Consider the following 56,937-nt stretch of genomic DNA (forward strand, 5'->3'; position numbering starts at 1 on the left):
GTTATCTTCGGCCCAATCATCCTTGGGAGGATCGATGAAAGAGATGCCATTGATGGCTATGTGACACTTCAAGTGTTACCTATGTGAGTGCACTTTTTTGTAACCCATGTGGGTGATCCGTACACCGTCCAGCATCCGGCCCTCCGCTTCGCTCCGGGTTCCTTCCTTCCGCACTGATTCCGGGGGCCGCGCCATACGGGCTCCTGCCCTATGGCGCTTTCCGGCCCATCCATGGGCCTCCACCCCCTACATCAGCGCTCCACTCAGCCTCCTGAAGGCCGGGACAATCAAGATCAAGATCAAGATCAAGATCAAGATCAAGATCAAGATCCAAAGCCAAAGCCAAAGCCAAAGCCAAAGCCAAAGCCAAAGCCAAAGCCAAAGCCGGGCGCCGACGCCGTGGTGTGCGCTGGCGCCAGTCTTCGCTATAATCGCGCCCCTGCCCGTGCCCACGGCTGGCTAAACCCCGGTTCCACAGAGCCTGAAAGGATCCCCATGTTTGAAAACCTGACCGATCGTCTGTCACAGACGCTGCGCCATGTCACCGGCAAGGCCAAGCTGAATGAAGACAACATCAAAGACACCCTGCGCGAAGTGCGCATGGCGTTGCTCGAAGCCGACGTCGCCCTGCCGGTGGTCAAGGACTTCGTCAACAAGGTCAAGGAACGTGCGGTCGGTACCGAGGTTTCCCGCAGCCTGACCCCGGGCCAGGCCTTCGTGAAGATCGTCCAGGCCGAACTCGAAGAGCTGATGGGCGCCGCCAACGAAGACCTGAGCTTGAATGCCGCACCGCCTGCCGTGGTGCTGATGGCCGGTCTGCAGGGGGCGGGCAAGACCACCACCGCCGGCAAGCTGGCGCGCTTCCTGAAGGAACGCAAGAAGAAGACCGTCATGGTCGTCTCCGCCGACGTCTACCGCCCGGCGGCGATCAAGCAGTTGGAAACCCTGGCCAACGACATCGGCGTGACCTTCTTCCCGTCTGATATCAGCCAGAAGCCGGTGGCCATCGCCGAAGCGGCGATCCGTGAAGCCAGGCTGAAATTCATCGACGTGGTCATCGTCGACACCGCCGGCCGTCTGCACATCGACGCCGACATGATGACCGAGATCAAGGACCTGCACGCCGCGGTCAAGCCGGTCGAGACGCTGTTCGTGGTCGACGCCATGACCGGCCAGGACGCCGCCAACACCGCCAAGGCCTTCGGCGATGCCCTGCCGCTGACCGGCGTGGTGCTGACCAAGGTCGACGGTGATGCCCGTGGCGGTGCCGCCCTGTCGGTGCGCGCCATCACCGGCAAGCCGATCAAGTTCATCGGCATGGGCGAGAAGACCGAAGCCCTGGAGCCGTTCCACCCGGACCGTATCGCTTCGCGCATCCTCGGCATGGGCGACGTGCTCAGCCTGATCGAGCAGGCCGAGCAGAACATCGACAAGGCCAAGGCCGACAAGCTGGCCAAGAAGCTCAAGAAGGGCAAGGGCTTCGACCTCGAGGACTTCCGCGACCAGTTGCAACAGATGAAGAACATGGGCGGCCTCGGCGGCCTGATGGACAAGCTGCCGAGCATCGGCGGGGTCAACCTGTCGCAGATGGGCAACGCCCAGGGCGCGGCCGAGAAGCAGTTCAAGCAGATGGAAGCGATCATCAACTCGATGACCCCGGCCGAGCGCCGCGACCCTGACCTGATCAGCGGTTCGCGCAAGCGCCGGATCGCCATCGGCTCCGGCACCCAGGTGCAGGACATCGGCCGCCTGATCAAGCAGCACAAGCAGATGCAGAAGATGATGAAGAAGTTTTCTGCCAAGGGCGGCATGGCCAAGATGATGCGCGGCCTGGGCGGCATGATGCCCGGCGGCGGCATGCCCAAGCTGTAAACCCGATTCGCGGTGCGGCCCTGATTATCGGGGCCGCACCCGGAACCCGCCTCGCGGCGGGGACATGGCCCTCTCTATGAAGAGTGGCTTCATTGCAGATCTGTATGACAGACAGGCGCTTGCCAGAAAAAAGGCATTTGCAAAAGCCCGTGTATTCCTTGAGAATATGCGGCCTTTCGGGTACCCGTACCCGTTTGGCCTATAGATTTGCAGCACCGACTACAGGAACGATGTTCACATGGTAACCATCCGTCTTGCCCGTGGCGGCTCCAAAAAGCGCCCATTCTACCACCTCACCGTGACCAACAGCCGCAACGCGCGCGATGGTCGTTTCGTTGAGCGTATCGGCTTCTTCAACCCGATTGCTTCGGGCGCAGAAGTCAAACTGTCCGTAAACCAAGAGCGTGCCACCTACTGGCTGTCTCAAGGTGCCCAGCCGTCTGAGCGCGTTGCTCAGCTGCTGAAGGAAGCTGCCAAGGCCGCTGCCTGAGCAATATGAACGCGACGCCAGAAAGTGCGGACGACCTGATCGTCGTCGGCAAGATTTTTTCGGTACACGGCGTTCGCGGCGAGGTGAAGGTGTTTTCCTTTACCGATCCGATCGACAACCTGTTGCAGTACCGCCACTGGACGCTTCGGCGCGAGGGTGTGGTCAAGCAGGTCGAGCTGGTCAAGGGCCGATCCGGTCAAAAGGATCTGGTCGCCAAGCTCAAGGGGCTGGACGATCGCGACGAAGCACGTCTTCTGAGCGGTTTCGAGATCTGCATCTCGAGAAGCCTTTTGCCCAACCTGGCCAACGACGAGTACTACTGGTACCAGCTCGTGGGCCTGAGTGTCATCAACCAGGACGGACAACTGTTCGGCAAGGTTGATCACCTGTTGGAGACCGGCGCGAACGATGTAATGGTGGTCAAGCCCTGTGCTGGCAGCCTGGATGATCGTGAACGGCTACTGCCTTATACCCGGCAGTGCGTGTTGGCAATCGACCTGGCAGCGAGTGAGATGAGGGTCGAATGGGACGCGGATTTCTAAGCAATGGCCAGCCTGCGCGTAGAAGTCATTACGTTGTTCCCCGAGATGTTCTCGGCCATCAGTGAGTACGGCATTACCAGCCGCGCGGTGAAACAGGGGTTGTTGCAACTGACCTGCTGGAACCCGCGGGAGTACACCACGGATCGTCACCACACGGTGGATGATCGGCCTTTTGGCGGTGGTCCGGGCATGGTGATGAAGATCAAGCCTCTGGAAGACGCCCTGGTCGAGGCCAGGCAGGCAACCGGAGGAACGGCGAAGGTGATCTACCTCTCGCCACAAGGCCGCAAGCTGACACAGTCGGCGGTCAAGGACCTGGCGAAGCATGAATCGTTGATTCTGATAGCCGGTCGTTATGAAGGCGTCGACGAGCGTTTTATCGAGGCTCATGTCGATGAAGAGTGGTCGATTGGCGACTATGTACTGTCTGGCGGCGAGCTGCCGGCGATGGTCCTGATCGATGCGGTTACACGGCTGCTGCCCGGAGCTTTGGGGCATGTGGACTCGGCGGAGGAAGACTCCTTCACCGATGGTCTGCTGGATTGCCCGCACTACACCCGACCCGAGGTGTATGCGGATCAGCGTGTACCCGACGTGTTGCTAAGTGGCAACCATGCACACATCCGGCGCTGGCGTTTGCAGCAGTCCCTTGGTCGGACCTGGGAACGACGTGCCGATCTTCTGGAAAGTCGCTCACTTTCTGGAGAAGAGAAGAAGCTGCTCGAGGAATACATCCGCGAGCGGGACGATAGTTAACGTATCGATGGTAAATCCGTGATTTGCCTTAGGAGCACAAGATGACCAACAAAATCATTCAGCAGATCGAAGCTGAACAGATGAGCAAAGAGATCCCTACCTTTGCCCCGGGCGACACCGTAGTCGTTCAGGTGAAAGTGAAGGAAGGCGATCGTTCCCGTCTGCAGGCGTTCGAAGGCGTTGTAATCGCCAAGCGCAACCGCGGTCTGAACAGCGCATTCACCGTTCGCAAAATCTCCAACGGTGTTGGCGTTGAGCGTACTTTCCAGACCTACAGCCCGCAAATCGACAGCCTGGCCGTGAAACGTCGTGGTGACGTGCGTAAAGCCAAGCTGTACTACCTGCGTGACCTGTCCGGTAAAGCAGCTCGCATCAAGGAAAAACTGGCCTGAGTCCAGTCCGACCTTTGCGAAAGAAAGGGCAGCCCTCGGGCTGCCCTTTTTGCTTTTCGAGCTTCAAGTTTCAAGCTGCAAGCCATAAGAAAAAGCAGATGACACCGCAGTCGCTTTTCCTTATGGCTTGCAGCTTGAAGCTTGCAACTGCCTTACAAGTTCAAGTGACCCCATGACCACCCGAGACCAGGAAATCCAGCGCCGCACCGACCTGTCGGTGACCCGCGTGACCAAGGCCGTCTTCCCGTCCACCACCAACCACCACAACACCCTGTTCGGCGGTACCGCCCTGGCCTGGATGGACGAAGTCTCGTTCATCGCCGCCACGCGCTTCTGCCGCCTGCCGCTGGTGACCGTGTCCACCGACCGCATCGACTTCAAGCACCCGATCGCCGCCGGCTCCATCGTCGAGCTGGTCGGCCGTGTGGTGAAAGTCGGCAATACCAGCCTGAAAGTGGAAGTCGAAGTGTTCGTCGAGAGCATGAGCTGCGACAGCCGCGAAAAGGCCATCCACGGCCTGTTCAGCTTCGTCGCCATCGACGAGGACAAGCGTCCGGTGCCGGTATTGCCGGGCTTCTGAGTCCGTTCAGGCCTCGCGCTGGATCAACGCCAGCAGGGTCCAGCCCGCGCCCGGTGTGAGCGGGCTGTCCGGCCCGAACACATGCACCCAGCCATGGGCATCCCGGGCGAACAACAAGGTCGCCCGCTCGCCATGCAGTTCCCGATAGGCCTCCCAGCCGAAGGCTTCGGTCAGGTGCGTGCTGTAGAGCTCGGCGCCCTGATGCAGCTGGTTGGCCAGTTGCACATAGGTCAGCGCCTGGCTGCCCAGGGCTTCACCCCGGTGTTCTTGACTGGCGCGGTGTTTGTCGCTGCGCCTGACCTCCAGGCCGCTGGCCAGGGCAAACAGGCGCTGTGGGCCGAAGTCATGGCGAAAGCGCATGCACGCCAGCGCATTCAGTTCGCCGGCGGGGGACAGCCCGAGCAGGTGCCCGAGGCCGACCAGGTCCAGGTGCACTTCGGCGTGCTGCGACGCCGGGTTACCGAAGTAGGTCGGCAGCCCGTCCATGCGTGCCGCGCAGATGTTCTCCCAACTGGAATCGGTCAGCAGTACCCGGCTGCCCATCGCCTGCAGCGCCTTGCCGATGGCCCGCGCCGGCGGGTTGGCGCCGACGATGAGAAAGCCGCTGGGGGCCGGGTCCGCGACTTTCAGCAAGCGCGCCAACGGCCGCGCCGTCGCGCTTTGCAGGACCACGGTGCCGATGATCACGGCGAAAGTCAGCGGCACCAGCAGCAGGGCGCCTTCATGTCCGGCTTCATCCAGGCGGATGGCGAAGATCGCCGATACCGCGGCGGCGACGATGCCTCGTGGTGCGACCCAGGCCAGCAAGGCCCGCTCTCGCCAGGTCAGCGCCGAGCCCCAGGTCGACAGGGCGACGTTCAGCGGCCGGGCGATCAACTGGATCACCAGCAGCAGCGCCAGCACCGCCGGACCAAGACCGAGCAGGGCATTCAGGTCGAGGCGCGCCGCCAGCAGGATGAACAGGCCGGAAATCAGCAGCACGCTGAGGTTTTCCTTGAAATGCAGGATCTGCCGCACATCCACGCCTTTCATATTGGCCAGCCACATGCCCATGACCGTGACCGCCAGCAGCCCGGACTCGGCCATGACCTGGTTGGCGGCCACGAAGATGCCCAGCACCGCCGCCAGCGAAGCCAGGTTGTGCAGGTATTCCGGCAGCCACTGCTCGCGCATCACCTGGCCGAGCAGCCAGCCACCCGCCGCACCGAAGGCGCAACCGCAGGCCAGCACGCCGGCGAAGGTCTTCAGGCTCTGGCTCAGGCCGTCATCGGCAGCGCTGGCGATGATGAAGCTGTACACCACCACGGCCAGCAGGGCGCCGATCGGATCGATGACGATGCCTTCCCAGCGCAGGATGTTGGCGATGGTTGCCTTGGGGCGGACCACCCGCAGCATGGGGACGATCACGGTCGGGCCGGTGACCAGGGTGAGGGTGCCGAACAGTACCGCCAGGGGCCAGTCGAAGCCCAGCAGCCAGTGGGTTGCCAGGGCGATGAGGATCCAGGTGGCCAGCGCCCCGAGGGTGACCATGCGCCGCACCACGCTGCCGATTTCGCGCCATTGCGAGAGGTGCAGGGTCAGGCTGCCCTCGAACAGGATCAGTGCCACCGCCAGGGAGACCAGCGGCATCAGCAACGGGCCGAACATCGCCTGCGGATCCAGCCAGTCCAGCACCGGGCCGACAAGGATGCCGCTGAGCAGGAGAAAGAGGATCGCCGGCAGTTTCAAGCGCCAGGCCAGCCACTGGCAGCCCAGCGCCGCCAGCCCGATACCGCCAAACGCCAGCAGGATCTGTTGCTCGTTCATTCGGATTTCCCTCTCCCGGCATGGTTATGGAAGACTAGCGGTCTTTCGGCGTTTTCATCCTGTGTTTTCCGAGTTGTCATGCCCGCCATCGACCATCCCCTGATCGACCAGTTTCTCGATGCCCTATGGCTGGAAAAGGGCCTTTCCGACAATACCCGTGCCTCCTATCGCAGCGACCTGGCCCTGTTCAACGGCTGGTTGCAGGAGAAGGGCGTCGACCTGCCGAACGCCGGTCGCGAGCTGATCCTCGATCACCTTGGCTGGCGTATGGATCAAGCCTACAAACCGCGCTCCACCGCGCGCTTTCTGTCCGGCGCGCGAGGGTTCTATCGCTATCTGCTGCGAGAGAAACTGATCGGCGTCGACCCGACCCTGCAGGTGGAGATGCCGCAACTCGGTCGCCCGCTGCCCAAGTCCCTGTCCGAAGCCGATGTCGAGGCCCTGCTGCATGCCCCGGACCTCAGCGAAGCCATTGGCCAGCGTGACCGCGCCATGCTCGAAGTGCTCTACGCCTGCGGCCTGCGGGTGACCGAGCTGGTCAGCCTGACCCTCGACCAGATCAACCTGCGCCAGGGCGTGCTGAGGGTGATGGGCAAGGGCAGCAAGGAGCGCCTGGTGCCGATGGGCGAGGAGGCGGTGCTGTGGATCGAGCGCTATCTGCGTGATGGCCGCGCCGACCTGCTCAACGGCCGCCCCAGCGATGTGCTGTTTCCCAGCCTGCGCGGCGAGCAGATGACCCGGCAGACCTTCTGGCACCGCATCAAGCACCACGCGCAAGTCGCCGGTATCGGCAAGGCGCTGTCGCCGCACACCCTGCGCCACGCCTTCGCCACCCACCTGCTCAACCATGGCGCCGACCTGCGGGTGGTGCAGATGCTTCTGGGTCACAGCGACCTCTCCACCACCCAGATCTACACCCATGTGGCCAAGGCCCGCCTGCAGGAACTGCACGCTCGTCATCATCCGCGCGGTTAGCCGTTATTTGGCTTCTAGACGGCCCGTGTACTGGGCAATGAATGTGTTAGTCTTTCAATGTTCACGTCCTGGGCCGGCGAAATCCCCGCGTTTTCAGCACGGGCGTCCCTATTCCGGTCCTATGTAAGGAGTTACCCCCCATGCGTTTGATCCAGACCCTTGCGGCCGCCGCCCTGGCCCTGGTCACTCCGTTTGCCGTGGCTGACGATGCCGAAAAGGCAATCCGCGATACATTGAAAACACTGGACTCCGAAATCCCGGTCGAGAGTATCGGAAAGAGCCCGCTCTCCAGCCTCTACGAAGTCAAGCTGCAGGGCGGTCGTGTCCTGTATGCCAGTGCCGACGGCCAATTCGTGCTGCAGGGCAACATGTACCAACTGGAGAACGGCAAGCCGGTCAACCTCACCGAGAAGGCCGAGCGCCAAGGCATCGCCAAGACCATCAACAGCATCCCGACCTCGGAGATGGTGGTCTACCCGGCCAAGGGCCAGGCCAAGTCGCATATCACCGTGTTCACCGACACCACCTGCCCGTACTGCCACAAGCTGCATGAAGAAGTCGCCGAGCTGAACAAGCTGGGTGTCGAAGTGCGCTACGTCGCCTTCCCGCGCCAGGGCCTCGGCTCGCCGGGTGATGAGCAGTTGCAGGCGGTCTGGTGCTCCAAGGACCGCAACTCGGCCCTGGACAACATGATCGGTGGCAAGGAAATCAAGGCCGCCAAGTGCGAGAACCCGGTGAGCAAGCAGTTCGCCATGGGCCAGTCGATCGGTGTCAACGGCACCCCGGCCATCGTCCTCGAGGACGGCCAGGTGATCCCGGGCTACCAGCCGGCCAAGCAAGTGGCCGCACTGGCCCTGGCCGGCGCCAAGTAAGCTAATCAATCAGTGAGCCGTCTTCATGGGGAGACGGCTTTTTTCACGGCTGGCCGAGGGGCTGGCCGTTCAATGGGGAGTTCACAGTGAAACCGGTCAAAGTAGGCATCTGTGGGTTGGGGACCGTCGGTGGCGGAACCTTCAATGTACTTAAGCGTAACGCCGAGGAAATCGCCCGCCGCGCCGGGCGTGGAATCGAAGTGGCACAGATTGCCATGCGTACGCCCAACCCGAACTGCCAGATTACCGGTACCCCCATTACCGCTGACGTGTTCGAGGTGGCGAGCAACCCCGATATCGATATTGTCATTGAACTGATTGGCGGCTACACCGTGGCCCGCGACCTGGTCCTCAAGGCCATCGACAACGGCAAGCACGTGGTCACCGCGAACAAGGCGCTGATTGCCGTGCACGGCAACGAGATCTTCGCCCGCGCCCGCGAGAAGGGCGTCATCGTCGCCTTCGAAGCGGCGGTGGCCGGCGGCATCCCGGTGATCAAGGCGATCCGCGAAGGCCTGTCGGCCAACCGCATCAACTGGGTCGCCGGCATCATCAACGGCACCGGCAACTTCATCCTCACCGAGATGCGCGAGAAGGGCCGTACCTTCCCTGACGTGCTGGCCGAAGCCCAGGCCCTGGGTTACGCCGAAGCCGACCCGACCTTCGACGTCGAAGGCATCGATGCCGCGCACAAGCTGACCATCCTCGCGTCCATCGCCTTCGGCATCCCGCTGCAGTTCGACAAGGCCTACACCGAAGGCATCACCCAGCTGACCACCGCTGACGTGAACTACGCCGAAGCCCTGGGCTACCGCATCAAGCACCTTGGTGTGGCGCGCAGCACGGCGGCCGGCATCGAGCTGCGGGTGCACCCGACCCTGATCCCGGCCGACCGCCTGATCGCCAACGTCAACGGTGTGATGAACGCCGTGATGGTCAACGGTGACGCTGCCGGTTCGACCCTGTTCTACGGCGCCGGCGCCGGCATGGAGCCGACCGCTTCTTCCGTGGTCGCCGATCTGGTGGACGTGGTTCGCGCCATGACCTCCGACCCGGAAAACCGTGTACCGCACCTGGCCTTCCAGCCGGACGCGCTGTCCGCCCACCCGATCCTGCCGATCGAAGCCTGCGAAACCGCGTACTACCTGCGCATCCAGGCCAAGGATCACCCGGGCGTACTGGCCCAGGTGGCGAGCATCCTCTCCGAGCGTGGCATCAACATCGAATCGATCATGCAGAAGGACGTCGAGGAACAGGACGGTCTGGTACCGATGATCCTGCTCACCCACGAGGTGCAGGAACAGCGCATGAACGACGCCATCGTCGCCCTGGAAGCCCTGCAGGATGTGGTCGGCAAGGTTGTGCGGATCCGCGTCGAACAGCTCAATTAATTCCAGCTTCAAGCGACAAGCCATAAGCTGCAAGAGCAGGCGCCACTGCCCCTCTTGCAGCTTTCAGCTTAAAGCTTGCAGCTCCCAAGAAGGTTTGCCCAAATGCGCTATATCAGTACCCGTGGCCAGGCTCCTGCCCTGAATTTCGAAGACGTCCTGCTGGCCGGTCTCGCCAGTGACGGTGGCCTCTACGTTCCGGAAAACCTGCCGCGCTTCACCCAGGAAGAGATCGCTTCCTGGGCCGGCCTGCCGTACCACGAGCTGGCGTTCCGGGTGATGCGTCCGTTCGTCACCGGCAGCATCGCCGATGCCGATTTCAAGAAAATCCTCGAAGAAACCTACGGCGAGTTCGCCCACGCAGCGGTCGCGCCGCTGCGCCAGTTGAACAGCAACGAGTGGGTACTCGAGCTGTTCCACGGCCCGACCCTGGCGTTCAAGGACTTCGCCCTGCAACTGCTCGGCCGCCTGCTGGACCACGTCCTGGCCAAGCGCGGCGAGCGCGTGGTGATTATCGGCGCCACCAGCGGTGACACCGGTTCCGCCGCGATCGAAGGCTGCCGTCGTTGCGACAACGTCGACATCTTCATCCTGCACCCGCACCAGCGTGTGTCGGAAGTGCAGCGTCGCCAGATGACCACCATCATGGGCGAGAACATCCACAACATCGCCATCGAAGGCAACTTCGACGACTGCCAGGAGATGGTCAAGGCCAGCTTCGCCGACCAGGGCTTCCTCAAGGGCACCCGCCTGGTTGCGGTCAACTCGATCAACTGGGCGCGGATCATGGCCCAGATCGTCTACTACTTCCACGCCGCCCTGCAGCTCGGTGGCCCGGCCCGTTCCGTGGCGTTCTCGGTGCCTACCGGCAACTTCGGCGACATCTTCGCCGGCTACCTGGCGCGCAACATGGGCCTGCCGATCAGCCAGCTGATCGTCGCCACCAACCGCAACGACATCCTGCACCGCTTCATGAGCGGCAACCAGTACGTCAAGGAAACCCTGCACGCGACCCTGTCGCCGTCGATGGACATCATGGTGTCGTCGAACTTCGAGCGCCTGCTGTTCGACCTGCACGGTCGCAATGGCGCGGCGATCGCCGAGCTGATGGCCAGCTTCAAGCAAGGTGGCGGCTTCAGCGTCGAGCAGGACCGCTGGACCGAAGCGCGCAAGCTGTTCGACTCGCTGGCCGTGGATGACGCGCAAACCTGCGAAACCATCGCTGAAGTCTTCGCCCAGACTGGCGAAGTACTCGACCCGCACACCGCCATTGGCGTCAAGGCCGCCCGCGAATGCCGTCGCAGCCTGGACACCCCGATGGTCGTACTGGGTACTGCGCACCCGGTCAAGTTCCCGGATGCGGTGGAAAAGGCTGGTGTCGGCAAGGCCCTGGAACTGCCGGCGCACCTGACCGACCTGTTCTCGCGGGAAGAGAAGTGCACGGTGTTGGCCAATGACCTGAGTCAGGTTCAGGCGTTCGTCAGCCAGCATGGCAATCGTGGCAAGCCGCTGTAAGCGGTTCGTGGTGAAGAAAGCCCGTCCTCAGTGACGGGCTTTTTCATGCCTGACGCCTATTTCCCTGTAGGAGCGTGGCTTGCCCGCGAAGGAGTGCGAAGCGCTCCCAAAATTGGTGTTGCCAGTGCCAATTTGGGACCGCTACGCGCTCCATCGCGGGCAAGCCACGCTCCTACGTAATCTTGTGATCGGTCAGTGGGTAGTGCTCGCTTTCATACGCGCTGATTGCAGCCACCAACGCCTCCATCTCAATGGCTTCGGGCGTTTCACGCTCTGCCTGATAGATGGCTTCAAGCCGTTCCAATGCCGCGCGCAACTCGTCATCGTTACGGATTGGATTGATCGACATTGAAAGACTCCTTGAGCTGAGTTCACCAACAATCCTGCTGGCACAGACCTCAAAAGCCAAGGCAGCCATTTCCTGATCTACCGTCAGATCCCCCGTCGGAAACATTCACCTTTCTTTCGGATTTGTCCTATAGGCCCCCCCGTACAACTTCCCTAGAGTCGCCCCTTCGTGCCACCACGGAGACCTGCTCCCATGCACTCGCTCAAGGTCCTGATCCTCGAAGACCACCCCTTTCAACTGATGGCCTTGCACCAGATGCTCAATGCCAACGGCGTGTTCGACGTACTCACCGCCGAGTCGGTGCCGGTTGCCATGCAGATGCTGGAGCGCCGCGGACCGGTGGATGTGGCGATCTGCGATCTCTACATGGACGGCCCGGACGGCCTGGCGATGATCCGGCACCTGGCCCAGCATCGCCTGGCGTCGGGCCTGATCGTGCTCAGCGATGCCGAGCCGGCATTGCTCGAGACTATCGCCGAACTCACCCCGCAACTCGGCCTGCGCCTGCTCGGCTGCGTGCAGAAGCCTGCCAGCGGCGCGCTGCTGCATCGCCTGCTCAGCGATTACCAGGACAGTGCTGCGGCACCCAAGGCCACTGCGCAAATCCTCGAACTGGCCCGTCTATCCCCCGAACAACTGGCCCATTCCCGCAACCAGTGGAAAGTCAGCTACCAGCCCAAGATCGACGCCAATGGCACCCTGATCGGCGTCGAAGCCGCGGTCCGCTGGCAACACCCGACCCTGGGATTACTGGCTCCGGGAGCGTTCTTCATCCCGCAGCAAGGCGCCGCGCTGCTGGAAATGCTGACCTGGCACGTGCTGGAAAAAGCCGTGGCCGTCAGCGAGGCGATTCGCCTGGAAGACCAGCGCCCTCTGCCGGTGGCGGTGAACGTACCTCCGGCGATCCTGCTCGACGAAGGCTTCGTCGATCGCCTCGGTGAACTGCTGATCCAGCACCGGCTCCCCGCCAGCGCCCTGACCCTCGAATTCGCCGAGTGCCACTGCGCTCAACTGAACAACGTCCAACTGCAACGCCTGGCCAACCTGCGCAAACTGGGCTGCCACCTGTGCCTGGACGGCTTCGGCCGCGGCGCTGCCAATCTCCGGCAACTCTTTGACCTGCCCCTGAGCGAGCTGAAGCTCCCCGGTGAATTCGTCCGTGGCATGACCGAGGACGGCAAGAAGGCGGCAATCGTGGCCTCGGCGTTGATCCTGGCGCGACGCGGCGAGCTCGACGTAGTGGTCGAGGACGTCGATACACTGGCCGACTGGCAGGCCGTGCAGGGCCTGGGTCATGTCCGGGTGCAGGGCGGCTTCATTGCCTGGCCGATGTCCGGCGGCGAACTGCTCAAGTGGATCAACGCCCGCGAGCCTTCGACCAATGGCCAACAAGGCGTGGCTTGAACCATTGGTGGCTTTTTGATATTGCTGCAAGGGAGGGCAGAGTCAATCTGTCATCTTTCCCGGGCATGCTCGGGTGAATCCCCTGGTGAAAGCCCCGTGGTGTCGAACTTTTTCGAGATTGGCGGGGTCAGTCAAAGACCACTTGGTTCTAACGAGGTGAAAATGAACAAGATGGAATCTGTCAGCTTGTTGCTCAATGAAGCATTGGCACCTTATCAGGTCACCCTGGAGCCCTTGGGGACGGGCACGTTCACGCTGTCGCTGCGTGACGAGAACGGTTTTGAAGTGTTGCAACGCACCACCCCGGCCAGCCAGTTGCAGGACCTGCGCCTGCTGGTGGACCTGGTGGACGGCGTGCAACGCGATCTGCGCATCGCCGAAGGGCGCCTGCAACCCTGTGTGATCGCGGCCTGGCAACATGCCCGGCAGGGTCGCAACTTATCGGCTACCTTGTGAGGGAACCTTTGCGGGTCAAGGTACTCAGAAAGGATACAGGCGGCCAGACGGCATTTTGCTCCGATGCGCTTTGACCGCCTCCACGAAAGGCCATCCAAGGGCCTTCGTTTAACCCCGATCGGGCTCCCCACCGTTCGGGGTTTCTTTTTTTCGAGCTGCAAGCTTCAAGCCTCAAGCCGTAAGAGAAAGCGAGCGCGGCGCGGGCTGGCTTTTTTCTTACGGCTTGAAGCTTGAGGCTTGAAGCTCAAGGATGGTCTTCGACGAAGAAGCGTTGGGCATCCAGCAGATAGGTCTCGCGGGTCTGCTCATCCAGCCATTCAGCGTACAACTGCGGCAGGTGGGCATCGCGCATCTTCAGCAGCAGTTCATCGATATGGCTGACCGCCTCGCGTCCTTGCGCGGTATCGCTGCAGCCGACGTGGATGAACTGGTACGGCGCCATGCCCTGGATCGGGTAGAAGGTCAGGGCGTCCAGCGGCTGGCCCAGCTCCCCGGCCAGGTAGCGCACTTCTGGCCAATAGCCCAGCAGCCACTTCAAACGCCCCAGGTTCTGCATCTGCAACAGGCTGCGCACCGCGTCATTGCCGTAGTGCGGGGTCAGGGTGTCGGGCGGGGTGGCCTTGAGCAGGATATCCACCGGCGTGCTGTAGCTGCGCTCGGCGACCATCCCCAGGCGCGAGGTATGGCTCGCCAGCAAGGCCTTGAGATCGACCTTGCCGTCCACCAGGAACGGCTCGACCATCGCCGCATCCTGCTTGCGCACGATCAGGCCGTTGCTCAGGGTGCCCATGCTTGGCACCGAGAAATGGATGAATTTCGCCCGTTCCGGGGTCCAGAGCAGGGTCGGGTCGCAGGTGAAGCTGGGTTCGGCCAGCATCTGCATGGCCCGGGCGCGGTTGACCCGCAGGATGCTGTGGTCGTACTCGGGCAGTTGCTCGATCAGTTGCGCGAGCAACTGGTCAACCGCGCCCTGGCCCTTGCGCGAACCTTCGAAGATGGTCAGCGGCGGCAGATCCCGCAGCAGCCAGGTCAGTCGCTCCTTGGCCACGGCCATTCCGGAAATACTCAGCGATACGCCGAGCAGCAGGCCCAGGCCGGTGCCGCGGAGCAGCTTTTTCAGATGGCACCCTGTTCGCGCAATGCGCCGATGGCAGCCGGGTCATAGCCCAGTTCGGCGAGCAAGGCGTCGGTGTGCTCGCCCAGCTTCGGCCCGACCCACTCGGTAGAGCCGGGGGTTTCGGAAAGCTTGGGCACGATGCCCGGCATCTTGAACGGCTTGCCATCCGGCAGCCTGGCCTGGAGGAACATTTCCCGGGCCAGGTACTGCGGATCGCTGAACATGTCTTCGGCAGAATAGATGCGGCTGGCCGGTACTTGCGCGTCATTGAGGGTCAGCATGAGTTGATCCAGCGGTACGCTGTTGGCCCAGCGGTCGATCACCCCGTACAGCTCGTCGCGCCGCGCATCGCGGCCATCGTTGCTGGCCAGGCTCGGGTCCTCGGCCAGGTCGGTGCGACCGATAGCGAGCATGAAGCGCTTGAAGATGGCATCACCGTTGGCGCCGATCTGCACATGCTTGCCGTCGGCGCTGGTATGAATGGAGGAGGGCGTGATGCCGGGCATGATGTTGCCGGTGCGCTCGCGGATGAAGCCGAACACGTCGAACTCCGGGACCATGCTCTCCATCATGGCGAAGATGGCTTCGTACAGCGCCACATCCACCACCTGGCCCTCGCCGCCGTTCACTTCGCGGTGCCGCAGGGCCATCAGCGCACCGATCACACCCCACAGGGCGGCGATGGAGTCACCGATGGAAATCCCCGTGCGTACCGGCGGGCGGTCGTCGAAACCGGTGATATAGCGCAGCCCGCCCATGGATTCGCCCACCGCGCCGAAGCCCGGCTGGTCCTTCATCGGTCCGGTCTGGCCGAAACCCGACAGACGGACCATCACCAGCTTCGGGTTCAGCGCCTTGAGCACCTCCCAACCGAGGCCGAGCTTTTCCAGCACGCCGGGGCGGAAGTTCTCGATCAGGATGTCGGCGTCGGCCAGCAGGCGCTTGAGGATCGCCATGCCTTCGGGATGCTTGAGGTTGAGGGTCAGCGACTGCTTGTTGCGCGCCTGGACGAACCACCACAGCGAGGTGCCCTCATACAGCTTGCGCCACTTGCGCAGCGGATCGCCGCCGTCCGGCGACTCGACCTTGACCACCTGGGCACCGAATTCGGCGCAGATGCGCGAGGCGAAGGGGCCGGCGATCAGGGTGCCGAGTTCGACGACTTTCAGACCGGCGAGGGGTTTGCTGGGCAACGACATAAGGCATCCGTGGCAATGGGCAGTGCGCTCGTTTTTATCACAGGGCGACAGGCGCAGATACTGTTGTAGCTCAGGATTGTGGCAGCGCGTCGTCGATTGCCGCCGCATCGGTTAGACTGGTCGACTTTCCCCGTTACCAGAAGCCCGCCCCCATGGCCCAGCCGTCCACCACGTACAAGTTCGAACTGAACCTCACCGACCTCGACCGCAACGTCTACCAGAGCGTCAAGCAGACCATCGCCCGCCATCCTTCGGAAACCGAAGAACGCATGGCTGTGCGCCTGCTGGCCTACGCCCTCTGGTACAACGAGCAACTGTCGTTCGGCCGTGGTCTGTCGGATGTCGATGAAGCCGCGCTGTGGGAAAAGAGCCTGGATGACCGCATCCTGCACTGGATCGAAGTCGGCCAGCCGGACGCCGACCGCCTGACCTGGTGCTCGCGTCGCACCGAGCGCACCAGCCTGCTGGCCTACGGCAGCCTGCGGGTCTGGCAAAGCAAGGTGCTGCCGGCGGTGAAGGGCCTGAAAAACCTGAATATCGCAGCAGTTCCCCAGGAAGTGCTGGAAGTCCTCGCCACCGATATGCCACGGGCGATCAAATGGGACGTGATGATCAGCGACGGCAGCGTCTTCGTCACCGACGACCGTGGCCAGCACGAAGTGCAGCTGGAGTGGCTGCAAGGCGAGCGTGGTTGAGCTGAGCCCATGCGTATCGAGCCCCGTTCACTGCCGCCGACCCTGCCATTTCTCGGCGACCTGCCGCCCCTGCTGACCCGCCTCTACGCCGCTCGCGGCGTGCAAAGCGCGGAGGAGCTGGACAAGAGCCTGGCGCGCCTGTTGCCGTTCACCCTGCTCAAGGGCATCGACGCGGCAGTGGACCTGCTGGTAGACGCCCTGGCCAAGCGCCAGCGCATCCTCATCGTCGGCGACTTCGATGCCGACGGCGCCACCGCCAGCAGCGTCGGTCTGCTCGGCCTGCGCCTGATGGGCGCGGCGCATGTCGACTACCTGGTGCCGAACCGCTTCGAGTACGGCTACGGCCTGACCCCGGAAATCGTCGCCGTGGCTCTGCAGCGTTCGCCTGACCTGCTGATCACCGTGGACAACGGCATCTCCAGCGTCGATGGCGTGGCGGCGGCGAAGGCGGCGGGGCTCAAGGTGCTGGTCACCGACCACCACCTGCCCGGCCATGAACTGCCCCTGGCCGATGCCATCGTCAACCCCAACCAGCCCGGCTGCGAATTCCCGAGCAAGTCGCTGGCCGGGGTCGGGGTGATCTTCTATGTGCTGATGGCCTTGCGCACGCGTTTGCGTGGTTTGGGGCATTACGACAGCAAACCGCAGCCGAATCTGGGTGAACTGCTTGACCTGGTCGCCCTCGGCAGCGTCGCCGACGTGGTACCGCTGGATGCCAACAACCGCATCCTCGTGCATCAGGGCCTGGAGCGGATCCGCGCCGGCCGCGCCCGTCCGGGGCTCAAGGCGATCCTCGAAGTCGCCCGTCGCGATCACCGCCGTATCACCTCCACCGACCTCGGCTTCATCCTCGGCCCGCGCCTGAACGCCGCCGGTCGCCTCGACGACATGAGCCTGGGCATCGAATGCCTGCTCAGCGACGACGAGACCCTGGCCCGGGACATGGCGGTGCAACTGGACGAACTCAACCAGGACCGCAAGTCCATCGAGCAGGGCATGCAGCGCGAAGCCCTGGCCCAGCTCAAGGACCTGCCGGTGGAATCGATGCCGTTTGGCCTGTGCCTGTTCGAGGCCGATTGGCACCAGGGCGTGATCGGTATCCTCGCCTCGCGCCTGAAAGAGCGCTATCACCGGCCGACCATCGCGTTCGCCGATGCCGGCGAGGGCATGCTCAAGGGCTCGGCGCGCTCGGTGCCGGGTTTCCATATCCGCGATGCCCTGGATGCGGTGGCGGCGCGGCATCCGCAACTGATCAGCAAATTCGGCGGCCATGCCATGGCGGCCGGCCTGTCGCTGCCGGCGGAGAACTTCCCGGCCTTCGCCGAAGCCTTCGATGAAGAAGTGCGTCGCCAGTTACGTGAAGAAGACCTGACCGGTCGTCTGCTGTCTGATGGCACCCTGGAAGTGCAGGAGTTCCACCTCGAACTGGCCCGCGCCCTGCGCAATGCCGGGCCGTGGGGCCAGCACTTCCCGGAGCCGCTGTTCCACGGGGTGTTCCAGTTGGTGGAGCAACGGGTGGTCGGCGAACGCCACCTCAAGGTGGTGCTCAAGAGCGAATGCGGCGCGGTGAAGCTGGACGGCATCGCCTTCGGAATCGACCGCGAAGTCTGGCCGAACCCCACGGTGCGCTGGGTCGAGCTGGCCTACAAGCTCGACGTCAACGAGTTCCGCGGGCAGGAAACGGTGCAACTGATGATCGCGCATATGGAGCCGCGCTGAATCTGGGGGTAGGAAACTGGTCTAGGCTTTGTAGGACCGGCACTGAGCCAAAGGGAAGAACGAGCGCTCGGTTCGGTCCACCATTCGGAGTCCTGGAGAGGTGCCCTCATGAGCCTGTTACTTGAGCCTTACACCCTGCGTCAGTTGACCCTGCCGAACCGCATCGCCGTATCCCCCATGTGCCAGTACTCCAGTGTCGACGGCCTGGCCAACGACTGGCACCTGGTGCACCTCGGCAGCCGTGCGGTCGGCGGTGCCGGGCTGGTCATCACCGAAGCCGTGGCGGTCACCGCCGACGGTCGCATCACCGCCCAGGACCTGGGCCTGTGGGACGACGCGCAGATCCCGCCGCTGCAACGCATTACCCGGTTTATCGTGGCCCAGGGCTCTGTCCCGGGTATCCAGCTGGCCCATGCCGGGCGCAAGGCCAGCACCCATCGGCCGTGGATCGGCAAGCATGGCAGCGTCAAGCCGGAGGAGGGTGGCTGGACCCCGGTCGGCCCGTCGAAAATCGCCTTCGACCCGCAGCACACCCCGCCCAGCGAGCTGAATGAGGAGCAGATCCGCGACATCATCGACGACTTCGTCGCAGCGGCCAAACGGGCGCTGGAGGCGGGGTTCAAGGTGGTGGAGATTCATGCGGCGCATGGGTATCTGCTGCATCAATTCCTTTCGCCGTTGAGCAATCAGCGGCGTGACAGTTATGGCAGCTGCTTTGAAAACCGTATCCGTTTGACCTTGCAGGTGACCGAGGCGGTGCGGGAGGTATGGCCGGAGTCGCTGCCGCTGTTCGTGCGGGTATCGGCGACGGACTGGGTGGAGGATGGCTGGAATCCGGATGAGACGGTGGAGCTGGCGAAGCGCTTGAAGACGTTGGGCGCTGACTTGATCGATGTGTCGTCCGGGGGGACCTCGATGCATGCCGAGATTCCTACCGGCCCTGGCTACCAGACACGCTTCGCGGAGAAGGTGCGCAAGGAGTCGGGGATTGCCACGGGCACTGTCGGCATGATCACCGAGCCGGCGCAGGCCGAGCATATTCTGCGGACCGGGCAGGCCGACCTGATCTTCCTGGCCCGGGAGCTGCTGCGCGATCCGTACTGGCCGCTGCATGCCGATGATGACCTGGGCGGCAACAAGGCGACATGGCCGGCGCAGTATCAGCGGGCTACGAGTCGGGAGCAGCCGATTCATGAGTCTGATTTGAGGGATTGAGATCTTTGGGACCGCTGCGCGGTCCTTCGCGGGCAAGCCACGCTCCTACCTTGGAATGCGTTCGTTTGTAGGAGCGTGGCTTGCCCGCGAAGGGCCGCAAAGCGGCCCCAAAACCTGGCAACACCGAGTCATTGCCGGGCACTGTTGTTGAATCGACCGGCCTCATCGCCGGCAACGCCGGCTCCCACAAGTATTGCGTGCACCACAGAACCTTGTGGGAGCTGGCGTTGCCAGCGATGAGGCCGTCAGCCACACCATCAGGATTCAGGCCAGCTCACCCACCGCCCGCCAGGCCTCATCAATCGCCGCATGCGCATAAGCACTCCACCCCGCATCCGAGTTGGCGATGCTCACATTGCCCAGCGGCTTGCGCGCCGTTTCCATCCATTGCTCGGTCTGCGCGGCATCGTCATACAGGCTGTTGGTGAAGCACGCATAGCCGTGTGACCAACGATTGACCGTGATCGCCAGGATGTCCTTCTGGTGATCGAACCCACCCGGCCCGAGCATCCGCTGCAACTGCTCGCGCAACTGCGCTTCAAGCTGATCGAAACTCTGCGCATACAGCTTCGCCCGGCCGGTCCGCGCCTGGTCCCGGGCATTCATCCCGACATTCGGCGTGGTCGGCACATAGACCATATGCAAGCCGATGGCCCTGGCCGGATCCCGCGGATGTTCATAACCGCCCATGCTCACCGGATAGTCCAGCTTGATTCGGCTGTACGGTTGGGTCGCCGCATAGATTTCATGCACCCCGAGTTTGTGGAACGCCTGCCAGTTGCGCACCACCACCTTGGTGTACACCAGCGGGAACTTGACGTTCTGGCTCAGGGCATGGGCCTGCGCTTCCGGCAGATCACGCAGCAAATACGGGATCATCATGTTGTAGCAGGCCATCACGCAGTGCTTCGCGCGCACCTGCGCCAGTTGCCCGCCACGGCTGTAGCCGATATTCACTCCGCCCTGCACATTGCGCACGCTCACCGCCGTGCTGTTCAGGCGAATGCGCACCGGGTGCGCCGCCTGATCCAGCTGGCTGTAGTCGAACTTCGCCAGGACGATATCTTCCATGCCCTTGCCCGGCGCCACCTGGGGAATCAGGTCGCGCACCAGCAGGCGCGCCACCGAGGCGTTGCCGTCGGGGAAGTGGTAGATGTACGGCTCTTCCATCTCCGCCCGGGCTTCCTCGCTGATCGGCTCCAGGTTCATCGCGGCAAAGCCGGGGAAGCCGACGTTGTAGGCGTCATAGGCTGCCACCGCGTCGATGCTCAAGGCCATGAAGTCATTGGTGCGGCCCTGGAAGTAGGCCACTGCGACCGGTGACAGCCCGACATCCTTGAGCAGGAAGTCGCGGTAGCTGGTGGTTTCCAGATGCTGCGTCTTCTCTTCCAGGCTCTTGCCGGCGAGGTAATCCCGAGGCGCTTCGTGCAGGTCGATCAGCGCCGTGCGATCCGCTTCCGGCAACGGGAAGTCGTTGATGAAGTCGCGGATCGAACGGGCGTTGAGCCGGTCCGGGGCGATATCGTCGGCGACCATCGGCGTCGGGTCGCCCGTGACCAGCTTGTCCTCGCCAAAGGTCTCCTTGTCGAAGAACACCGCACGGGACAACTTCAGGTCCGGGTAGAAGTTGCGCTCGAACGCCGTTTCGAAGCGCTTGATCTCCACCCCCAGCGCCTTGAGCAGCCCGTTCACTTTCTTGCTGTACAGATGGTTCGGCGACTGGAACGCCTCGCTGCCGCCATAGCCGATGATCATCCGCCCGTCGGCGCTGAACTCGTTGCGCTTGGCGTGGCCGCCGAAGTCGTCATGGTTCTCGATCACCAGGATCCGCGCCTGCGGATGTTTCTGCCGGTAGAACCAGGCCGCCGACAGCCCACTGATGCCGCCACCGACCACCACCAGGTCGTAGTGCTCGGCGATCGGCAGGGCGTCGGTGTCGAAGGTCTTTTTCTCCCAGCCCATCTGGTGCGCCACTTCGAAGGCGCCCGGATGGCTGCCGCGCAGGCCGGTCAGGGACGGCGGGTAGTAACGCCCGTCCGGTGCGGCCTGGAGGATCTGCAGCGGGGTCAGCCCCGCCGCGATGCCGATGGCGACGCCGTTGAGGAAATCACGTCGTGTGATCTGCATGAAGGGTCCTTAGTGCTTGAACATCACATGGCGGATGCAGGTGTAGTCTTCCAGGCCGTACATGGACATGTCCTTGCCATAGCCGGAGAGCTTCTGCCCGCCATGAGGCATTTCGCTGACCAGCATGAAGTGCGTGTTGACCCAGGTGCAGCCGTATTGCAGGCGCGCCGAAACGCGGTGGGCACGGCCGACATCGGCAGTCCACAGCGACGAGGCCAGGCCGTAGTCGGACTCGTTGGCCCACTCCAGCACCTGCGCTTCATCGTCGAAGCGGGTCACCGAGACCACCGGCCCGAACACCTCGCGGCGGACGATCTCGTCGTCCTGCTGGGCGTCGGCGAGCACGGTCGGTTCGAAGAAGAAGCCGTCACCCGGCACCGCTTTGCCACCGGTCACCAGGCGAATATGCGGCTGGGCAATGGCGCGCTCGACGAAGCCAGCCACGCGGTCACGGTGCTGGGCGGTGATCAGCGGGCCGAGCTCGGTTTCCGGGTCGTTCTGCAGGCCGTACTTGATGGTCGACACCGCGGCGCCGAGCTTCTCGACGAACTTCTCGTAGATGCCGCTCTGCGCGTAGATACGGCAGGCGGCGGTGCAATCCTGGCCGGCGTTGTAGAAGCCGAAGGTACGGATGCCTTCAACCGCCGCATCGATATCGGCGTCGTCGAAGATGATTACCGGGGCCTTGCCGCCCAACTCCATGTGCATGCGCTTCACGCTGTCGGCGGTGCTGGAGATGATGTTCGAGCCGGTGGCGATGGAGCCGGTCAGCGAGACCATGCGCACCTTGGGGTGAGTGACCAGTGGCGCGCCAACGCTCGGGCCCTTGCCGAAGACGATATTGAGCACGCCGGCCGGGAAGATGTCGTTAGCCAGCTGGGCCAGGCGCAGGGCGGTCAGCGGGGTCTGTTCGGACGGTTTGAGCACCACGGTATTGCCGGCAGCAAGGGCCGGGGCGATCTTCCAGGCGACCATCATCAGCGGGTAGTTCCACGGCGCGATGGAGGCGATCACGCCCACCGGGTCGCGGCGGATCATCGAGGTATGGCCCGGCAGGTATTCGCCCGCAGCGGAACCGTTGAGGCAGCGGCTGGCGCCGGCGAAGAAGCGGAACACGTCGGCGATGGCCGGGATCTCGTCGTTCAGCGCGGCGCTGTAGGGCTTGCCGCAGTTGTCCGATTCCAGTCTGGCCAGCTCTTCACCATGGGCTTCGATGGCATCGGCCAGTTTCAGCAGCAGGCCGGAGCGGTCCTTCGGCGCGGTCTGCGACCAGGCGTCGAAGGCGTTGTCGGCAGCGCGCACGGCGGCGTCGACCTGGGCCGCGCTGGCTTCCTTGATGCTCACCAGGGTGGTCCCCAGCGACGGGTTGAGTACGTCATGGCTCGGGCCTTCGCCTTCCAGCAGTTGGCCGTTGATCAGCAGTTGGGTTTGCATGAGTCAGTCCTCGTCAGCATGTCGGGGTTATTTGCCGCTGCCGGCAACGCTTTCGCCGCCGCGGGTCAGGTAGTAGGCGCCAAGGATCGGCAGCATGGTCACCATCATCACCAGCATGGCGACCACGTTGGTCACCGGTACGTCGCGCGGCCGGCTGAGCTGGTTGAGCAGCCAGATCGGCAGGGTGCGTTCGTGCCCGGCGGTGAAGGTGGTGACGATGATCTCGTCGAACGACAGGGCGAAGGCCAGCATGCCGCCGGCCAGCAGCGCCGAGCCGAGGTTCGGCAGGATGATGTAGCGGAAGGTCTGCCAGCCGTCGGCGCCGAGGTCCATGGAGGCCTCGATCAGGCTCTGCGAGGTGCGGCGCAGGCGGGCGATCACGTTGTTGTAGACGATCACCACGCAGAAGGTCGCGTGGCCGACCACGATGGTGAAGATCCCCGGCTCGATGCCCAGGGCCTTGAACGCCGAGAGCAGGGCGATACCGGTGATGATCCCGGGCAGGGCGATCGGCAGGATCAGCATCAGCGAGATGCCTTCCTTGCCGAAGAAACTGCGCCGGTACAGCGCCGCCGAAGCCAGGGTGCCGAGCACCAGGGCGATCAGCGTGGCCAGGCAGGCGACCTGCAACGACAGCTTGATCGACTCCAGCACGTCCGGCCGCGAGAAGGCCACGCTGAACCACTTCAGGGTAAAGCCCTGGGGCGGGAAGCTGAACGCCGCGTCTTCGGTGTTGAAGGCGTAGAGGAAGATGATCAGGATCGGGAAGTGCAGGAACACCAGCCCGCCCCAGGCTGCGATACGCAGGCCCAGCGAAGCTTTTTCAGAGTGCATCGAAGGCCCCCAGGCGTTTGACAATGGACAGGTAGAGGGCGATCAGCACGATCGGCACCAAGGTGAAGGCCGCGGCCATCGGCATGTTGCCGATCGCGCCCTGTTGGGCGTAGACCATGCCGCCAATGAAGTAGCCGGGCGGGCCTACCAGTTGCGGGACGATGAAATCGCCGAGGGTCAGGGAGAAGGTGAAGATCGAACCGGCCGCGATGCCCGGCACCGACAGCGGCAGGATCACCTGCATGAAGGTCTGCCGTGGCGTCGCGCCAAGGTCCGCCGAGGCGTGCAGCAGCGACGGCGGCAGGCGTTCGAGGGAGGCCTGGATCGGCAGGATCATGAACGGCAGCCAGATGTACACGAAGACCAGGAAGCGCCCCAGGTGCGAGGTCGACAGGGTGCTGCCGCCGACCCCGGGGATGCCGAGGAGGAATTGCAGCACCGGTTCCAGGTGCAGCAACTGCACGAACCACTGGGCCACGCCGCCCTTGGCCAGCAGCAGGGTCCAGGCATAGGCCTTGACGATGTAGCTGGCCCACATTGGCATCATCACCGCGATATAGAAGAACGCCTTGGTCTTGCCCGTGGTGTAGCGCGCCATGTAGTAGGCGATGGGGAAGGCCAGGGCGGCACTGGCGATGGACACGGCGATGGCCATGGTCAGGGTGCGCACGATGATGTCGAAGTTCGCCGGGTTGAACAGCGCGGCGAAGTTGGCCAGGGTCAGGTCCGGCGTCACCGCCATGGTGAAGTCGTCGAAGGTGTAGAAGCCTTGCCACAGCAGGCCCAGCAGCGAGCCGAGGTAGATCGCGCCGAACCAGATCAGCGGCGGGATCAGCAGCAGCGCCAGGTACAGGTTGGGCTTGCGGTAGAGCAGGTTGGAGAAGCGCCGCATGGGCGATCCCGAGGCTTGGGTCAGGGCCAGGCTCATCTCAGCGGCCCTCGCCCAGAACGGTTTCCTGCAGCGGCGTCATCGCCTCGCGGGCCCAGTGCGCGGCCAGGCGCTGACCTGGTTGCAACTGGGCGACGTCGGCCTGCCACTGGGTGTTGGCCTGGCTGACATTGAGCAACTGGCCGTTGTCCAGTTTCAGCTCGAAGCGGGTGGCGCTGCCCTGGTACTGGATATCGTGGAGCACGCCGCTGACCTGGACCTGGCCACTCACGGCGGAGTCGCCCAGGCGGATATGTTCCGGGCGGATCGAGAAGGGCTGGGTGCTGCCGTTCAACTGGCTGGCGAGGTCGTCGCGGATCACGTTGGAGGTGCCGACGAACTCGGCGACGAAGGTGGTGGCCGGCTTCATGTAGAGGTTGCGCGGAGTGTCCACCTGCTCGATGCGCCCGCGGTTGAACACGGCGACGCGGTCGGACATGGACAGCGCCTCGGTCTGGTCGTGGGTGACGAAGATGAAAGTGATGCCCAGCTGGCGCTGGAGCTTCTTCAGTTCGGTCTGCATCTGTTCGCGCAGCTTCAGGTCGAGGGCGCCGAGGGGTTCGTCGAGCAGCAGCACCCGGGGGCGGTTGACCAGGGCACGGGCCAGGGCGACGCGCTGGCGCTGGCCGCCGGACAGTTGTACCGGCTTGCGGCTGCCGTAGCCGCCGAGGGCGACCATCGCCAGGGCCTCTTCGGCGCGGGCATGGCGTTCCTGTTTGCTCACGCCCTTGACCTTGAGGCCGTAGGCGACGTTGTCCAGCACGCTCATATGGGGGAACAGGGCGTAGTCCTGGAACACCGTATTGACGTCGCGCTGGTAGGGCGGCAGGCCGGCGGCTTCGGCGCCGTGGATGCGGATCGAGCCGGCGCTGGGTTGTTCGAAGCCGGCGATCAGGCGCAGGCAGGTGGTCTTGCCCGAGCCCGAGGGGCCGAGCATGGAAAAGAACTCGCCGTCCTGGATATCGATGGATACCCGGTCGACGGCTTTCACCTCGCCGAACAAGCGGGAAACCTGGGTGAACTGGACTGCAAGGGTCATGGTGCGGTGCTCCGGATAGGCGTGGGTGTGTGCAGCGGCCCAGGCCTGGACGACTGACGACGGTGGTGCGTGTTTTTGCAGGGGTTTTTTGGGTTGCCCTCTCGGGCCCTATCGCTGGCAAGCCAGCTCCCACAGGGATCGCGGCGCACACAGAACCTGTGGGAGCTGGCTTGCCAGCGATGAGGCCCTCGAAAGCAACCCAGGGCTAAGGCTTATCGCCCACCCATGATCGCGATGTAGTCCTGGGTCCAGCGGCTGTACGGCACGAACTTGCCGCCTTCAGCCTGCGGGGTTTTCCAGAAGGCGATCTTGTCGAACTGGTCGAAGCCGTTGGTCTTGCAGCCCTCGGGCCCGAGCAGCTCGCTGCCGGTGCAGGCCGCCGGGACCGCCGGCAGCGAACCGAACCACGCCGCCACATCGCCCTGGACCTTCGGCTGCAGCGACCAGTCCATCCACTTGTACGCACAGTTCGGGTGCTTGGCCTCGGCATGCAGCATGGTGGTGTCGGCCCAGCCGGTCGCGCCTTCCTTCGGAATCACCGACGCCACCGGCTGCTTGTCGGCCTTCAGGCCATTGACCATGTAGCCCCAGGAACTGGACGCAGCCACGCCTTCGTTCTTCACGTCGCTCATCTGCACCGTCGCGTCATGCCAGTAGCGGTGGATCAGCGGCTGTTGCTGGCGCAGCAGGTCGAGCACGGCCTTGTACTGCTCTTCATTCAGCTCGTAGGGGTTCTTGATCCCCAGTTCCGGCTTGGCCGTCTTCAGGTACAGCGCCGCATCGGCGATATAGATCGGGCCGTCATAGGCCTGCACCCGGCCCTTGTTCGGCTTGCCATCGGGGAAGTTCTGCGGCTCGAACACCACCTTCCAGCTGTCCGGCGCCTGCGGGAACACGTTGGTGTTGTACATCAGCACGTTCGGCCCCCACTGGTACGGCGTGCCGTAGACCTGCTTGTTGACCACGTACCACGGCCCGTCCTGCAGGCGCGGGTCGATGTTCTTCCAGTTGGGGATCAGCGACGTATTGATCGGCTGCACCCGCTTGCCGACGATCAGGCGCAGCGAGGCGTCGCCCGACGCGGTGACCAGGTCATAACCGCCCTTGGCCATCAGGCTGACCATTTCATCGGAGGTGGCGGCGGTCTTCACGCTGACCTTGCAGCCGGTTTCCTTCTCGAAGCCGGTGACCCAGTCATAGGCCTTGTCGCTGTCGCCGCGCTCGATATAGCCCGGCCAGGCGACGATATCCAGCTGGCCTTCGCCGGCACCCACGGCCTTCAGCGGTTCGGCGGCCTGCAGGCTGGCGCTGGCCAGCAGGGCGGTGCTCAGGGCGCTGAGCAATGCGGTCTTGTGCGCGAACATGGTGTTCCCTCTTGTTCAAATAGTTGTCGGGGCAGATTGGCAAACGGTGCAGCGATCCAGCGTTTTATTAGGGTAGTGCGAACGTCGTTCAGGCCAGGTGCTCGCCATGGCGCGCCATGATGTGGCGGACCACGCTGTAGTCCTGCAGCGAATCGCTGGACAGGTCCTTGCCGTAGCCGGAGCGCTTGAGCCCGCCGTGGGGCATCTCGCTGACCAGCATGAAATGGCTGTTGATCCAGGTGCAGCCGTACTGCAGGCGCGCGGCGATCTGCATGGCCTTGTCCAGGTCGCGGGTCCATACCGAGGAGGCCAGGCCGTACTCGGAGTCGTTGGCCCAGTCCACGGCCTGGGACAGCTCGTCGAAACGCGTCACCGTGACCACCGGGCCGAACACTTCGCGCTGGACGATCTCGTCGCGCTGCTGGCACCCGGCCAGGAGGGTCGGCTGGTAATAGTAGCCGGGCCCCGAATGCACGGCGGCGCCGGTGACCCGTTCGATATGCGGCTGGCTCAGGGCGCGCTCGACGAAGCTCGCCACGCGGTCGCGCTGGCGGGTGCTGATCAGCGGGCCGATCTCGTTGTCGGCATCGCGCTTGCTGGCGAAGCGCAGGCTGCTGACCGCCCAGCCGAGTTCGGCGACCAGCTTGTCGTGGATACCGGCCTGGGCGTAGATGCGGCAGGCGGCGGTGCAGTCCTGGCCGGCGTTGTAGTAGCCGTAGGTGCGCACGCCCTCGACCACGGCCTTGAGGTCGGCGTCGTTGCAGACGATCACCGGGGCCTTGCCGCCGAGCTCCAGGTGGGTGCGCTTGACCGTCCTGGAGGCGGCCTGGAGGATTTTCTGTCCGGTGACGATATCGCCGGTCAGCGAGACCATGCGCACCCGGGCATGGCTGACCAGATGGCTGCCGACGCTCTCGCCGCCGCCGCAGACGATATTCAGCACACCGGGCGGCAACAGCTCGGCCAGCGCGGGCGCCAGGGCCAGGATCGACAGCGGGGTATGTTCCGACGGTTTGAACACCAGGGTATTGCCGGCCGCCAGGGCCGGGGCGATCTTCCACGCCGCCATCATGATCGGGTAGTTCCACGGCGCGATGGAGGCGACCACGCCCAGTGGGTCGCGGCGGACCATGCTGGTGTAGCCCGGCACGTACTCGCCGGCCAGTTGCCCGGTCTGGCAACGCACGGCACCGGCGAAGAAGCGGAACACGTCGATGGCTGCCGGCAGGTCGTCCTGGCGTGCCAGGTGCAGCGGCTTGCCGCAGTTCAGGGCTTCCAGGCGGGCCAGTTCATCGGCCTGGCGCTGCAAGGCATCGGCAATGTTCAGCAGGATGTTGGAGCGCTGTTGCGGGGTAGTCCGCGACCAGCTTGAGAAGGCGCGGTGCGCGGCCTGGATCGCGGTTTCGGCCTGCTCGTGGCTGGCTTCGGCGATACGGGTCAGGACTTCGCCCGTGGCCGGGTTGAAGATCGGCTCGGCCAGCCCCTCGCCGGCGACCAGTTCGCCGTCGATCAGCAATGCGGTGGAGAAGCTCGGGTGCGCGCCGGACATCGTGGAAGTTCTCTGTTGTTCTGTTTTTATGAACTGTCGCCCGACGTGGGTGGGCGATATTTCTTACAGAGCCTAGAGCGGACCGCGCAGGTCGACAAATTCTAAATATTGAAGGGGCCGTTCGATTAAATCGAAGGCTTGCGTCCGGAGCCGGGTTCCCGGGCCACGGTCAGGAACGGATCGACCAATGCCGGGCGTGCCGTGCCGCGGCGCCAGGCCAGGCCGATATCGAGGGTCTGGCTCAGGTCCGCCAGGGGGCGGGCCTCGATGATGTCGCCTTCCAGGGACCAGGGGCGGTAGGTCATGTCCGGCTGGATCGACACCCCCAGGCCCGCCGCGACCAGGCTACGCACCGCCTCGGTGGACGCCGTGCGCAGGCTGATCTGCGCCTGCAACCCCGCGCCGGCCCACATGCGCCGGGCGTTGTGCTCCATTTCATCGACGTTCAGCTGGATCAGCGGCTCGTTGGCCACATCGGCGAGGCTGATGCTGTCGCGTTCCAGCAACGGGTGCTGGGCGGGCAGCCAGAGGCGATGGGGCGAGTGGGTCAGCACCTCGGTTTGCAAGGCCAGGCGGTCTTCCAGGTTGGACAGGATCAGCACCCCCACATCGATTTCGCCGGCCACCAGCAGGTGTTCGATATAGGGGCGTTCGTCCTCGGTCACGCGGATTTGCACATTAGGGTAGGCGCGCTGGAAACGGGTAAGCAGGTCCGCCAGGTAATAACCGGCCACCAGGCTGGTCACGCCGATGGTGAGCTGCCCGGCGACCTGGTCGGTGCTCTGCTGCAGGCTGCGCTTGGCGTTGTCCACGGTGGCCAGGATCAGGTGCGCCTGACGCAGGAACTGATGACCCTGGTGGGTCAGGGTCATGCCTTTGGCGTGGCGGTTGAACAGGCTGACGCCGATCTCCTGCTCCAGTTGCTGGATCGCCAGGGTCAGGGTCGATTGGGAAATGAACACGGCCTGGGCGGCGGCGGAGATGGAACCGGTTTCCGCGACGGCGATGAAGTGGCGGATCTGGCGGAGGGTCATCATGGGGGCGGGGCTTTATTGGTTTTTATGGATGCCAGCCAGTCTATATCTTTTTTTTCGATAGGTAAGCGGGCAGAACGATTGCTGCACGCTGCTGCCCAACCGGCTATGGTGGGGACTGGCTTCACCGACAGCGGCCCACTGACGGGCTCATAAAAAAAAGAAAACGGATATTCCCCGATGCTTTTTCGCAACAACATCAACGCCCTGCGCGCGCTCGCCGTGATCGCCGTGGTGCTCTACCACTTCCATGTGCCTGGCTTCGAGGGCGGCTTTGTCGGCGTCGATGTGTTCTTCGTGATTTCCGGCTTCCTGATGACCGGGATCATCGTCGATGGCCTGCGTCGGGACGGTTTTTCCCTGCTCGGTTTCTATGCGTCCCGGGCACGGCGGATCATTCCCGCGCTGGCGGTACTGTGCCTGGCGCTGATGATCTTCGGCTTCGTCTACCTGCCGCTGGATGACTACCGCGAGCTGCTGCGCACGACCAAGGACAGCTTGCTGTTCACCTCCAACCTGCGTTTCGCCGGTGACGGCGACTACTTCTCGGCGCCGCTCCACGAGAACTGGCTGCTGCACACCTGGTCGCTGTCGGTGGAAATGCAGTTCTACCTCTTCTATCCGCTGTTGCTGCCGCTGCTGTTGCGCTTCCTCGGCGAGCGCGGCATGGCCTGGGTGCTGGCGCTGCTGGGCGGGGCCTCGCTGGCGGCGTCGGTGGTGTTGACCGAAAGCCATCCGGTGGCGGCGTTCTACCTGCTGCCGACCCGGGCCTGGGAGATGATCCTCGGCGGGTTGGTGTTCCTCTTCCCCCTGGGGCTCTCGCGGATCGGTCGCGGCCTGTTCGAAGGCGCCGGCCTGATGATGATTCTGCTCGCGGTGACCCTGTTCACCGGCCGTGACCCTTGGCCCGGCTACCTCGCGCTGGTGCCTGCGGTCGGTGCCGCGCTGGTGATCCTGGCCAACAGCAACTCGCTGTTCAGCCGGGTCGCACCGATGCAGTTCGTTGGGCGGATCTCCTACTCGGTCTATCTCTGGCACTGGCCGCTGGTGGTGTTCCTGTACATCTGCGGGCTGCTCGACAGCTCGCCCCACGTGTTCGTCGCGCTGCTGATCACCTTTGCCCTCGGCTACCTGTCGTATCGCTGGATCGAGTCCAGCGTCGGGAAAATCCGCCTGCCGTCGCGGGCGCTGCTCAAGCATTGCGGGCTGGCGCTGGTGCTGGTGGTGGTCGCCTCGGCCGGGGGCTCGCTGGTGAAGAAACACCCGGAGTTGCGTTTCGCCTTCGAGGAGCACGAACGGCCGGTCTATGCCAGCAAGCTGTACGAGCGCGAGTGCTACCCGGACGCCGATGACCGCGATGTGGTGGATTGCCGGCTGGGCGAGGGCGAGGTGCGGGTGATCCTGTTTGGTGACAGCCATGCCGAGTCGACGGCGGCGGCGGTGCAGGGCGTCAACCCGAGTGCGGCGCTGTCCTGGTCCCGGGGCGGCTGCCCGACCTTGCTGGATTTCCAGATGCAGGATCGCGAACTGGAGAGCAAATGCCACGTGTTCAACCAGCGCCGTTTCGATCTGCTGGAGCACGAGTATCCCGGCGTGCCGGTGGTCCTGCTCAGCCGTGCGGCGCTGTATTCCGATGACCGCCGGGAAAACCGCTTCCGCGTCTACTTCAATGGTCAGCGTCATCAGGAGTCCGCGGCGTTCGCCCGTGACTTCGATGCCGAATATGCCCGTACCGTGTGCACCCTGGCCGAACAGCGGCCGGTGTATATCGTGCGGCCGATTCCCGAGATGCCGTTCAGTGTCTACAAGGGGCTGAACCTGCAGGCGCGGATTCTGGGGAGCAAGTCGGATATTTCGGTGCCGGTGGAGGCTTACCGCGAGCGCAACCGTCGGGCCAATGAAGCGATCGATTTCGCGGCGCAGCGGTGTCAGGTGCAGGTGCTGGATCCGGCGCCGTGGTTATGTCCGAACGGGGAGTGCATGGGGTCGTTGGAGGGCAAGGCGTTGTACTTTGATGACAACCATCTGGTGGATTCGGGGAATCGGCGGTTGCAGGGGATGTTTCGCGGGTTCTTCTGAGCGATGGACTTCGCCTGCGACAAGCTGTAGTGGGCGAAGTCAGATTCAGCGTAGCGTCATCAGCACTGACCTGGTTCGTTCGAGAAACGCCGAGAAGCTGGGTATTTGAGTAGCCAGACCGGTAGTCCGAACCGCACCCAGCCGGGCTAGGCGGGCTGAGGTTGTTTTTTTGGACCTTACCCTTAACATGAACCCATGTCGGTGACTAGGGGTATCCTCCAGTCGATAAGCTGACCTCTACAGGCCTTGATCCTTGTTACATTTGTATGGCCTCTCCGCTCTGTGATTTTCCGAGTTGGGAGGCCATGCAGACTGTAAAATCTCCGCAATTCTCTATTTCCTTCCTCAACCTCCTCGATTTACTGCATCCGCCTTTTTCTCTCTTTTTCGCAGTTTTCCTTTGCCGTGACATTCTGTTTGCATAGCTGCTTTGTCATTTGCAGCACATTCCTCGGCTAGTAACGACAGACTTGTGTCCACGAAAGCCTCGCCAGGACCCATAATCCGCAACTTCTCTGCCATTTTGGAGATTTCAAATAGCGGGACGGTTCTTGTGCCGCCATCAAAAGATCTATAGACGAATCGTACGGATTGCTTGGCTAGATCATCCGGAAGATAGTTCAGGATCATTGGACTATGAGTGGTGACAATAATCTGCCGACCACAAGTTCGGATGACATCCACCAGCTTCTCGACGACTTCCGGGCTTACGCCGTTTTCGATTCCGTCGAAAAGCAGAAGCGAGTTGTGACTTGCTGAATGAGCGAGAATGGCGAGAAGCCTCAAGACGCCATCATTTATATACGTGGCATCTACGTCAACCCGCTTTCCGTCATGCTCTTCGATTAGTGAGAGCTTTTTCCATCTACCGCGTTCTTGTTTTACCTTGAAATCAACAACGGGCGGGTAGAATCTCTTCAGCAGGCCTACCAGGCTTGCCCGAGCCTCTCCTTTGATCCCATATAGGAGCGGCGATAGTTTTTCACCTTCTATCTCGATATCAGCAGCTGCTTCTCGATAAGACAACCTCACCAAAGGAGGTGAGAGAAGCTCGAGGGATCGGATATTCGAGAGCTCCGATTTGACTTCCTTCAATTCTGGGGGCATCGCATCCTCCTTGAAGGCTGAGAGTATGGAACCTTGGTAGTTGAACGTTACTGTGACGTCATCTCTGCTACCGCTCTCCAAAAGCATGGAGTATCGTCCCATGTCGAGTGAAAATATCATTTCTCCGTTTGATATATCCAGAACTCGTTCTGTCGGACATATCATGGATGAACTTTTGAAATCTGCAGTCCAAGCTAAATCCCTTCCATTTTTGCTCTTGATTCGCGCGGACAATTGGATATGTGAGTTCGACACAATTTTCGAGTGCAGCTCCGAGGCATTCCATCGGCGGTCAGACAGCCATTGAGCGACATCGCCTCGGGCTAGATGAGATATGAAGTCCAGAAGATGAAGTGCCGAACTTTTGCCTGCACCATTCAAGCCAACAAGGCAAGTAAAGTCTTGAAGGTTTTCGGCTTTGAAGTTAATCATCGATTTGAAATAAAGTGCACCGATCTCAACAATCATGAAGGCGCGACCTGTTCTGTCTGAGGTGTCTTAGGCGTTTGACCAAGCACACGCTCGGATCAACGTTGCGTCGAAATGTATCGCAAGCGTAGATCCACTCATTGCGCTTGTTCTCGAAGCGGCCGTCAAAGAAAAGGCCAAGACGTCTCCGACTCAAGGTCGGTAGGGGTCTTGGCACTGTTGGCATGGGGGAATTCTACACATCCACAAGATGTTGCATATCAGCCGGGAACTTCAGCGATTTCCGACTTTCTTGTAGGCAATTTCCCAAGCATACTCCCCGGCCCGTTTTTTGGTTGCGTGGGGTGGAAAGGGTGCCTAGTCTGCGTCCGTCGTTGTTAGCGCAATGACCGGATTTAGCAGTCCGTGTTTCCCAGAAAACCCCTTGAGCCACCATTTTTATGGCGGCTGTACGTGCGGGCGCCTTCGGGTGCGCCGGGTATATGGGTTCTGGGCCCGGTCTGCTAACCCGCGTACAGTCGCCACCCTTCGTTTAGCAGCGAATCGTGGTTTTTCGATCCTTAAATAACCGGACCCCGAAACCATGAAAAAAATCGTTCCTGATCCACCCTATGCGCTCTACACCACACCCGGCCTGACCCGCGAGGAAGCCATGCAGCATGCACTGGACCACCTCGACAAGGCCCTCAGCAACGTGTCCCTCCTGCCGGCTCCACCGATGGAACACCACCTGGAAATGCTCAACTATGCGTTGCTCGACCTGAAGATCAGCAAGGCGATGATGACGGTGGCGGTGGCGGCTTCGACCTTGAGTGTTCAGGTCTGACAGATCGCCGCGTACCTCTGTAGGAGCGTGGCTTGCCCGCGAAGGACCGCGTAGCGGTCCCAAAATGGTGTGGTCAGTGAGATTTTGGGACCGCTAGCGCGGTCCTTCGCGGGCAAGCCACGCTCCTACCTGGAGGGTGTTTCGGCAGTTAGAGGAACTTGATCTGGTAGCTCAGGATCACCCGGTTCTCATCCGCACTGTCCGCATAATTTGACCGGTTGGTGGCATTCCTCCACCTCAGCGACAGGTTCTTCAACGGCCCACCCTGCACCGTATAGGTCAGGTCCGTGGCCCGCTCCCATTCCTTGCCATCCTCCCCGCCAGCCCGCAGCGCCGCGCCACGACTGGTGCGAATATGCTCCGGGTCCACCTCGTCCCCCTTCACATAGCGCAGGTTGAAGGTCAGCCCCGGCACCCCGAGCGCCGCGAAGTCATAGTCATAGCGCAGATGCCAGACCCGCTCGTTCTGCAGGGCAAAGGTGCTGACCAGCATCTCGCTGAACAGGTAGGTGTCGCTGCCATTGAGATAGGCAAACGCCGTATCCCCCGAGCCCTTCTGATACCCGCCACTGAATCCGTGTCCGCCGATCTTGTAGCCGACATTCGAACTCACCGTGCGGTTATCCACCTCACCCGCCAAGGCCCGTCCCTCATCGCGAGCAACGAAGTAGCGCACCTCGCCAAACAGCTTGCCGTCCCCGAGCAGCTGACTGAACTGCACCCCGGCATAATCCCGCCGGTAGATATCGTCGAGCCGCGCAGAGTGATAGCTCAGGGTCACTGCATCGAGCTTGTAATCCGCCCCCGCGTAATCCATCCCGTCACTGCGCGCAGCGCTGGAGAACCCGCCGGACATGCTGCTGATCGCCAGGTCCTCGAAGTCCGAAGAGTCCCGGTACTTCACCTGATCGATGCGGCCCAGGGTCAGCGTGAGATTGTCGATATCCGTGGACGTCAGCAACCCGCCATTGAACACCTGCGGCAACAGGCGACTGTAGTTGGCCGCCAGCAATGGAAGGGTCGGTGTCAGCGCACCGATGCGCAGTTCGCTGTTGCCCAGGCGTACCTTGGCCGTGGGCGCGAAGGTGGAGAAATCATCCACCGCACGCCGATCAGTATTCCTCGGCAGCAGCCCGGTCCCGGCGCGGTCCGCGCTGGAATCCAGCTTGAGCCCGAGCAGCCCCAGCGCATCCAGACCGAATCCCACCGTGCCCTCGGTGTACCCGGACTGCACCTTGAGCACGAAGCCCTGGGCCCATTCCTCCCGCTTCGACTGGGTCGCCTCGGGATTGCGGAAATCCCGGCTGAAATAGAAGTTGCGTACCTCCAGCCCCGCCTTGGTATCCCCGACGAAATCAGCCATGACCTGGCCCGACCCCAGCCCCATACCAAGCAGCACAACACCATGCCCGAGCCTCATTTGGCCACCCGCTCTTTCGGCAGGCCCCAGAGAATCACAGCGACGCAGATCAGGCAGAACGGCGCCAGGGCGAGCATGCCCATGTAGGTGTTGCCGGTCAGGTCATTGATGTAGCCCACCAGCAACGGCGCGACCATGCCGCTCAACTGCCCGACGGTATTGATCGCCGCGATGCCACCGGCAATCGCCAGCCCGGCGAAGGCCTGCTGGGGAATGGTCCAGAAGATCGGGATGGCGATGAACACGCCGGCTGTGGCGAGAATCAGGAAGCTGGTCAGCAGCACATAGTGATCATTGAAGAAGCATGCGGCGAAGTAGCCGACGGCACCCACCGCCATGCACTGCCACAGGTACTTGCGCCGTTCGCCCGAGGCGTCGGAACGGCGGGTGACGATGATCATGCCGACGGCCGCGACCAGGTAGGGCAGGGCGGTGAGGAAGCCCACCGCCAGCTGGTTCTTCACCCCGGCCGAACTGATCAGGTGCGGCATCCAGAAATTCAGGCCGTAGCCGGTGAGCTTGATCATGAAGTAGATCACCGAGAGGATCGCCACCTCACGGGTGAAGATCACCTTGAGCAGCGAGGCATGGATCGGCTTGCTCTCCTTGCGGTCGTTGTCGAGGTTGCGCTGGAGAATGTCCTTCTCCTGTTGGTTCAGCCATTTCGCCGACTGGATATCGCGGTCGAGACGGAACAGCACGATCACCCCGAGCAGCGCGCAGGGCAGCCCCGAGAGCACGAACAGCCAGTGCCAGCCGGCCAGGCCGAGGAAGCCGTTCATGTATTCGAGGATAAAGCCCGACACCGGCGCACCGAGCATCCCCGACAGCGGGATGGAGAGGAACCACAGGCCGTTCATGCTGGCGAGGTTCTTCTTCGGGAACCAGCAGGCGAGATAGAACAGCAGCGCCGGCCCGAACCCGGCTTCCATCACGCCGATCAAAAAGCGCAGGAAGTACAGGGTGTATTCGTTGTAGGCGAACACCAGGGCGGCGGTGGCCAGGCCCCAGGAGACCATGATCCGGCAGATCCAGCTGGGCGCGCCGTAGCGTTTCAGGCCGTAGCTGCTGGGCACTTCGAAGAGCACGTAGCCGAAGAAGAAGATGCTCGCGGCAAAGCCGTAGGCCGCGTCGCTCAGGCCCAGTTCGGCCTGCATCTGGGTCTTGGCGAAGCTGATGTTGATGCGGTCGAAATACGAGAACAGGAAGCAGATGATCGTCAGCGGCAGGATGCGCCAGGCAACTCGGCGGTACAGCAGCAGTTCCTGCAGGTCGCGAGCGCCGTCGGTGGCACTCTGGGTCAGGGTGGCCATGGTGTATTTCTCCATTGTTGTAGTTGTCGGAGAGTCAGGGTGCTGCGCGCAGCAGCCATCGGTTTTCAGCGTTTCGGCAGGGCAAGCTCCTGTCGGGCCAGCAGCACGCCGTCCTCATCGGCGTACAGCCAGTCCCCGGGTTCGACGGACACGCCGCCCAGCAACAGGGGCACATCGAGCTTGCCGCCCTCACGGTTATGCGAGCGCTGTGGCCAGGAGCCGAGGGCGAGGATGCCCAGCTCGAGGCTGGCCAGCGCATGGCGGTCACGGACATTACCGTTGATCAGCACCCCGGCCCAGCCATTGGCCAGGGCCAATGCGCCAAGGCGATCACCCAGCAGGGCGCCGGGGTCGCCACCGGCTTCGATCACCAGCACGCGCCCGGCGCCGGGCTCGGCCAGCTTCTGGCGGATCTCGCCATTGCAGCCGAGGGCGTAGAGTGTCACCACCGGCCCGCTGAACTGCCGCCGCGCGCCGAACCACTGCCAGTCGCCCGGCAGGATGCGCAGTTCGGCGCCATAGTGGTCGCAGAGATCGGCGGTGTTCATGCCACCTCCGCCTGCAGCTCGGCGAAGCTGGCAAGGCGGCCGAGCAGGGCGCTGGCGGCCACGGTGTAGGGGCTGCCGAGCCAGACCTGGCCCGGTCCGGAGCGACCGGGGAAGTTGCGGTTGATCGCGCTGATGGTGACCTGCTCGGCCCGCGTCGAGGACCCCGGCCCGCAGTTCGCGCAGGCGCCGCAGCCGGGCATGATCAGCTCGACGCCGACTTGCTGGAAGGTCTCCAGGTAGCCCTGTTCACGGCAGTAGTCACGCACCGCCAGGGTGCCGAATTGCAGGTACAGGCGGGTGTGGTCGGCCACCTTCAGGCCGCGCTTCAAGCCCCAGGCCAGCACCTCGTGGTAATAGTCGAAATCCTCGCGCTTGCCGGCGGTGCAGGAGCCGCCATAGGCGATATCCACGGCCACCGGGCCGTCCAGATCGTCGAGGGCCATGCCGTTGCCCGGGTCACCCGGCGCCGCCACCAGCGGCGACAGGCGGGAGCAGTCGATGACGATGCGTTCCTTGTACTCGGCGTGGGCATCGCTGAACAGCCAGTCCTCCAGCTCGATCTCGATGCCGCGCCGTTCACGCAGGAACTCCACCACCTTGCGGTCCGGCGCGACGATCCCGGTAAAGCCGCCCAGCTCGGCGACCATATTGGTCAGGGTCGCCCGCTCGTCGACCGACAGTGCGCGCACCGCTTCGCCGCAGTACTCGAACACCGCGCCGATGGCCTGGCCCTGGCGGATCGGCTCGCTGCGCAGCAGTTCGAGGACGATGTCCTTGGCGGTGACATCAGCGCGCAACCGGCCGGTCAGTTCCACCTTGATGGTTTCCGGCATGCGGCAGCGGATGAAGCCGGTGGCCCAGCTGTTGGCGATATCCGTGGCCCCGGCGCCGAAGGCCAGGCAGCCAAGGGCGCCCGAGTGCGGCGAGTGGGAGTCGGTGCCGACCACCACCTGGCCGGGCAGGGCATGGAGCTCGCTCATCAGCGCGTGGCAGATGCCTTCCGAACCGCTCTCGCCCTTCAGTGCGCCATGGGCCACCACCGGGTAGCGGCGGACGAATTCGTCATGGGCCGAGGCCAGGCCGCCGACCGCTGCCAGCAGGTTGTCGCGGATATGCGGGTAGCTCTGGTTGGCGAGGATCAGGTGGTCCTGGAAGGCGATGATTTCGTGGGGGCGGGCCAGCTCCAGGTGTTCACCGAAGGCTTCGTGCATGAAGTGCGCGCACATGCCGGTGAAGTAGTCGTGGCTGAAGCGCCAGTCGGCGGAGAGGAACAGGCCGTCGCCCCGTGCGACTTCGCCGGCAGGCGCGACGCGGCGGCGTTCGATGATCTTTTCCACCAGGGTCAGGGGCCGGTGCGTCGGCAGCGGGTTGAAGACCTTCTCCGGCTGGCGTGGCAGGTGCAGCTTGCTGTAGGCCAGCAGGCCGCCGGCGCGGATCACTTCCTGGGTCACCGCATCGCGGCCGGTGAGGAACTCCTCCAGGTCGATGGCTTCGCCGTTGCGAATGCGCTCGATCAGGGAGAAATCGGTGGAGGTGTAGATGCCGATGTTGTCGCAGTTCTGCCGGTAGATGCGCTCGAAGCTCTCGGCGATGATCAGGCGGATGCCGGCGGACTTTTCCGCCAGCGGGCTCGACTCGCGGGACGAACCCTTGCCGTAGCGCTTGCCGGCCACGGTGATCTCGAAGCCGCCGTTTTTCACCGCGTCGTTGCCGATGGGCAGTTGGCCTTCGGTCTTGAAACCGACGTAGGGGTAGGTACCCAGGCGTGAGTCGTAGGTCATCATGATCACCACCGGGGTGATCTCGTCGGTGGAGATGTTGTCGCGCAGGGGCAGGGCGTCGGCGAGGGCCAGGTCGCGCCCGCCGAGCTGCTCGCTGACGGTCTGATGGCTGCAGGACAGGAAAAGAAAACGGCCGGCGAATTGAATTTTTCTTGTAGTCATAGTTATCTCCTCAACGCCCTGCATGTTAGGAACTGTGCAGCAGGGGCTGTAGTGATGAATATTCACGGCCGCCATCACCAAATATCGGGACCCTCCATGCAAACCCTCTGGCGCTTCGATCCGACCTCGCTGAAGCTGTTTATCGCCGCCTGCGACGAAGGCAGCATCGCCCGCGCCGCCGAGCGCGAAAGCATGGTGCCGTCGGCGGTGAGCAAGCGCATTGGCGAGCTGGAAGAGGCGGTGGGCGCGCCCTTGCTGTACCGGCACCAGAAGGGCATCGAGCCGACCCCGGCGGGGATCTGCCTGCTCGGGCATGCCCGGCATGTGCTGGAGGAGCTGGCGCGGATGAGTGCCGACCTGTCGCAGTTCGCCAGTGGCGATCGCGGGCATATCCGTATCAGCGCCAACCGTTCGAGCATCATTCAGTTTTTGCCCGAGGACCTGAGCCGGTTCCAGCGGGCGCATCCGAATATCGCCATCGAGTTGCAGGAGCGCACCAGCGAGCAGGTGGGCGACGACGTGCTGGGCAACCAGGCTGACCTGGGGATTGGTGCGGACCTGACCGGGCTGGCGGACAAGGGCTTGCGAGTGCAGGACTATCGCTCGGACCAGTTGGTGCTGATCGTCCCGGCCGGGCATGCGCTGGCGGGGCTGGAGCGGGTGCAGTTCGCCGAGACGCTGGGGTATGGGCATATCGCGCTGCACCGCGACAGCCCGCTGTACCGCATGCTCGACAAGGCCGCGCGGGCGGCGCGCAAGAGCATTCGCTACGGGATTCATCTGCAGAGCTTCGACGCGGTGTGCCGGATGGTGCAGGCGGACCTGGGGATTGCGGTGATTCCGCGGCGGGCGGTGAGCTTGCAGCCCGAGGGCGCCGGGTTGGTGTGTGTGCCGTTGGCGGATGAATGGGCGGTGAGGCGGTTCCAGATTGTCAGTCGGGGAGAGGGGTATTTGTCGGCGGTGTGCCGGGGTTTCCTGGATTTCCTGGCTTGATTTGATGTTGCTGCTGATGGCCTCATCGCTGGCTTGCCAGCGATGAGGCCATTAGCAACACAGCAGCTTCAGACCTGAGTCACCTGAATCCTCTGCGCACCGACCTCATGAAACCGCGGCCCATTACGCCATTCATCCAGCAACCGCTCCTTCTCCTGCCCCGCATTCCCCAGGTAGCGGTCCTTCACCGGCCCATACCCCCGCACCGCATCCGGCAACCGCGCGAGCTTCACCGCCAGTTCCAGATTGTCCGCCCGCAGCCCGTGCTCCACTTCATCCAGCAGTGCCTCGTAAGCGCGCAGCCATTCCAGCTCGACCTTGCGCTCGTGGGTCCGGGCAAACGGGTCGAGCCAGGTATTGCGGATCCGCCGCACCTTCGCCAGCACCTTGAAGCCCTTCATCATCCACGGCCCGTAACTGGCCTTCTTGCCCTTGTTGAACACCGGTGGCGCCAGGTGGAAGTTGAGCCGGTAATCGCCCTCGAACGTCTCCTCGACCTTCTTCAGGAAATCTCCCTGGGTAAACAACCGCGCCACCTCGTACTCATCCTTGATCGCCAGCACTTTGAAGTAGTGCCGCGCCACCGCCTCGGACAATGAACCGGGAGCACCACGCAGCTTTGTCTCGGCAGCGATAAAGCGCTCCACCCGTGCCTTGTAGCGTTGCGCAAAAGCCGCATCCTGATACTCGACAAGCTGCTCCACCCGCCGCGCTACCACCTCGTCGAGGCTCTGCGACAACGCCGGTCCGGTCGCCTTGCGCAGCAATTGCCGCACCCGCGGCAGATCTACCGCCGCTCTGCGGCCCCAGAGAAACGCCGCCTTGTTGAACGGCACCGCCGCGCCATTGATCTCGATGGCCTGCAACAGCGCTGCCTCGCCTACCGGCAGCCAGCCTTTCTGGCAGGCGAAGCCGAGCATGAAGGTGTTGGTCGCGATCGAATCCCCCATCAGCGCCGTCGCCAGACGACTGGCATCGATGAACTCGGCCTGGCCTTCGCCCACCGCCTCGCGGATCTGCCCGTTCATTGCGGCGGTCGGGAACTGCGTATCCGGATGCCGCTGCAGATCCCCGGTTTCCGCCTGCCGGGCGAAGTTGCGCACGAAGGCGCTGGTCAGGCTTTCCTCGCTGTTGACCAGGGCATGGGTCACGCCCTGGCGCAGCTTCGACAGGGTCTCGGCATTGGCACTGACCACCAGGTCGCAACCCAGCAGCAGGTTGGCCTCGCCCTCGGCAATCCGCGGTGCATGCAGCTCTTCCTGGCGGCGGGCGATACGGATATGCGACCACACGGCGCCGCCTTTCTGCGCCATCCCGGCCATGTCCAGATTGAGCGTGCCTTTGCCCTCGATGAAAGCGGCCATGCCCAGCAGCGCGCCAATGGTCACCACGCCGGTACCGCCGACCCCGGTGATCAGGATGCTGCACGGTTGTTCCAGGCTGGCCAGCTGCGGCGTCGGCAGAGCCCAGTCATCGGTTTGCGCCAGGGCCTTGGGCTTGCGCAGGCTGCCGCCTTCGATGGTGACGAAGCTCGGGCAGAAGCCGTTGAGGCAGGTGAAGTCCTTGTTGCACGAAGACTGGTCGATGGCGCGCTTGTTGCCGAACTCGGTCTCGACGCTGGTCACCGACATGCAGTTGGACTTGCTGCTGCAATCGCCACAGCCCTCGCACACCGCTTCGTTGATCAGCACCCGGCGGGCCGGGTCGGGGAACTTGCCGCGCTTGCGACGGCGGCGTTTTTCCGCGGCGCAGGTCTGGTCGTAGATGATCGCCGAGACGCCTTTGAACTCGCGCAACTCTTTCTGCACGTCGTCCATCCTGTCGCGCCGCAGCACCGGTACGCCGGCCGCGAGGTCGGTGATCTGCGCATAGCGCGTGGTGTCGTCGGTGACCACGACAATGCGTCCGACCCCTTCGGCAGCCAGTTGCCGGGAGATCTGCGGCACCGTCAGGGTGCCGTCCACCGGCTGCCCGCCGGTCATGGCCACGGCGTCGTTGTAGAGGATCTTGTAGGTGATGTTGACCTTGGCCGCGACCGACGCGCGGATTGCCAGCAGCCCGGAGTGGAAGTAGGTGCCGTCGCCGAGGTTGGCGAACACGTGGGGCGTTTCGGTGAACGGCGCCTGGCCGATCCAGGCCACGCCTTCGCCGCCCATCTGGCTGAAGGTCTTGGTCTGCGGATAGATCCACGCCGCCATGTAGTGACAGCCGATTCCGGCCAGCGCGCGGCTGCCTTCCGGGACCTGGGTCGAGCTGTTGTGCGGGCAGCCGGAGCAGTAGTGCGGCACGCGGTCCATCAGGGTGTCGAAGCGTTGCTGGGCCGAAAGCTGGGCGTCCAGCACCGCCAGGCATACCTGCAATTCACCGCTCTGGTGATGGCCGAGGATGCGCTTGGCCAGGGCCCGGGCGATCTGCGCCGGGGTCAGGTCGCTGGTGGCCGGTAGCAGCCAGTCGGTGTGCGGCCGGGTCCATTCGCCCTTGTCGTCGAACTTGCCGACGATGCGCGGGCGCACGTCCGCGCGCCAGTTGTACAGCTCTTCCTTGAGCTGGTACTCGAGCATATGGCGCTTCTCTTCCACCACCACGATCTCGTCCAGGCCCTCGGCGAACTGGCGCACGCCCTCGGCATCCAGCGGCCAGACCATGCCGACCTTGTACACCCGCAAACCGATCTGCGCGGCACGGGTGTCGTCGATGCCGAGGATCTTCAGGGCCTGGCACACGTCCAGGTAGGACTTGCCCGAGGTGACGATGCCGATCCGCGCCTTGGGCGAATCCATGACGATACGGTCCAGGCCATTGGCCCGGGCATAAGCGGCGGCTGCGTAGAGCTTGTGTTCCAGCAGGCGTTGTTCCTGGGCCAGGGGCGGGTCGGGCCAACGGATATTCAGGCCGCCCTCGGGCAACGGGAAGTCGGGGATCAGCGGCTGCACCCGGTTCAGGTCGATATCCACCACGGCGCCGCTTTCCACGGTATCGGCCACCGCCTTCATCGCCACCCAGCAGCCGGAATAGCGCGACATGGCAAAGCCGTGCAGGCCGTAGTCGAGGTATTCCTGCACGCCGGACGGTGCCAGCACCGGCATCATCACCGCCTTGAAGATGTGTTCGGTCTGGTGCGGCAGGGAGGAGGAGCGGGCGCCATGGTCGTCGCCGGCAATCGCCAGCACGCCGCCGAACTGCGAGGTGCCGGCGGCATTGGCATGGCGGAACACATCGCCGCAGCGGTCCACGCCCGGGCCCTTGCCGTACCAGATGCCGAACACACCGTCGTAGCTGGCGCCCTCGAACAGGTTCACCTGCTGGGTGCCCCACAGCGAGGTGGCGGCGAGGTCCTCGTTGAGGCCGGGATGGAATTTCACCTTCTGCGTCTGCAGATGCTCGCGGGCCTTCCACAGTGCCTGGTCGAAGCCGCCCAGGGGCGAGCCGCGGTAGCCGGAAATGAAGCCGGCGGTGTTCAGGCCGGCGGCGAGGTCGCGCTGGCGCTGCATCAGCGGCAGCCGCACCAGCGCCTGGACGCCGGTCATCAGCACCTTGCCGGTTGCCTGGGTGTATTTGTCGTCCAGCGTGGGAAGCACGGTACTCATGGCCAATCCTCCAGTTTCTTGTTGTTCAGGCGACCGTGGAGGCGGTGCGCTGATTTGCGCTGGAGTCTATGAAGGTGGCCGGGTTATCGTAAATTCATAAAAAATGCGAACAGGTATCAGAAAAGCAAATGTCCACTCGCAACGATATCTCCATGCGCCAGCTCCGCTACTTCGTCGCGGCGGCGGAATTGGGCCAGTTTTCCCAGGCGGCGCTGACCGTGCATGTGTCGCAGTCGGCGATCACCGCGGCGGTCAGCCAGTTGGAGGACATGCTTGGCGTGCGCCTGTTCGAGCGCCTGCCTCATGGGGTGAGCCTCACGGCCGAAGGGCACAAGTTCTACCGGCATGCCCGGCATATTCTCGACACCCTGCAGGACGCCGTGGCCCAGCCGCTGTTCCAGCGCGACAGCCTGGCGGGCACGGCGCGGGTCGGGGCGTCGTACACCGTGCTGGGGTATTTCCTGCCGACCTTGCTGGCGCGCTTCAAGCGCAGTTACCCGCAGGTGGAGATCGACCTGATCGACATGGACCGGCAGGGGATCGAGCGTGGGGTGGCCAGTGGCGAGCTGGATTTGGGGCTGACCATCCTGTCCAACGTCGATGCGGCGCAGCCGTTCGAGCGGCATGTGCTGATGCGCTCGCGCAGGCAGTTATGGCTGGCCAGTGATCACCCGCTGATGGCGCTGGAGAGCGTGACCCTGGCGGATATCGCCGGGCATGCGTACCTGATCGCGACGATGGACGAGGGGGAGCGTTCGGCGATGCGCTATTGGCAGGCGGCGGGGCTGGAGCCGCGGGTGGCGTTTCGCACGACCTCGGTGGAGGCGTTGCGCGGGCTGGTGGCCCATGGGTTCGGGGTGACCATTCTCTCGGACATGATCTACCGGCCCTGGTCGCTGGAGGGCAAGCGCATCGAGGCGCGGCCGGTGGCGGGGAACGTGCCGCCGATGGAGCTGGGGTTGATCTGGCAGGGGCAGCGGGAGATGCCGGAGGCGGCGCGGGCGTTTCAGCAGTTTCTGATTTCGGCGACGCATGTGTAGTGGGCTTTCGGGCCTCATCGCTGGCAAGCCAGCTCCCACAGGGTTCGGCAGCGCCACGGACACTGTGGGAGCTGGCTTGCCAGCGATAGGGCCCGAGAGAACAACCCATCCTCTCAGGGCTCCAGCCCAATCCCCCGCAACACCACCGCCGTAATCGTCTGCACCGCCTGCTCGAACTGCTCATCACTCAACGGTTGATGCCCGTTCAACGCCCGTACCTGGTAATCGAAATCCGCATAGTGCTGGGTCGAGGCCCAGATCATGTACAGCAGGGCCGACGGTTCGATCGGCTTGATGCGCTTTTCCTCCACCCATTGGCGGATCTTGTTTTCCTTGTACTTGGCCCCGGCAAACAGGTGCTCATCGAGAATGTCCCGGAACAACGGCGCACCATGCATGATCTCGTTGGCCCACAACTTCGAACCATGGGGCCGGGTGCGCGAGTGGGTCATCTTCTCGCGCACGTAGCTGGTCAGCACCACCCGCGGGTCATCGAAGTGGGCAAAGCACGCGCCTTCCTTCTCCCAGACGCTGAGCAGGTTGACCAGCACCTCGCGGTACAGCTCGTCCTTGGTGGTGAAGTAGTAGTGCAGGTTGGAACGCGGCAGGTCGGCGCGCTTGGCGATGTCGGACATGGACGTGCCCGCATGCCCCTGCTCGGCGAAGACCTGCTCGGCAGCCAGGAGGATTTTTTCGACGTTCTTGCGACGAATGTTGATCTTGTGGTTACTCATTCCATTCCCGACCAGGGGTAAGTAGTTCAGTTTCAGACGCTCGATCAATGGACAGGCGCCACATCCCTTGGCGCGTATTGGCCATCATGTCGCTATCAGGCACGACCGGTCTTGAGCGTAGTCATGCCTCAAGGCGCACGTCGATAGATTTCCGCGTACATCGGCCAGTGGTCGGACACGCCCTCCGGGTATTTACCGCCTTCGAAACGCGCCGGCGAACCCCATTTGTTGACCTGGTACGGGCTCGCCTTCGGCGTGCGAATACTTGCACTGTCGACCTTCCAGCCATTGAAGCCGTTGCCGCTCATTTCCTGGGGGAACAGCAGGATGTCGAAGAACGACCACTGCCGCTCGCGGTGATAGTAGTAGCTGCCCTGGCACTCGGCACAGCCGATCAGGTGCGACACGCTCCAGGTGCTGGCGAGGTTGTTGGCGATGTAGCGGTGCTTCACCTCTTCAGCGGCATTGATATTGAAATCACCGCCGACGATCGGCAGTACATCCGCCGGCAACTGCTTTTTCAGCTCGGCCAGGTAGTCCACCGCCTGGCGCCGCAGATAAACCGGCCCGCCACCGGAAGGCAGGTGCACGGCGAACACCGAGGCCTTCTGCCCGTCCGGCAGGAGCAGGCGCACTTCGAGGATGCCGCGGGTCTTGCCGGTCTTGTCCGAGTCGTCGCCGTTCTCGTTTTTGTACGGCACGCGATGCAGGATCGGCTCGCCCCATTGCGGCAGGCGGCTGAGTACCGCCGTGTCGATGCCGCGCTCGTCCCAGCCTTCCAGCAGCACCCGGGTCTGGTAGCCAGACTTGTCGAGGCGGCTGTTGAGCTGCTCCACCACATTGCGGTTTTCCACTTCATCCAGCATCAGGATGTCCGGCCCGCGACCGGCGTCGATTTGCTCGATCACCAAGGCCAGACGGGTGAGTTTTTCCTTGAGCCGGGCGTCGGTCCAGTCGTTGTTCTCGCACTCCTCGCGCCAGGGCTTGACCGTGATCTTCGCGCAGGTCGCCAGCCATTCCGGATGCGCCTGCTTCAGGCTCAGGGGCAGGTAGGCGTAGTCCTCCTTGCCCTCGTCATGCCGGGTGTCGAAGAGGTTTTCGACGTTGTAGGTCATCAGTGAAACACGCTGCTCGGGAGCCGGCGTGGAGGCGCAGCCGGCCAGGCCCAGGGCGAGCAGCAGGGACAGGTGAAGTCGGGTCATGACAGGGTCTCAGGAGGCAGGACGACCGGCGACCAGCGCCGCATTCAGCAGTTTGGCCAGGCGCACCGAAGCCAGTTGCACCTGCTGCTCGGCCACCGGCACGAAGGTGCTCATGTACTTGGCGTCGATCCCGCCACTGCCGCCGCTCGGGGCCTTCTCGTTCATCAGCTTGTCGCCACGGCTGTATTCCTTGCCGGTGCGGTTGTACTCGATGGCCTTGGCCGCATAGTCGATACCGCCGTCATCCTCGTCGTCGCCCTGGGCGCGGTGGGTCGGCAACTTGCGCTTCTTCTCGGCTTTCTGCGGGTAGATGCTGTCGTCACGCACGATGCGGCAGGCCTGTTGCGACCATTGCGCCGGGTCGGCGGAGTCGGCAGCGGGCAGGCTGGCCTGCAGCTTGTCGGCGTAGGCTTTTACATCGAGCCTGGCCGAGCCGAGCAGGAAGTCATCCCACACCTGGCGCAGGTTGTAGGTCTTGCCGCCGGCAGTGACCGGGAAGTCGTAGCCGCCCTTGTCGTCCTTGAAGCTGTTGTTCAGCGGCGAGCTGGCGTCGCTGCTGTGGTGGATCAGAAACAGCAGGGCCATCAGGCGGGTCTGGTTCGGTGCCTTGGGGTCAGCGAGGGCCTTGCTGTTCTGCTCGATGGCCGCCACCGAGCAGGCGCCACCGGGGCAGTCGCGGGGCAACTGGAAGGTGCAGTCGTCGGCCTTGTAGATCACCAGGCGCTGGTTCCTGGTCTTCTCCCACAGCTCCTTGGTCTGCGGATTCTTGTCCAGGTTGCCGGCCCAGTTGGCGACCACGGCGAAGTCGTCCTGCTTGATCAGGCCGAGAAGACGCATGGCTTCGGCCTTGGCTTCCGGGGTCAGCTGGCGCTGGGTCAGTTCACCGACCAGGGCGGTGCCTTGCTGGCCCCAGGCGAACACCTGGCCAGCCCACAGACCGGCGACCAGCACCAGGCCATTGCGTAGGGATTTGCTAACAGTCACTTGCAGGTTCTCCATGGAGGGCATCGAGGGTCAGTTGCATCATGGCGTGGAAGTCCAGTTGCCGTTGTTCGGCCGTCAGGGCTTCGCCGGTGAGGATGTGGTCGCTGACGGTGAGCACCGTCAGCGCCTGCTTGCCCAGTTCGGCGGCCACGCCGTAAAGGCCGGCAGCCTCCATTTCCACGGCGAGGATGCCCATGCGGGTCATGCGCTCGAACAGCGTGGGATCAGGCTCGTAGAACAGGTCGGCGGAAAAGACATTGCCCACGTGTACCGCCTGGCCTGCGGCATCGGCGGCGCGCACGACCTTTTCCAGCAGGCGGTAGTCGGCGATGGCGGCGAAGTCGAAGCCGTTGAGGCGCTTGCGGTTGACCGCCGAATCGGTGCTGGCACCCATGCCGAGCACCAGGTCGCGCACGCCGATCCGCGCCTGCACCGCACCGCAACTGCCGACCCGGACGATGCGCTCGACACCGTACTGGCTGAACAGCTCGTGGGCGTAGATCGACACCGAGGGGATGCCCATGCCCGAGCCCATCACCGAGATGCGCTGGTCGCGGTAGAGGCCGGTGTAGCCGAGCATGTTGCGGATGCCGTTGACCTGGCGGACATCGCTCAAGTAGGTGTCTGCGATCATTTTCGCGCGCAGCGGGTCGCCGGGCATCAGTACCGTTTCAGCGAAATCGCCCGGCTGGGCGGCGATATGGGGCGTAGGCATCAGGCGTCTCCTTCCAGGAACGAACGGCCATGGGTACAGGCGGGCAGGGCGAAGAACTGCGCCAGGGTCTGGCCGATATCGGCGAAGCTGTCCCGCTCGCCAAGGCTGCCGGCGCGCACGCCGTTGCCCCAGGCGAGGACCGGGATATGTTCACGGGTGTGGTCGCTGCCGGCGGCGCTGGGGTCGCAGCCGTGGTCGGCGGCGAGGATCAGCAGGTCGCCCGCCTGCATACGTGCCAGCAGCTCGGGCAGGCGGCGGTCGAAGGCTTCGAGGGCGGCGGCATAGCCGGCGATGTCCCGGCGATGGCCGTAGAGCATGTCGAAGTCGACGAAGTTGCTGAATACCAGGGTGTTGTCCGGGGCTTCGTCCAGGGCCTGCAAGGTGGCGTCGAACAGGGCGTCGTTGCCGTCGCCCTTGTACAGGCGGCTGATGCCCTGGTGGGCGAAGATGTCGCCGATCTTGCCCACGGCGAACACCTGCCCGCCGGCCTCGCACAGGCGCTCGAGCAGGGTCGGGGCCGGTGGCGGCACGGAGTAGTCGTGGCGGTTGCCGGTGCGGCGGAAACTCGCGGCGTCCTCGCCCACGAACGGCCGGGCGATGACCCGGCCGATGTTGTACGGATCGCACAGCTCCCGGGCCAGCTCGCACAGGGCGTACAGGCGGTCGAGGCCGAAGTGGGTTTCATGGGCGGCAATCTGCAGCACGCTGTCGGCCGAGGTGTAGACGATCGGCTCGCCGCTGCGCAGATGTTCCTCGCCCAGTTGCTCGATGATGGTGGTGCCCGAGGCATGGCAGTTGCCGAGGATGCCCGGCAACTGGCCGCGCTCGATCAGGGCATCGAGCAGGGCTGGCGGGAAGCTGTGTTCCAGCGCGGAGAAATAGCCCCAGTCGAACAGCACCGGCACCCCGGCCATTTCCCAATGACCGGACGGCGTGTCCTTGCCGCTGGACAGCTCCCGGGCATAACCCCAGGCACCGTCCACTTCCGCTTCGGCACTGAAACCCGGCGGGAAGGCCCCGCCGCTGAGCGCTGCCGCATGACCCAGGCCGAGCCGCGCCAGGTTGGGCAACTGCAACGGCTTGCCCTCGCGGGCCCGGGCCTCGGCGATATGCAGCAGGGTGTTGGCCCCGGCATCGCCGAAGCGTTCGGCATCGGCGCTGGCGCCAATGCCGAAGGAGTCGAGGACCAGCAGCAGCGCACGTTTCATGACGGCTCCAGGCACAGGCCGGAGATCAGCGCCGGTGCTTCATAGGGAAGGGTGGCGATGGTGTAGGCGGCCTGCACGGCGGCGGCGGCACGCTCGGCCTGATCCAGGTTGCGGGCATGCACCAGCGCCAGCGGCTTGTTCGAACCCACCGCTTCGCCGGGGAAGCACAGCTCGCTCAGGCCCACCGACGGGTCGATCGGGTCCTGCGGATTGCTGCGCCCACCACCCAGGCCAACCACGGCCAGGCCGATGGCGCGGGTATCGATGCTTTGCACGATGCCGGCCTGCGGCGCCGGAACCGGAATCACCACCGGCGCGGCGGCCAGATACCGCTCCGGACGCTCCACCAGGTCCGCCGGGCCATCCAGCGCCTCGACCATCCGCGAAAAACGCTGCAAGGCCGCACCGCTCTGCCAGGCATGCAGCAGTTGTTCGCGGGCCAGTTCGACGCTGCTGGCCAGGCCGGCGCAGAGCAGGGTCTGTTCCGCCAGGGCCAGGGTCACGTCCCACAGGCGCTGGCTGCGCACGTCGCCGCGCAGCAGGGCGATGGCTTCTTCCACTTCCAGGGCATTGCCCGCCGAGCGGGCCAGGGGCTGGCTCATATCGGTGATCAGCGCGCGGGTGCGCACGCCGGCACCGTTGGCCACTGCAACGATGCTTTCCGCCAGCGCCGCCGCATCGCTGGCCTGGGCCATGAACGCACCGTTGCCGACCTTCACGTCGATCAGCAGCACATCCAGCCCGGCCGCCAGCTTCTTGCTGAGGATCGAGGCGATGATCAGGTCGATGGATTCCACCGTGCCGGTGACATCGCGGATGGCGTACAGGCGCTTGTCCGCCGGGGCCAGGTCGTTGGTCTGGCCGATGATGGCGCAGCCGACGCTGGCGACTACTTCGCGCAGTTTCGCCATGTCCGGCTGGCTGTCGTAGCCGGGGATGCTGTCGAGCTTGTCGAGGGTGCCACCGGTATGCCCGAGGCCACGCCCGGAGATCATCGGCACGTAGCAGCCGCAGGCGGCCAGCAGCGGGGCCAGGGGCAGGCTGACCAGGTCGCCGATGCCGCCGGTGGAATGCTTGTCCACCACCGGACCGGGCAGGTTCCAGCTCAGTACCCGGCCGGAGTCGCGCATGGCCGAGGCCAGGGCGATGCGTTCATCGACGGTCATGCCCTTGAGCAGCACGGCCATGGCAAAGGCGGCGGCCTGGCCCTCGCTGATGCTGAAGTCGGTGATGCCGCTGACGAAGCGGCGGATATCCGCATCGTCGAGCACCCTGCCGTCGCGCTTGCGGCGGATCACTTCCTGTGGGAGCCAGGTCATCAGTACGACCCTCCGCCAACGTTTGCGCTATCGACGCCGGCATGCGCCAGCAGATCGCCGAGCAGGCTGGAGGCGCCGAGACGCAGATGGCGTGGGGAGATCCACTGGCTGCCATTGAGCTGTTCGGCCAGCTCCAGGTAGACCTGCGCATCGGCCAGGGTCTTCATGCCGCCGGCCGGTTTCAGGCCGACGTTCATGCCGCTGGAAGCGATGCATTCGAGCATGATCCGCGCCGCCTCGGCGGTGGCATTGACCGCCACCTTGCCGGTGCTGGTCTTGATGAAATCGGCACCGGCCTCGATGGCATCCAGGCTGGCCTGGCGGATCAAGGCCGGGTCGGCCAGTTCGCCGGTTTCCAGGATCACCTTGAGCAGCGCGCGGTCGGCGCACAGGGCCTTGCAGGCTCGGACCAGGGCGAAGCCGCTGTCGGCATCGCCGGCCAGCAGGGCGCGGTAGGGGTAGACCACGTCGATCTCGTCGGCACCGTCGGCCAGGGCCTGGCGGGTCTGTTCCAGCACCTCGTCCAGTGGCGCAGTGCCGGCGGGGAAGTTGGTCACGGTGGCAACCGCCACGGTCTGCCCGCCGAGCTCATCGAGGGTGCGTCGGGCCAGGGCGACGAAGCGCGGATAGACGCACACCGCGGCGGTCGGGCCGGCGGCGGTCATGGCCCGCTGGCACAGCTCGACGATGCGCCCGTCGGTGTCATCGTCGTTCAGGGACGTCAGGTCCAGCAGCGCAATCAGCTTGCGCGCGAGTGTTGCTTGTTGGTCTGTCATATCGGGTTCACGCGAATTCAGTGGATTCAGTTTCAAAGCGCCAGGAAAACCCCGGCGAGTGCCGCGCTCATCAGGTTGGACAGCGTGCCCGCGATCACCGCCTTGAGCCCGAGGCGGGCGATTTCGGCCCGGCGGTTCGGCGCCATCAGCCCCAGGCCGCCGAGCTGGATGCCAATCGAGGAGAGGTTGGCGAAGCCGCACAGGGCAAAGGTGATGATCGCCTGGGTCTGCGCCGAGAGGACCGTCACGCCCTTGGCCGCCGCCTGCACCGGTTCCAGGTGGTTGGCGAAATCGACATAGGCGACGAATTCGTTGAGCACCAGTTTTTCCCCGATCAGCCCGCCGGCCGTGATCGCTTCGTGCCAGGGCACGCCCAACACGAAGGCTAGCGGAGCCAGCAGATAACCGAGGAGCATTTGCAGGGTCAGTTGGCCGAAGCCGAACCAGCTGCCGGTCCAGCCCAGCAGGCCGTTGAGCAGGGCGATCAGGGCGATGAAGGTCAGCAGCATGGCGCCGACGTTGAGGGCCAGGTGCAGGCCGGCCGAAGCCCCGAGTGCGGCCGCGTCGATGACGTTGGCCGGCTTGCTGCCCGGTTCGTCCGGCAGGTCGTCGGGGTCGTCATGGGGTTTTTCGGTTTCCGGCTCCATCAGCTTGGCCATCAGCAGCCCGCCGGGGGCGGCCATGAAGCTGGCGGCGATCAGGTACTTGAGTTCGACGCCGAGGCTGGCATAGCCGATCAGCACCGAACCGGCCACCGAGGCCATGCCGCCGGCCATCACCGCGAACAGCTCGGAGCGGGTCAGGCGGCGGACGAAGGGGCGGATGACCATGGGCGCTTCGGTCTGCCCGACGAAGATATTCGCCGTAGCCGACATCGCCTCGGTGCGGCTGGTGCCGAGCAGGCGCTGCAGGCCGCCGCCGATCACGCGGATCACCAGGTTCATGATCCCCAGGTAGTAAAGCACCGCGATAAAGCTGCTGAAGAACACGATCAGCGGCAGCACGCGGATGGCGAAGACGAAGCCGCCGTTGCCGAACATCTCGAACATCCTGGCGCTGCTCAGGCCGCCGAAGATGAAATCGATGCCCTGGTTGGCGTAGCCCTGCAAGGAGCCCACCGAGTCGGAAATCCCCGTCAGGGTGGCTTGCCCCCAGGGCACGTAGAGGGCGAAGGCACCCAGCCCGGCCTGCACGGCGAAGGCCGCGCCGACGGTACGCAAACGAATGGCCTTGCGGTTGCTCGACAACGCTACCGCCAACAGCAACAACACCACGATACCGATGAAGCCCATCGATGATTCCCCGGAAAAAGTCGCTCAGGCCCGCCGACGTCTCCGGTCGGTCGGGCGTTTGCCATCAGAATTCGCAGAAGGCGCCAGGCAGCAGCTTGCCGACGGTCCAGTGACGGGTCGCGGCCGGGTCATGGCCGACGCAGATCACCGGGCAGTCCAGCGCCATCAGTTCCAGCATCACCTGGCGGCAGGCGCCGCACGGCGAGATCACCGGGACCTTGGGCGCATACACCAGCATGCCCTTGAAGCTGCCGGCGGCCAGGCCCTGGCTGATGGCGCTGAACAGCGCGCTGCGCTCGGCGCAGTTGGTCAGGCCGAACGATACGTTTTCCACGTTACAGCCACGGATCACGCGGTCGTCGGCGGTGAGCAGGGCGGCGCCCACCGGGAATTCCGAGTGCGGGCACCAGGCGCTGGCGGCGGCGGCAATGGCCTCCGGCAGCAGGCGGTCGTGCAGGGCTTGCCAGTCTTCAGGGTGCATTGCTCGCGACCTCCGGGCTGATTTTCTGGATGCGTTGCTGCGCCTCGGCGAAGCCCACGGGCTGGCCTGCGCGGTCGCGTTCCTGGAGGTAGGTGATCATCGACTCGAGGTCGTTGATCCCGGTGTCGAGGCGGTCGCGGGCCTGCTTGAGCACGGTGAAGTTGTCGCCACCTTCGGCGAGGAAGCTGTTCAGGGCCAGGCGGTAGTCCTGGGCGTCCTGCACCGGCTGGCCATCGACCAGCAGGCTGTCGGCGATCACCCGCTGGCCTTTCGGGCGGCTGTCGTCATAGCGGTAGGTGAGGGAGGCAGACGGTTGCAGCGGGTAGAAGCCCATGCCGCCGTCCTGCCATTGCTGTTCCAGCAGCTCGCGCAGTTGCGCGCCGGTCAGGGTCAGCAGGGTCAGGCTGTTGTTGAACGGCTGCACCGTGGCGACCTGGCCGTAGTTGACCTGCTCCTGGCCCTCGTCGAGGGTGATGTCCATGCGCATGCCGCCCTGGTTCATCAGGGCGATCTGCGCGCCGAGGGCGCGGGTGGCGGCCAGTTGCGAGTCGGCGATGAGGTCGCCCATCGGCGATTCGCCGGCCTCGTTGACGGTGCGCAGTACTTCGCGGGCGGCGAGGCGGGCGATCGGCTTGCCTAGCAGGGCCTGGCTGCGGCTTTCGACTTCCGCCAGCAGCGGGGCGACGTCCGGGCTGGCGCTGTAGCGCTGCGCGTCGATCACCAGGTTGTGGGCCTTCACGTCGAGCAACTGGTGCTTGTCGGTGTCCACGGTCAGGGTTAGTTGGGTCAGCAGGCGGCCGAAGGAGGCGCCCTGGGTCACCAGCTTGTCGCCGAGGCGGCACAGGTAGCCTTCGTGGGTGTGGGCGGTGACCACCACCTTGATCTGCGGGTCGAGACGCCTGGCCACTTCGACCACATCGCCGCTGAGCTGGCTGCAGTCCTGCTGATCGAAGCGCTCGCTGGTCTTGCCGCCCTGGTGGATCACTGCGACGACCGCGTCGACGTTCTGCTTTTTCAGCTCGGGGAGCAGGGCATTGATCGCGTCGGCTTCGTCGACGGTGGTCAGGCCTTCCATGCTCTTGGCGCTGACATAGCTGCCGACGTTGCGCAGGGTCGCGCCGACGAAGGCGATCTTCGCGCCGTGGGCCTGTTCGATGCGGTAGCCGGCGAACACCGGTTTGCCGCTCTGCTTGTCCATCAGGTTGGCGGAAATGTAGGGGAAGCCGGCGCCCTTGAAGTCCTTGTCGAACTGGCAGGCCTTGTCGGCGCGTTCGGACTGGCAGCCGCCATTGACCTGGCGCAGCAGCTCGCCCTTGCCGTGGTCCAGCTCATGGTTGCCGACCACGGAGAATTTCAGGCCGAGCAGGTTGAGTGCCTCGAGGCTCGGCTCATCGGCCCACATCGAGGAAATCGGCGGGCTGCCGCCGACCATGTCGCCCGCGCCGATCAGCAGCAGTTGCGGGTCCTGCTTGCGCAGTTCGGCCAGGGCGCCGCTGAGCGGGCCGAGGCCACCGGCCTTGAGCTTGACCCCGGCACCGGCGGCGTCCTGGTACTGGAACGGACTGGCCAGCAGGTTGCCGTGGAAATCGTTGAGGGCGGCGATATTCACCTGCACCGGCTCGGCGGCTTTCTGGCAGCCGCTGGCCAGGAGCATCGCGGCCAGCAGCAGGGACAACGGGCGTAGCGCGAAAGACGACATGAAGAACCCCGGCCCGTCAGGCGGTTTGCAGAGTGGTGGCGGTGGCGGCGACCGGTTTGCTGGCGAACGGCGTTCCCATGCCGGCACGCAGGAGCAGCATCTTCAGGTGGTCGTTGATCAGTTCCAGGCGGTCCTGCAGGTGGTTGTTGAACACCAGGCCGACCAGGGCGATGGCGATACCCAGGGCCGTGGCGTACAGCGCGGTACCGATGCCGCGGGAGACTTCGCCCGGGTCGGAAACGCCCGCTTCGGCGAGGGCCTTGAAGGTGTCGATGATGCCGAGGATGGTGCCCAGCAGGCCGAGCAGCGGCGCGCCGGCAACCACGGCTTCGAGGATCCACAGGCCATGGGACAGCTTGCCGCGCATGGAGATGTAGATGGCCTGGCCAAGGTCTTCCAGTTCGTTGTGCGAGTGCACCTGGCTACGGCCGTCGAACAGTTGGCGCAGCAGGTCGAGGGGCAGGCTGTCGCGCTGGCGCAGCTCGGCGGGCAGTTCGTCGAAGTGGCGGACTTTCTTGTGCAGGGCGCTTTCCAGGCCACGGGCCTTGCGCAGGTTGTAGGCGAAGAAGATTCCCCGCTCGACCACCACGAAGGCGGCCAGGGCGGCAGAGCCGTACATGATGTAGAAGGTGATGTCGTGAAGCAGGTCCATGTTCATGCTGGGTGACCTCAAGGCGTGCCCGTGACCGACGCGAGGTCGGCCACGGGGCAGGGTTTAGAAGTTGGCTTCCACGGAGAGCGCGACGGTCTGCTCTTCGCCGATGGTGTAGTACGGCGTTTGCGCGCCGGCGAAGGCGGAACCGCTGCCGTTGTAGCGCACCGAGTTGAACACCGTGGTCTGCACGCCGGAGAGGTACTGGCGGTTGAACACGTTGTTCAGCGACAGGCGCACGGTGGCGTCCTTCATGTAGTTCTTGTTCACCGGCAGGCGGTAGCCGACGTTCATGTCCACGGTGGTGTAGTGCGGGATGCTCTGGTCGTTGGTCAGGTCGCCGTACTGGTTGTCGACGAACTTGCCGATGACGTTGCCGTAGAAGCGCCCGTCGTCGTAGCCCAGGCTCAGGTTGAACATGTTCTTCGGCACGCCGGCGATCTGCTTGCCCTTGGTCGGTACGTTGACGCCGTAGTAGAGCGTGTCGTTCTGCTGCTCGGCTTCGGTGTAGGTGTACGAGGCGTAGTAGTTGAAGTTGTGCGGCAGCAGGCCGCTGAACTCCAGCTCGACACCGCGGTTCTCGACTTCACCGACGTTGAGCATCAGATAGTCACCGGTGACTTCGTCACGGCTGGAGACCTGGCGATCCTTGAACTTGAGGTAGAACAGGGTGGCCGACAGGGCCATGTCGTCGGTCGCATAGCGCCAGCCGAGTTCCTGGTTCCAGCTCAGCTCGGGCTTGAGGCTGATCGAGTCGCCGGTGTTGTAGAGCACGTAGTTCGGCGGCGTGCGCATGTTGCGGGTGACGTTGTAGAACGCCTGGTTCTCTTCGTTGATCTGGTAGCGCGCGTTGAAGCTCGGGAGGAACTGGTGGTAGGTCTTGTCGCGCTTCTCAGGGGTGTCGTAGAGGCTGGCCTTCATGTCGCCATCACGCTGGGA

General features: G+C 63.9%; 49 protein-coding genes (1 of these 49 only partly in view). 19 read left to right on the forward strand and 30 right to left on the reverse strand.

The window, feature by feature from the left end; translation table 11 throughout:
- Positions 1-495: 495 nt before the first annotated feature.
- The 6 genes from ffh to PSEMO_RS19110 all read left to right on the forward strand — a co-directional run bounded on the left by ffh (position 496) and on the right by PSEMO_RS19110 (position 4,632).
- Positions 496-1,872 carry a signal recognition particle protein gene (gene ffh / locus PSEMO_RS19085; RefSeq protein ID WP_075804532.1) on the forward strand — a complete coding sequence of 459 codons (1,377 nt, stop codon included), beginning with the start codon at positions 496-498 and terminating at the stop codon, positions 1,870-1,872.
- A gap of 238 nt (positions 1,873-2,110) precedes the next feature.
- Entirely contained in the window at positions 2,111-2,362 is a 252-nt protein-coding gene (gene rpsP, locus PSEMO_RS19090) for a 30S ribosomal protein S16 (RefSeq protein WP_009403592.1), read from the forward strand.
- Positions 2,363-2,367: 5 nt separating this feature from the next.
- Positions 2,368-2,904, forward strand: a complete 537-nt coding sequence (gene rimM / locus PSEMO_RS19095; RefSeq protein ID WP_075804533.1) for a ribosome maturation factor RimM — start codon at positions 2,368-2,370, stop codon at positions 2,902-2,904.
- A 3-nt stretch (positions 2,905-2,907) separates the two neighbouring features.
- Positions 2,908-3,660, forward strand: coding sequence for a tRNA (guanosine(37)-N1)-methyltransferase TrmD (trmD, locus tag PSEMO_RS19100; protein WP_075804534.1), 753 nt, complete (start codon positions 2,908-2,910; stop codon positions 3,658-3,660).
- 41 nt (positions 3,661-3,701) lie between these two features.
- Positions 3,702-4,052, forward strand: coding sequence for a 50S ribosomal protein L19 (gene rplS / locus PSEMO_RS19105; protein WP_042122082.1), 351 nt, complete (start codon positions 3,702-3,704; stop codon positions 4,050-4,052).
- Between the two features lie 172 nt (positions 4,053-4,224).
- A complete protein-coding gene (locus tag PSEMO_RS19110; protein ID WP_075804535.1) occupies positions 4,225-4,632 on the forward strand; it encodes an acyl-CoA thioesterase in 408 nt (135 codons plus the stop codon).
- Between the two features lie 6 nt (positions 4,633-4,638).
- Here the strand turns inward: PSEMO_RS19110 and PSEMO_RS19115 are convergent, their stop codons facing one another.
- Positions 4,639-6,438: a cation:proton antiporter gene (locus PSEMO_RS19115; RefSeq protein ID WP_075804536.1), complete on the reverse strand. Its 1,800-nt coding sequence runs from the start codon at positions 6,436-6,438 to the stop codon at positions 4,639-4,641.
- A 78-nt stretch (positions 6,439-6,516) separates the two neighbouring features.
- Here PSEMO_RS19115 and xerD point away from each other — a divergent pair, with 78 nt between their 5' ends.
- From xerD to thrC, 4 genes are all read left to right on the forward strand, one after another.
- A complete protein-coding gene (gene xerD, locus PSEMO_RS19120; protein WP_075804537.1) occupies positions 6,517-7,413 on the forward strand; it encodes a site-specific tyrosine recombinase XerD in 897 nt (298 codons plus the stop codon).
- Between the two features lie 140 nt (positions 7,414-7,553).
- Positions 7,554-8,285: a bifunctional protein-disulfide isomerase/oxidoreductase DsbC gene (gene dsbC, locus PSEMO_RS19125; RefSeq protein ID WP_075804538.1), complete on the forward strand. Its 732-nt coding sequence runs from the start codon at positions 7,554-7,556 to the stop codon at positions 8,283-8,285.
- 86 nt (positions 8,286-8,371) lie between these two features.
- Complete coding sequence (locus PSEMO_RS19130) at positions 8,372-9,676, forward strand: homoserine dehydrogenase (protein ID WP_075804539.1); 1,305 nt, start codon at positions 8,372-8,374, stop codon at positions 9,674-9,676.
- A 102-nt stretch (positions 9,677-9,778) separates the two neighbouring features.
- Positions 9,779-11,188, forward strand: coding sequence for a threonine synthase (gene thrC / locus PSEMO_RS19135; RefSeq protein WP_075804540.1), 1,410 nt, complete (start codon positions 9,779-9,781; stop codon positions 11,186-11,188).
- A 172-nt stretch (positions 11,189-11,360) separates the two neighbouring features.
- Here thrC and PSEMO_RS33555 read toward each other — a convergent pair whose 3' ends face one another.
- Positions 11,361-11,537, reverse strand: coding sequence for a hypothetical protein (locus PSEMO_RS33555; protein ID WP_178392024.1), 177 nt, complete (start codon positions 11,535-11,537; stop codon positions 11,361-11,363).
- 192 nt (positions 11,538-11,729) lie between these two features.
- Here PSEMO_RS33555 and PSEMO_RS19145 point away from each other — a divergent pair, with 192 nt between their 5' ends.
- A complete protein-coding gene (locus PSEMO_RS19145; protein ID WP_075804542.1) occupies positions 11,730-12,941 on the forward strand; it encodes an EAL domain-containing response regulator in 1,212 nt (403 codons plus the stop codon).
- A 162-nt stretch (positions 12,942-13,103) separates the two neighbouring features.
- Positions 13,104-13,397, forward strand: a complete 294-nt coding sequence (locus PSEMO_RS19150) for a DUF3509 domain-containing protein (RefSeq protein ID WP_372239127.1) — start codon at positions 13,104-13,106, stop codon at positions 13,395-13,397.
- Positions 13,398-13,641: 244 nt separating this feature from the next.
- On the opposite strand, the gene PSEMO_RS19155 is transcribed toward PSEMO_RS19150, so the two are convergent.
- Both PSEMO_RS19155 and PSEMO_RS19160 read right to left on the reverse strand, forming a co-directional pair.
- Positions 13,642-14,484: a TIGR02285 family protein gene (locus PSEMO_RS19155; RefSeq protein ID WP_081430291.1), complete on the reverse strand. Its 843-nt coding sequence runs from the start codon at positions 14,482-14,484 to the stop codon at positions 13,642-13,644.
- Between the two features lie 29 nt (positions 14,485-14,513).
- Positions 14,514-15,713, reverse strand: coding sequence for a CaiB/BaiF CoA transferase family protein (locus PSEMO_RS19160; protein WP_075804544.1), 1,200 nt, complete (start codon positions 15,711-15,713; stop codon positions 14,514-14,516).
- Between the two features lie 152 nt (positions 15,714-15,865).
- Here PSEMO_RS19160 and PSEMO_RS19165 point away from each other — a divergent pair, with 152 nt between their 5' ends.
- The 3 genes from PSEMO_RS19165 to PSEMO_RS19175 all read left to right on the forward strand — a co-directional run bounded on the left by PSEMO_RS19165 (position 15,866) and on the right by PSEMO_RS19175 (position 19,342).
- Complete coding sequence (locus tag PSEMO_RS19165) at positions 15,866-16,408, forward strand: YaeQ family protein (RefSeq protein ID WP_075804545.1); 543 nt, start codon at positions 15,866-15,868, stop codon at positions 16,406-16,408.
- A gap of 9 nt (positions 16,409-16,417) precedes the next feature.
- Complete coding sequence (gene recJ / locus PSEMO_RS19170) at positions 16,418-18,127, forward strand: single-stranded-DNA-specific exonuclease RecJ (protein WP_075804546.1); 1,710 nt, start codon at positions 16,418-16,420, stop codon at positions 18,125-18,127.
- Positions 18,128-18,235: 108 nt separating this feature from the next.
- Positions 18,236-19,342 (forward strand): NADH:flavin oxidoreductase/NADH oxidase, encoded by a 1,107-nt coding sequence (locus tag PSEMO_RS19175; RefSeq protein ID WP_075804547.1) that lies wholly within the window; start codon positions 18,236-18,238, stop codon positions 19,340-19,342.
- 264 nt (positions 19,343-19,606) lie between these two features.
- Here the strand turns inward: PSEMO_RS19175 and PSEMO_RS19180 are convergent, their stop codons facing one another.
- From PSEMO_RS19180 to PSEMO_RS19215, 8 genes are all read right to left on the reverse strand, one after another.
- Entirely contained in the window at positions 19,607-21,469 is a 1,863-nt protein-coding gene (locus PSEMO_RS19180; protein WP_075804548.1) for an FAD-dependent oxidoreductase, read from the reverse strand.
- 9 nt (positions 21,470-21,478) lie between these two features.
- On the reverse strand, positions 21,479-22,903 hold the full coding sequence (locus tag PSEMO_RS19185; RefSeq protein ID WP_075804549.1) for a gamma-aminobutyraldehyde dehydrogenase: 1,425 nt from the start codon (positions 22,901-22,903) through the stop codon (positions 21,479-21,481).
- Between the two features lie 27 nt (positions 22,904-22,930).
- Complete coding sequence (locus tag PSEMO_RS19190) at positions 22,931-23,737, reverse strand: ABC transporter permease (protein ID WP_075804550.1); 807 nt, start codon at positions 23,735-23,737, stop codon at positions 22,931-22,933.
- Positions 23,727-24,665: an ABC transporter permease gene (locus PSEMO_RS19195; protein ID WP_075804551.1), complete on the reverse strand. Its 939-nt coding sequence runs from the start codon at positions 24,663-24,665 to the stop codon at positions 23,727-23,729. Before PSEMO_RS19195 ends, PSEMO_RS19190 begins: the two co-directional genes overlap by 11 nt.
- Position 24,666: 1 nt before the next feature.
- Entirely contained in the window at positions 24,667-25,704 is a 1,038-nt protein-coding gene (locus PSEMO_RS19200) for an ABC transporter ATP-binding protein (RefSeq protein WP_075804552.1), read from the reverse strand.
- A gap of 212 nt (positions 25,705-25,916) precedes the next feature.
- On the reverse strand, positions 25,917-27,068 hold the full coding sequence (gene ydcS / locus PSEMO_RS19205) for a putative ABC transporter substrate-binding protein YdcS (RefSeq protein WP_075804553.1): 1,152 nt from the start codon (positions 27,066-27,068) through the stop codon (positions 25,917-25,919).
- An 88-nt stretch (positions 27,069-27,156) separates the two neighbouring features.
- Positions 27,157-28,617 carry a gamma-aminobutyraldehyde dehydrogenase gene (locus tag PSEMO_RS19210; protein ID WP_075804554.1) on the reverse strand — a complete coding sequence of 487 codons (1,461 nt, stop codon included), beginning with the start codon at positions 28,615-28,617 and terminating at the stop codon, positions 27,157-27,159.
- 125 nt (positions 28,618-28,742) lie between these two features.
- Positions 28,743-29,654 (reverse strand): LysR family transcriptional regulator, encoded by a 912-nt coding sequence (locus PSEMO_RS19215; RefSeq protein ID WP_075804555.1) that lies wholly within the window; start codon positions 29,652-29,654, stop codon positions 28,743-28,745.
- A gap of 177 nt (positions 29,655-29,831) precedes the next feature.
- Between PSEMO_RS19215 and PSEMO_RS19220 the strand changes: the two genes are divergently transcribed.
- Positions 29,832-31,730 (forward strand): acyltransferase family protein, encoded by a 1,899-nt coding sequence (locus tag PSEMO_RS19220; protein WP_075804556.1) that lies wholly within the window; start codon positions 29,832-29,834, stop codon positions 31,728-31,730.
- A gap of 345 nt (positions 31,731-32,075) precedes the next feature.
- Here the strand turns inward: PSEMO_RS19220 and PSEMO_RS19225 are convergent, their stop codons facing one another.
- Entirely contained in the window at positions 32,076-33,305 is a 1,230-nt protein-coding gene (locus PSEMO_RS19225) for an AAA family ATPase (RefSeq protein WP_075804557.1), read from the reverse strand.
- A 544-nt stretch (positions 33,306-33,849) separates the two neighbouring features.
- Here PSEMO_RS19225 and PSEMO_RS19230 point away from each other — a divergent pair.
- Positions 33,850-34,092 carry a hypothetical protein gene (locus PSEMO_RS19230; protein WP_075804558.1) on the forward strand — a complete coding sequence of 81 codons (243 nt, stop codon included), beginning with the start codon at positions 33,850-33,852 and terminating at the stop codon, positions 34,090-34,092.
- 148 nt (positions 34,093-34,240) lie between these two features.
- On the opposite strand, the gene PSEMO_RS19235 is transcribed toward PSEMO_RS19230, so the two are convergent.
- From PSEMO_RS19235 to PSEMO_RS19250, 4 genes are all read right to left on the reverse strand, one after another.
- Positions 34,241-35,455, reverse strand: coding sequence for an OprD family porin (locus PSEMO_RS19235; RefSeq protein ID WP_256721161.1), 1,215 nt, complete (start codon positions 35,453-35,455; stop codon positions 34,241-34,243).
- Positions 35,456-35,508: 53 nt separating this feature from the next.
- Entirely contained in the window at positions 35,509-36,825 is a 1,317-nt protein-coding gene (locus PSEMO_RS19240; protein ID WP_075804560.1) for an MFS transporter, read from the reverse strand.
- 65 nt (positions 36,826-36,890) lie between these two features.
- A complete protein-coding gene (rraA, locus tag PSEMO_RS19245) occupies positions 36,891-37,373 on the reverse strand; it encodes a ribonuclease E activity regulator RraA (RefSeq protein ID WP_075804561.1) in 483 nt (160 codons plus the stop codon).
- Complete coding sequence (locus PSEMO_RS19250) at positions 37,370-39,316, reverse strand: aconitase family protein (protein WP_075804562.1); 1,947 nt, start codon at positions 39,314-39,316, stop codon at positions 37,370-37,372. Before PSEMO_RS19250 ends, rraA begins: the two co-directional genes overlap by 4 nt.
- 96 nt (positions 39,317-39,412) lie before the next feature.
- Between PSEMO_RS19250 and PSEMO_RS19255 the strand changes: the two genes are divergently transcribed.
- On the forward strand, positions 39,413-40,309 hold the full coding sequence (locus PSEMO_RS19255) for a LysR substrate-binding domain-containing protein (RefSeq protein ID WP_075804563.1): 897 nt from the start codon (positions 39,413-39,415) through the stop codon (positions 40,307-40,309).
- 68 nt (positions 40,310-40,377) lie between these two features.
- Here the strand turns inward: PSEMO_RS19255 and PSEMO_RS19260 are convergent, their stop codons facing one another.
- Positions 40,378-43,896: an indolepyruvate ferredoxin oxidoreductase family protein gene (locus PSEMO_RS19260; protein ID WP_075804564.1), complete on the reverse strand. Its 3,519-nt coding sequence runs from the start codon at positions 43,894-43,896 to the stop codon at positions 40,378-40,380.
- Between the two features lie 128 nt (positions 43,897-44,024).
- Here PSEMO_RS19260 and PSEMO_RS19265 point away from each other — a divergent pair, with 128 nt between their 5' ends.
- A complete protein-coding gene (locus PSEMO_RS19265) occupies positions 44,025-44,936 on the forward strand; it encodes a LysR substrate-binding domain-containing protein (protein WP_075804565.1) in 912 nt (303 codons plus the stop codon).
- A gap of 113 nt (positions 44,937-45,049) precedes the next feature.
- Here the strand turns inward: PSEMO_RS19265 and PSEMO_RS19270 are convergent, their stop codons facing one another.
- The 12 genes from PSEMO_RS19270 to PSEMO_RS19325 all read right to left on the reverse strand — a co-directional run.
- Positions 45,050-45,670, reverse strand: a complete 621-nt coding sequence (locus tag PSEMO_RS19270; protein WP_075804566.1) for a TetR/AcrR family transcriptional regulator — start codon at positions 45,668-45,670, stop codon at positions 45,050-45,052.
- 128 nt (positions 45,671-45,798) lie between these two features.
- A complete protein-coding gene (locus tag PSEMO_RS19275; protein ID WP_075804567.1) occupies positions 45,799-46,872 on the reverse strand; it encodes an endonuclease/exonuclease/phosphatase family protein in 1,074 nt (357 codons plus the stop codon).
- Between the two features lie 9 nt (positions 46,873-46,881).
- Entirely contained in the window at positions 46,882-47,856 is a 975-nt protein-coding gene (locus PSEMO_RS19280; RefSeq protein ID WP_178392025.1) for a S1/P1 nuclease, read from the reverse strand.
- Positions 47,846-48,571, reverse strand: coding sequence for a purine-nucleoside phosphorylase (gene deoD, locus PSEMO_RS19285; protein ID WP_075804569.1), 726 nt, complete (start codon positions 48,569-48,571; stop codon positions 47,846-47,848). The genes PSEMO_RS19280 and deoD overlap by 11 nt, the downstream gene beginning before the upstream one ends.
- On the reverse strand, positions 48,571-49,779 hold the full coding sequence (locus tag PSEMO_RS19290; RefSeq protein WP_075804570.1) for a phosphopentomutase: 1,209 nt from the start codon (positions 49,777-49,779) through the stop codon (positions 48,571-48,573). The genes deoD and PSEMO_RS19290 overlap by 1 nt, the downstream gene beginning before the upstream one ends.
- The gene (gene deoA, locus PSEMO_RS19295) at positions 49,776-51,098 is read right to left on the reverse strand and encodes a thymidine phosphorylase (RefSeq protein WP_075804571.1); all 1,323 of its coding nucleotides are present in this window, start codon (positions 51,096-51,098) and stop codon (positions 49,776-49,778) included. The genes PSEMO_RS19290 and deoA overlap by 4 nt, the downstream gene beginning before the upstream one ends.
- Complete coding sequence (gene deoC, locus PSEMO_RS19300; protein WP_075804572.1) at positions 51,098-51,874, reverse strand: deoxyribose-phosphate aldolase; 777 nt, start codon at positions 51,872-51,874, stop codon at positions 51,098-51,100. The genes deoA and deoC overlap by 1 nt, the downstream gene beginning before the upstream one ends.
- 32 nt (positions 51,875-51,906) lie before the next feature.
- A complete protein-coding gene (locus PSEMO_RS19305) occupies positions 51,907-53,166 on the reverse strand; it encodes a NupC/NupG family nucleoside CNT transporter (RefSeq protein WP_075804573.1) in 1,260 nt (419 codons plus the stop codon).
- Positions 53,167-53,230: 64 nt separating this feature from the next.
- A complete protein-coding gene (locus tag PSEMO_RS19310; RefSeq protein WP_075804574.1) occupies positions 53,231-53,647 on the reverse strand; it encodes a cytidine deaminase in 417 nt (138 codons plus the stop codon).
- The gene (locus PSEMO_RS19315) at positions 53,637-55,346 is read right to left on the reverse strand and encodes a bifunctional metallophosphatase/5'-nucleotidase (RefSeq protein WP_075804575.1); all 1,710 of its coding nucleotides are present in this window, start codon (positions 55,344-55,346) and stop codon (positions 53,637-53,639) included. The genes PSEMO_RS19310 and PSEMO_RS19315 overlap by 11 nt, the downstream gene beginning before the upstream one ends.
- Positions 55,347-55,362: 16 nt before the next feature.
- Positions 55,363-56,004: a MotA/TolQ/ExbB proton channel family protein gene (locus PSEMO_RS19320; RefSeq protein WP_075804576.1), complete on the reverse strand. Its 642-nt coding sequence runs from the start codon at positions 56,002-56,004 to the stop codon at positions 55,363-55,365.
- Positions 56,005-56,061: 57 nt separating this feature from the next.
- Positions 56,062-56,937: the 3' end of a TonB-dependent receptor gene (locus tag PSEMO_RS19325; RefSeq protein WP_178392026.1), read on the reverse strand. The gene runs 1,425 nt beyond the window's last position; the window shows 876 of its 2,301 coding nt (coding positions 1,426-2,301); the start codon falls outside the window, past its right edge; it ends in the stop codon at positions 56,062-56,064.

The organism is Pseudomonas putida (assembly GCF_001941965.1).
GTDB lineage: Bacteria > Pseudomonadota > Gammaproteobacteria > Pseudomonadales > Pseudomonadaceae > Aquipseudomonas > Aquipseudomonas putida_L.

Excerpts from the sequence above, each read along its gene's own strand:
- ffh (WP_075804532.1), top strand. The coding sequence starts at position 496 with ATGTTTGAAAACCTGACCGATCGTCTGTCACAGACGCTGCGCCATGTC.
- rpsP (WP_009403592.1), top strand. The coding sequence starts at position 2,111 with ATGGTAACCATCCGTCTTGCCCGTGGCGGCTCCAAAAAGCGCCCATTC.
- rimM (WP_075804533.1), top strand. The coding sequence starts at position 2,368 with ATGAACGCGACGCCAGAAAGTGCGGACGACCTGATCGTCGTCGGCAAG.
- trmD (WP_075804534.1), top strand. The coding sequence starts at position 2,908 with ATGGCCAGCCTGCGCGTAGAAGTCATTACGTTGTTCCCCGAGATGTTC.
- rplS (WP_042122082.1), top strand. The coding sequence starts at position 3,702 with ATGACCAACAAAATCATTCAGCAGATCGAAGCTGAACAGATGAGCAAA.
- PSEMO_RS19110 (WP_075804535.1), top strand. The coding sequence starts at position 4,225 with ATGACCACCCGAGACCAGGAAATCCAGCGCCGCACCGACCTGTCGGTG.
- PSEMO_RS19115 (WP_075804536.1), bottom strand. The coding sequence starts at position 6,438 with ATGAACGAGCAACAGATCCTGCTGGCGTTTGGCGGTATCGGGCTGGCG.
- xerD (WP_075804537.1), top strand. The coding sequence starts at position 6,517 with ATGCCCGCCATCGACCATCCCCTGATCGACCAGTTTCTCGATGCCCTA.
- dsbC (WP_075804538.1), top strand. The coding sequence starts at position 7,554 with ATGCGTTTGATCCAGACCCTTGCGGCCGCCGCCCTGGCCCTGGTCACT.
- thrC (WP_075804540.1), top strand. The coding sequence starts at position 9,779 with ATGCGCTATATCAGTACCCGTGGCCAGGCTCCTGCCCTGAATTTCGAA.
- PSEMO_RS33555 (WP_178392024.1), bottom strand. The coding sequence starts at position 11,537 with ATGTCGATCAATCCAATCCGTAACGATGACGAGTTGCGCGCGGCATTG.
- PSEMO_RS19145 (WP_075804542.1), top strand. The coding sequence starts at position 11,730 with ATGCACTCGCTCAAGGTCCTGATCCTCGAAGACCACCCCTTTCAACTG.
- PSEMO_RS19150 (WP_372239127.1), top strand. The coding sequence starts at position 13,104 with ATGAACAAGATGGAATCTGTCAGCTTGTTGCTCAATGAAGCATTGGCA.
- PSEMO_RS19160 (WP_075804544.1), bottom strand. The coding sequence starts at position 15,713 with ATGTCGTTGCCCAGCAAACCCCTCGCCGGTCTGAAAGTCGTCGAACTC.
- PSEMO_RS19165 (WP_075804545.1), top strand. The coding sequence starts at position 15,866 with ATGGCCCAGCCGTCCACCACGTACAAGTTCGAACTGAACCTCACCGAC.
- recJ (WP_075804546.1), top strand. The coding sequence starts at position 16,418 with ATGCGTATCGAGCCCCGTTCACTGCCGCCGACCCTGCCATTTCTCGGC.
- PSEMO_RS19175 (WP_075804547.1), top strand. The coding sequence starts at position 18,236 with ATGAGCCTGTTACTTGAGCCTTACACCCTGCGTCAGTTGACCCTGCCG.
- PSEMO_RS19180 (WP_075804548.1), bottom strand. The coding sequence starts at position 21,469 with ATGCAGATCACACGACGTGATTTCCTCAACGGCGTCGCCATCGGCATC.
- PSEMO_RS19185 (WP_075804549.1), bottom strand. The coding sequence starts at position 22,903 with ATGCAAACCCAACTGCTGATCAACGGCCAACTGCTGGAAGGCGAAGGC.
- PSEMO_RS19190 (WP_075804550.1), bottom strand. The coding sequence starts at position 23,737 with ATGCACTCTGAAAAAGCTTCGCTGGGCCTGCGTATCGCAGCCTGGGGC.
- PSEMO_RS19195 (WP_075804551.1), bottom strand. The coding sequence starts at position 24,665 with ATGAGCCTGGCCCTGACCCAAGCCTCGGGATCGCCCATGCGGCGCTTC.
- PSEMO_RS19200 (WP_075804552.1), bottom strand. The coding sequence starts at position 25,704 with ATGACCCTTGCAGTCCAGTTCACCCAGGTTTCCCGCTTGTTCGGCGAG.
- ydcS (WP_075804553.1), bottom strand. The coding sequence starts at position 27,068 with ATGTTCGCGCACAAGACCGCATTGCTCAGCGCCCTGAGCACCGCCCTG.
- PSEMO_RS19210 (WP_075804554.1), bottom strand. The coding sequence starts at position 28,617 with ATGTCCGGCGCGCACCCGAGCTTCTCCACCGCATTGCTGATCGACGGC.
- PSEMO_RS19215 (WP_075804555.1), bottom strand. The coding sequence starts at position 29,654 with ATGATGACCCTCCGCCAGATCCGCCACTTCATCGCCGTCGCGGAAACC.
- PSEMO_RS19220 (WP_075804556.1), top strand. The coding sequence starts at position 29,832 with ATGCTTTTTCGCAACAACATCAACGCCCTGCGCGCGCTCGCCGTGATC.
- PSEMO_RS19225 (WP_075804557.1), bottom strand. The coding sequence starts at position 33,305 with ATGATTGTTGAGATCGGTGCACTTTATTTCAAATCGATGATTAACTTC.
- PSEMO_RS19230 (WP_075804558.1), top strand. The coding sequence starts at position 33,850 with ATGAAAAAAATCGTTCCTGATCCACCCTATGCGCTCTACACCACACCC.
- PSEMO_RS19235 (WP_256721161.1), bottom strand. The coding sequence starts at position 35,455 with ATGGCTGATTTCGTCGGGGATACCAAGGCGGGGCTGGAGGTACGCAAC.
- PSEMO_RS19240 (WP_075804560.1), bottom strand. The coding sequence starts at position 36,825 with ATGGCCACCCTGACCCAGAGTGCCACCGACGGCGCTCGCGACCTGCAG.
- rraA (WP_075804561.1), bottom strand. The coding sequence starts at position 37,373 with ATGAACACCGCCGATCTCTGCGACCACTATGGCGCCGAACTGCGCATC.
- PSEMO_RS19250 (WP_075804562.1), bottom strand. The coding sequence starts at position 39,316 with ATGACTACAAGAAAAATTCAATTCGCCGGCCGTTTTCTTTTCCTGTCC.
- PSEMO_RS19255 (WP_075804563.1), top strand. The coding sequence starts at position 39,413 with ATGCAAACCCTCTGGCGCTTCGATCCGACCTCGCTGAAGCTGTTTATC.
- PSEMO_RS19260 (WP_075804564.1), bottom strand. The coding sequence starts at position 43,896 with ATGAGTACCGTGCTTCCCACGCTGGACGACAAATACACCCAGGCAACC.
- PSEMO_RS19265 (WP_075804565.1), top strand. The coding sequence starts at position 44,025 with ATGTCCACTCGCAACGATATCTCCATGCGCCAGCTCCGCTACTTCGTC.
- PSEMO_RS19270 (WP_075804566.1), bottom strand. The coding sequence starts at position 45,670 with ATGAGTAACCACAAGATCAACATTCGTCGCAAGAACGTCGAAAAAATC.
- PSEMO_RS19275 (WP_075804567.1), bottom strand. The coding sequence starts at position 46,872 with ATGACCCGACTTCACCTGTCCCTGCTGCTCGCCCTGGGCCTGGCCGGC.
- deoD (WP_075804569.1), bottom strand. The coding sequence starts at position 48,571 with ATGCCTACGCCCCATATCGCCGCCCAGCCGGGCGATTTCGCTGAAACG.
- PSEMO_RS19290 (WP_075804570.1), bottom strand. The coding sequence starts at position 49,779 with ATGAAACGTGCGCTGCTGCTGGTCCTCGACTCCTTCGGCATTGGCGCC.
- deoA (WP_075804571.1), bottom strand. The coding sequence starts at position 51,098 with ATGACCTGGCTCCCACAGGAAGTGATCCGCCGCAAGCGCGACGGCAGG.
- deoC (WP_075804572.1), bottom strand. The coding sequence starts at position 51,874 with ATGACAGACCAACAAGCAACACTCGCGCGCAAGCTGATTGCGCTGCTG.
- PSEMO_RS19305 (WP_075804573.1), bottom strand. The coding sequence starts at position 53,166 with ATGGGCTTCATCGGTATCGTGGTGTTGTTGCTGTTGGCGGTAGCGTTG.
- PSEMO_RS19310 (WP_075804574.1), bottom strand. The coding sequence starts at position 53,647 with ATGCACCCTGAAGACTGGCAAGCCCTGCACGACCGCCTGCTGCCGGAG.
- PSEMO_RS19315 (WP_075804575.1), bottom strand. The coding sequence starts at position 55,346 with ATGTCGTCTTTCGCGCTACGCCCGTTGTCCCTGCTGCTGGCCGCGATG.
- PSEMO_RS19320 (WP_075804576.1), bottom strand. The coding sequence starts at position 56,004 with ATGAACATGGACCTGCTTCACGACATCACCTTCTACATCATGTACGGC.